The organism is Pseudomonas sp. GW821-FHT05D12 (assembly GCF_059419825.1).
The window spans coordinates 170,460-228,130 of the sequence record NZ_JBWKSN010000010.1 but is presented as its reverse complement, the minus strand read 5'-3'; the positions used below and the strand labels follow the sequence as shown (position 1 = coordinate 228,130).

The 57,671-nt window shown below is 62.1% G+C and carries 48 protein-coding genes (2 of these 48 cut by a window edge); 33 read left to right on the top strand and 15 right to left on the bottom strand.

The window, feature by feature from the left end; translation table 11 throughout:
• Both AC07SI_RS20060 and AC07SI_RS20055 read right to left on the bottom strand, forming a co-directional pair.
• Positions 1 to 903, bottom strand: the 5' portion of a protein-coding gene (locus AC07SI_RS20060) for an acyl-CoA dehydrogenase family protein (protein ID WP_106803645.1). The gene continues 261 nt to the left of window position 1, outside the view; the window shows 903 of its 1,164 coding nt (coding positions 1-903); its start codon is at positions 901 to 903; its stop codon lies off the left edge, out of view.
• A 29-nt stretch (positions 904 to 932) separates the two neighbouring features.
• Positions 933 to 1,751 (bottom strand): HTD2 family dehydratase, encoded by an 819-nt coding sequence (locus AC07SI_RS20055; RefSeq protein ID WP_495006367.1) that lies wholly within the window; start codon positions 1,749 to 1,751, stop codon positions 933 to 935.
• A 191-nt stretch (positions 1,752 to 1,942) separates the two neighbouring features.
• Between AC07SI_RS20055 and AC07SI_RS20050 the strand changes: the two genes are divergently transcribed.
• The 4 genes from AC07SI_RS20050 (at position 1,943) to AC07SI_RS20035 (ending at position 6,086) form a co-directional block, all read left to right on the top strand.
• Complete coding sequence (locus tag AC07SI_RS20050; protein WP_065907961.1) at positions 1,943 to 2,833, top strand: LysR family transcriptional regulator; 891 nt, start codon at positions 1,943 to 1,945, stop codon at positions 2,831 to 2,833.
• Between the two features lie 33 nt (positions 2,834 to 2,866).
• Positions 2,867 to 3,355: a GFA family protein gene (locus AC07SI_RS20045; RefSeq protein WP_106803643.1), complete on the top strand. Its 489-nt coding sequence runs from the start codon at positions 2,867 to 2,869 to the stop codon at positions 3,353 to 3,355.
• A gap of 94 nt (positions 3,356 to 3,449) precedes the next feature.
• Positions 3,450 to 5,273, top strand: a complete 1,824-nt coding sequence (locus AC07SI_RS20040; protein WP_495006366.1) for a serine hydrolase domain-containing protein — start codon at positions 3,450 to 3,452, stop codon at positions 5,271 to 5,273.
• Between the two features lie 21 nt (positions 5,274 to 5,294).
• Entirely contained in the window at positions 5,295 to 6,086 is a 792-nt protein-coding gene (locus tag AC07SI_RS20035) for a MipA/OmpV family protein (protein WP_495006365.1), read from the top strand.
• A 69-nt stretch (positions 6,087 to 6,155) separates the two neighbouring features.
• Here the strand turns inward: AC07SI_RS20035 and AC07SI_RS20030 are convergent, their stop codons facing one another.
• A complete protein-coding gene (locus AC07SI_RS20030) occupies positions 6,156 to 7,433 on the bottom strand; it encodes an ATP-binding protein (protein ID WP_495006364.1) in 1,278 nt (425 codons plus the stop codon).
• Complete coding sequence (locus AC07SI_RS20025; protein ID WP_065907949.1) at positions 7,434 to 8,141, bottom strand: response regulator; 708 nt, start codon at positions 8,139 to 8,141, stop codon at positions 7,434 to 7,436.
• Between the two features lie 157 nt (positions 8,142 to 8,298).
• Between AC07SI_RS20025 and AC07SI_RS20020 the strand changes: the two genes are divergently transcribed.
• Positions 8,299 to 9,498 carry an MFS transporter gene (locus AC07SI_RS20020; protein ID WP_495006363.1) on the top strand — a complete coding sequence of 400 codons (1,200 nt, stop codon included), beginning with the start codon at positions 8,299 to 8,301 and terminating at the stop codon, positions 9,496 to 9,498.
• On the opposite strand, the gene AC07SI_RS20015 is transcribed toward AC07SI_RS20020, so the two are convergent.
• Entirely contained in the window at positions 9,454 to 10,056 is a 603-nt protein-coding gene (locus AC07SI_RS20015) for a MiaE family protein (RefSeq protein WP_078048732.1), read from the bottom strand. The two genes, AC07SI_RS20020 and AC07SI_RS20015, sit on opposite strands and share 45 nt — an antisense overlap.
• 150 nt (positions 10,057 to 10,206) lie before the next feature.
• On the opposite strand from AC07SI_RS20015, the gene AC07SI_RS20010 reads away from it, so the two are divergent.
• A complete protein-coding gene (locus AC07SI_RS20010; RefSeq protein ID WP_495006362.1) occupies positions 10,207 to 11,070 on the top strand; it encodes a universal stress protein in 864 nt (287 codons plus the stop codon).
• Between the two features lie 42 nt (positions 11,071 to 11,112).
• Here AC07SI_RS20010 and AC07SI_RS20005 read toward each other — a convergent pair whose 3' ends face one another.
• Complete coding sequence (locus AC07SI_RS20005; protein WP_495006361.1) at positions 11,113 to 11,583, bottom strand: DUF1289 domain-containing protein; 471 nt, start codon at positions 11,581 to 11,583, stop codon at positions 11,113 to 11,115.
• Positions 11,584 to 11,978: 395 nt separating this feature from the next.
• Here AC07SI_RS20005 and acnB point away from each other — a divergent pair, with 395 nt between their 5' ends.
• The gene (gene acnB, locus AC07SI_RS20000; RefSeq protein ID WP_065907939.1) at positions 11,979 to 14,588 is read left to right on the top strand and encodes a bifunctional aconitate hydratase 2/2-methylisocitrate dehydratase; all 2,610 of its coding nucleotides are present in this window, start codon (positions 11,979 to 11,981) and stop codon (positions 14,586 to 14,588) included.
• Positions 14,589 to 14,873: 285 nt separating this feature from the next.
• On the opposite strand, the gene AC07SI_RS19995 is transcribed toward acnB, so the two are convergent.
• Both AC07SI_RS19995 and AC07SI_RS19990 read right to left on the bottom strand, forming a co-directional pair.
• Entirely contained in the window at positions 14,874 to 16,523 is a 1,650-nt protein-coding gene (locus AC07SI_RS19995; RefSeq protein ID WP_256595078.1) for a SulP family inorganic anion transporter, read from the bottom strand.
• A 120-nt stretch (positions 16,524 to 16,643) separates the two neighbouring features.
• On the bottom strand, positions 16,644 to 17,921 hold the full coding sequence (locus AC07SI_RS19990; protein WP_065907935.1) for a serine/threonine transporter: 1,278 nt from the start codon (positions 17,919 to 17,921) through the stop codon (positions 16,644 to 16,646).
• Positions 17,922 to 18,372: 451 nt separating this feature from the next.
• Between AC07SI_RS19990 and AC07SI_RS19985 the strand changes: the two genes are divergently transcribed.
• The 7 genes from AC07SI_RS19985 to AC07SI_RS19955 all read left to right on the top strand — a co-directional run bounded on the left by AC07SI_RS19985 (position 18,373) and on the right by AC07SI_RS19955 (position 23,865).
• On the top strand, positions 18,373 to 18,873 hold the full coding sequence (locus tag AC07SI_RS19985) for a DUF4822 domain-containing protein (protein WP_262135757.1): 501 nt from the start codon (positions 18,373 to 18,375) through the stop codon (positions 18,871 to 18,873).
• A 54-nt stretch (positions 18,874 to 18,927) separates the two neighbouring features.
• A complete protein-coding gene (locus AC07SI_RS19980) occupies positions 18,928 to 19,362 on the top strand; it encodes a hypothetical protein (protein ID WP_495006360.1) in 435 nt (144 codons plus the stop codon).
• Between the two features lie 152 nt (positions 19,363 to 19,514).
• Positions 19,515 to 20,108 (top strand): TetR/AcrR family transcriptional regulator, encoded by a 594-nt coding sequence (locus AC07SI_RS19975; RefSeq protein ID WP_065907930.1) that lies wholly within the window; start codon positions 19,515 to 19,517, stop codon positions 20,106 to 20,108.
• A gap of 182 nt (positions 20,109 to 20,290) precedes the next feature.
• Positions 20,291 to 20,815, top strand: a complete 525-nt coding sequence (locus tag AC07SI_RS19970) for a cysteine hydrolase family protein (RefSeq protein ID WP_495006359.1) — start codon at positions 20,291 to 20,293, stop codon at positions 20,813 to 20,815.
• A 109-nt stretch (positions 20,816 to 20,924) separates the two neighbouring features.
• Positions 20,925 to 21,878: a 2-hydroxyacid dehydrogenase gene (locus AC07SI_RS19965; protein WP_065907927.1), complete on the top strand. Its 954-nt coding sequence runs from the start codon at positions 20,925 to 20,927 to the stop codon at positions 21,876 to 21,878.
• Between the two features lie 129 nt (positions 21,879 to 22,007).
• Positions 22,008 to 23,075, top strand: coding sequence for a phosphotransferase family protein (locus AC07SI_RS19960; protein WP_106803634.1), 1,068 nt, complete (start codon positions 22,008 to 22,010; stop codon positions 23,073 to 23,075).
• Between the two features lie 22 nt (positions 23,076 to 23,097).
• Complete coding sequence (locus AC07SI_RS19955; protein ID WP_495006358.1) at positions 23,098 to 23,865, top strand: SDR family oxidoreductase; 768 nt, start codon at positions 23,098 to 23,100, stop codon at positions 23,863 to 23,865.
• Here AC07SI_RS19955 and AC07SI_RS19950 read toward each other — a convergent pair whose 3' ends face one another.
• A complete protein-coding gene (locus AC07SI_RS19950; protein WP_213552988.1) occupies positions 23,866 to 24,309 on the bottom strand; it encodes a carboxymuconolactone decarboxylase family protein in 444 nt (147 codons plus the stop codon). It abuts the gene before it with no gap.
• A 155-nt stretch (positions 24,310 to 24,464) separates the two neighbouring features.
• Between AC07SI_RS19950 and pdxR the strand changes: the two genes are divergently transcribed.
• The 3 genes from pdxR (at position 24,465) to AC07SI_RS19935 (ending at position 26,762) form a co-directional block, all read left to right on the top strand.
• The gene (pdxR, locus tag AC07SI_RS19945; RefSeq protein WP_495006357.1) at positions 24,465 to 25,898 is read left to right on the top strand and encodes a MocR-like pyridoxine biosynthesis transcription factor PdxR; all 1,434 of its coding nucleotides are present in this window, start codon (positions 24,465 to 24,467) and stop codon (positions 25,896 to 25,898) included.
• A gap of 84 nt (positions 25,899 to 25,982) precedes the next feature.
• A complete protein-coding gene (locus AC07SI_RS19940; RefSeq protein ID WP_065907918.1) occupies positions 25,983 to 26,264 on the top strand; it encodes a putative quinol monooxygenase in 282 nt (93 codons plus the stop codon).
• 96 nt (positions 26,265 to 26,360) lie between these two features.
• On the top strand, positions 26,361 to 26,762 hold the full coding sequence (locus AC07SI_RS19935; RefSeq protein WP_065907916.1) for a cupin domain-containing protein: 402 nt from the start codon (positions 26,361 to 26,363) through the stop codon (positions 26,760 to 26,762).
• Between the two features lie 54 nt (positions 26,763 to 26,816).
• Here AC07SI_RS19935 and AC07SI_RS19930 read toward each other — a convergent pair whose 3' ends face one another.
• Complete coding sequence (locus AC07SI_RS19930; RefSeq protein ID WP_065907914.1) at positions 26,817 to 27,446, bottom strand: DNA-3-methyladenine glycosylase I; 630 nt, start codon at positions 27,444 to 27,446, stop codon at positions 26,817 to 26,819.
• A 217-nt stretch (positions 27,447 to 27,663) separates the two neighbouring features.
• On the opposite strand from AC07SI_RS19930, the gene AC07SI_RS19925 reads away from it, so the two are divergent.
• The 6 genes from AC07SI_RS19925 to AC07SI_RS19900 all read left to right on the top strand — a co-directional run bounded on the left by AC07SI_RS19925 (position 27,664) and on the right by AC07SI_RS19900 (position 34,608).
• Entirely contained in the window at positions 27,664 to 28,989 is a 1,326-nt protein-coding gene (locus AC07SI_RS19925) for a C4-dicarboxylate transporter DctA (RefSeq protein ID WP_177343961.1), read from the top strand.
• 169 nt (positions 28,990 to 29,158) lie between these two features.
• Positions 29,159 to 29,860 carry a FadR/GntR family transcriptional regulator gene (locus AC07SI_RS19920; RefSeq protein WP_065907910.1) on the top strand — a complete coding sequence of 234 codons (702 nt, stop codon included), beginning with the start codon at positions 29,159 to 29,161 and terminating at the stop codon, positions 29,858 to 29,860.
• 17 nt (positions 29,861 to 29,877) lie between these two features.
• Positions 29,878 to 30,564 (top strand): GntR family transcriptional regulator, encoded by a 687-nt coding sequence (locus AC07SI_RS19915; protein ID WP_495006356.1) that lies wholly within the window; start codon positions 29,878 to 29,880, stop codon positions 30,562 to 30,564.
• A 72-nt stretch (positions 30,565 to 30,636) separates the two neighbouring features.
• Positions 30,637 to 31,173 carry a sigma-70 family RNA polymerase sigma factor gene (locus AC07SI_RS19910; protein WP_106803631.1) on the top strand — a complete coding sequence of 179 codons (537 nt, stop codon included), beginning with the start codon at positions 30,637 to 30,639 and terminating at the stop codon, positions 31,171 to 31,173.
• Positions 31,170 to 32,099 carry a FecR domain-containing protein gene (locus AC07SI_RS19905; RefSeq protein WP_495006355.1) on the top strand — a complete coding sequence of 310 codons (930 nt, stop codon included), beginning with the start codon at positions 31,170 to 31,172 and terminating at the stop codon, positions 32,097 to 32,099. The genes AC07SI_RS19910 and AC07SI_RS19905 overlap by 4 nt, the downstream gene beginning before the upstream one ends.
• Before the next feature lie 94 nt (positions 32,100 to 32,193).
• The gene (locus tag AC07SI_RS19900; RefSeq protein ID WP_495006354.1) at positions 32,194 to 34,608 is read left to right on the top strand and encodes a TonB-dependent siderophore receptor; all 2,415 of its coding nucleotides are present in this window, start codon (positions 32,194 to 32,196) and stop codon (positions 34,606 to 34,608) included.
• A 138-nt stretch (positions 34,609 to 34,746) separates the two neighbouring features.
• Here the strand turns inward: AC07SI_RS19900 and AC07SI_RS19895 are convergent, their stop codons facing one another.
• On the bottom strand, positions 34,747 to 35,325 hold the full coding sequence (locus AC07SI_RS19895; RefSeq protein WP_495006353.1) for an LOG family protein: 579 nt from the start codon (positions 35,323 to 35,325) through the stop codon (positions 34,747 to 34,749).
• Positions 35,326 to 35,470: 145 nt separating this feature from the next.
• Here AC07SI_RS19895 and AC07SI_RS19890 point away from each other — a divergent pair, with 145 nt between their 5' ends.
• Positions 35,471 to 36,082 (top strand): hypothetical protein, encoded by a 612-nt coding sequence (locus AC07SI_RS19890; RefSeq protein WP_495006352.1) that lies wholly within the window; start codon positions 35,471 to 35,473, stop codon positions 36,080 to 36,082.
• 48 nt (positions 36,083 to 36,130) lie between these two features.
• On the opposite strand, the gene AC07SI_RS19885 is transcribed toward AC07SI_RS19890, so the two are convergent.
• Positions 36,131 to 40,999 carry an NAD-glutamate dehydrogenase gene (locus AC07SI_RS19885; protein ID WP_065907896.1) on the bottom strand — a complete coding sequence of 1,623 codons (4,869 nt, stop codon included), beginning with the start codon at positions 40,997 to 40,999 and terminating at the stop codon, positions 36,131 to 36,133.
• 493 nt (positions 41,000 to 41,492) lie between these two features.
• On the opposite strand from AC07SI_RS19885, the gene AC07SI_RS19880 reads away from it, so the two are divergent.
• The 8 genes from AC07SI_RS19880 to AC07SI_RS19845 all read left to right on the top strand — a co-directional run bounded on the left by AC07SI_RS19880 (position 41,493) and on the right by AC07SI_RS19845 (position 52,909).
• Complete coding sequence (locus AC07SI_RS19880; protein ID WP_495006351.1) at positions 41,493 to 41,846, top strand: hypothetical protein; 354 nt, start codon at positions 41,493 to 41,495, stop codon at positions 41,844 to 41,846.
• A 710-nt stretch (positions 41,847 to 42,556) separates the two neighbouring features.
• Positions 42,557 to 43,516, top strand: a complete 960-nt coding sequence (locus AC07SI_RS19875; RefSeq protein WP_017739127.1) for an AAA family ATPase — start codon at positions 42,557 to 42,559, stop codon at positions 43,514 to 43,516.
• 5 nt (positions 43,517 to 43,521) lie between these two features.
• Entirely contained in the window at positions 43,522 to 44,454 is a 933-nt protein-coding gene (locus AC07SI_RS19870; RefSeq protein WP_049712996.1) for a DUF58 domain-containing protein, read from the top strand.
• Entirely contained in the window at positions 44,451 to 44,945 is a 495-nt protein-coding gene (locus AC07SI_RS19865; protein WP_065907893.1) for a DUF4381 domain-containing protein, read from the top strand. Before AC07SI_RS19870 ends, AC07SI_RS19865 begins: the two co-directional genes overlap by 4 nt.
• Positions 44,938 to 46,026, top strand: coding sequence for a vWA domain-containing protein (locus tag AC07SI_RS19860; RefSeq protein ID WP_282397970.1), 1,089 nt, complete (start codon positions 44,938 to 44,940; stop codon positions 46,024 to 46,026). The genes AC07SI_RS19865 and AC07SI_RS19860 overlap by 8 nt, the downstream gene beginning before the upstream one ends.
• Entirely contained in the window at positions 46,023 to 47,762 is a 1,740-nt protein-coding gene (locus AC07SI_RS19855) for a tetratricopeptide repeat protein (RefSeq protein ID WP_495006350.1), read from the top strand. Before AC07SI_RS19860 ends, AC07SI_RS19855 begins: the two co-directional genes overlap by 4 nt.
• Complete coding sequence (locus AC07SI_RS19850) at positions 47,759 to 49,399, top strand: BatD family protein (RefSeq protein ID WP_495006349.1); 1,641 nt, start codon at positions 47,759 to 47,761, stop codon at positions 49,397 to 49,399. The genes AC07SI_RS19855 and AC07SI_RS19850 overlap by 4 nt, the downstream gene beginning before the upstream one ends.
• Before the next feature lie 468 nt (positions 49,400 to 49,867).
• Positions 49,868 to 52,909, top strand: coding sequence for a hypothetical protein (locus AC07SI_RS19845; RefSeq protein WP_495006348.1), 3,042 nt, complete (start codon positions 49,868 to 49,870; stop codon positions 52,907 to 52,909).
• A gap of 95 nt (positions 52,910 to 53,004) precedes the next feature.
• Here the strand turns inward: AC07SI_RS19845 and AC07SI_RS19840 are convergent, their stop codons facing one another.
• From AC07SI_RS19840 to AC07SI_RS19830, 3 genes are all read right to left on the bottom strand, one after another.
• Entirely contained in the window at positions 53,005 to 53,586 is a 582-nt protein-coding gene (locus tag AC07SI_RS19840; RefSeq protein WP_495006347.1) for a hypothetical protein, read from the bottom strand.
• A 30-nt stretch (positions 53,587 to 53,616) separates the two neighbouring features.
• Positions 53,617 to 54,918, bottom strand: a complete 1,302-nt coding sequence (locus AC07SI_RS19835) for an RCC1 domain-containing protein (RefSeq protein ID WP_495006346.1) — start codon at positions 54,916 to 54,918, stop codon at positions 53,617 to 53,619.
• Between the two features lie 97 nt (positions 54,919 to 55,015).
• Positions 55,016 to 56,962, bottom strand: coding sequence for a hypothetical protein (locus tag AC07SI_RS19830; RefSeq protein WP_495006345.1), 1,947 nt, complete (start codon positions 56,960 to 56,962; stop codon positions 55,016 to 55,018).
• Positions 56,963 to 57,406: 444 nt separating this feature from the next.
• Here AC07SI_RS19830 and AC07SI_RS19825 point away from each other — a divergent pair, with 444 nt between their 5' ends.
• Positions 57,407 to 57,671, top strand: partial view of an exonuclease SbcCD subunit D C-terminal domain-containing protein gene (locus AC07SI_RS19825; RefSeq protein ID WP_065907877.1) — the beginning only. The gene runs 977 nt beyond the window's last position; the window shows 265 of its 1,242 coding nt (coding positions 1-265); it begins with the start codon at positions 57,407 to 57,409; its stop codon lies off the right edge, out of view.

The window sequence follows — 57,671 nt, the reverse complement described above, 5'->3', positions numbered from 1 at the left end:
CATCAGGTCGGCCGCTTCGATTTCGATATGCGCTTCGGCAATCGGGAATTGCACGCCCTGGTTCTGCCCGATGGGCCGGCCAAACACCACGCGGTCGCGGGCATACGCACTGGCCTTTTCGATGAACCAGCGGCCGTCGCCGATGCATTCGGCGGCAATCAGCGTGCGCTCGGCGTTGAGGCCGTCGAGGATGTATTTGAAGCCTTTGCCCTCCTCGCCAATCAGGCTATCGAGGGGCAGTTCCAGGTTGTCGAAGAACAGCTCGTTGGTCTCGTGGTTGACCATGTTGGCGATGGGCTGCACGGTCAGGCCGTTGCCGATGGCCTCGCGCAGATCGACCAGGAAGATCGACATGCCCTCGGACTTTTTCTTCACCTCGGCCAGGGGCGTGGTGCGCGCCAAGAGGATCATCAGGTCGGAATGCTGCACCCGCGAGATCCAGACCTTCTGGCCATTGATCACGTATTTGTCGCCGCGCTTGATCGCAGTGGTCTTGATCTTGGTGGTGTCGGTGCCGGTGGTGGGCTCGGTCACGCCCATCGACTGCAGGCGCAATTCGCCGCTGGCGAGCTTGGGCAGGTAGAAGCGTTTTTGCGCCTCGCTGCCGTGTCGCAGCAAGGTGAACATGTTGTACATCTGGCCGTGCACGGTGCCGGAATTGCCGCCGCAGCGGTTGACCTCCTCGAGGATCACCGAGGCTTCCGCGAGGCCCAGGCCGGAGCCCCCGTATTCTTCAGGGATCATTGCCGACAGCCAGCCGGCGTCGGTCAGCGCCTTGACGAACGCTTCGGGGAAGCCCTTCTCTTCATCGATCTTGCGCCAGTAAGCCGCGTCGAATTCGGCGCACAAGGCGCGCACACCGTCGCGGATGGCATTCAGTTCTTCGTTGTCATTGGGGTGCATGTCACGGCTCTCCGCCTGTTGTTCTTGGATTATTCGAAACGTACTTCGGCGGTCTGCGCGAGGCCGTCCGCATTGCCCGCCCATAGCGCGGCGACACCCTCTGCGGTCACGCGCCCGCCGACTTCAAACGGCTGCGGCGCAATCAACGGGCGTACGCCGCGATAGGCAAAATGGCGCAAGGTCGCGTCCGGATGCGCACGGCAAAAGGCTCGCAAGCTCAAGGTGGCGATCAGCGGACCATGCACCACCAGCCCGGCATAGCCTTCGGTGCTGGTGACGTAGGGGTAGTCGTAGTGAATGCGATGGCCGTTGAAGGTCACGGCGCTGTAGCGAAACAGCAGAGTCGGCGTCGGATCGACCGCCTCTTTCCACTCGCCCCGGGCCAGGGCATCGCCGCTGCCGGCCTTGGGTGGCGTCGGTTCGCGGTAGACGATGTCCTGTTCTTCGCGGATGGCCAGGCGGCCGTCCTGGGAGTAGTCGTGGCGCACGGTAACGAACAGCAGCGAACCGGTGCGGCCGGTCTTTTCTTCGACCTGGGTGATGGTCGACACGCGCGTCGCCGCCTCACCGGCACGCAAGGCGTGCAGGAACTCGATACGCCCGCCGGCCCACATGCGATTGCGATTGTCGGCCGGCGGCAGGAAACCGCCCCGGGCCGGATGGCCGTCGGTGCCCAGGGCAGTCTCCGGCAGCGGGTCTTGGAAAAAGCACCATTGCCACAGCGGTGGCAGGTCAGCACCCTGCTCTGGCACGGGTTCGCCGAAGGTGGCGGCGATTCGCCTGAGCAGGTTGGGGCTCAGGTGATCGTGGGCGGTTTCGCTTCGGCCGATCCAATCAGTGGCGCTCATCGGGTGCAGGTCCTCGGGCAGTGAGTGTCTGCCCCGGATCATGCAAGCGCGTGCCCGTTCTGAGAATTTGCATTTCAATAAACCAGCGTTCGGTTATGCTGAACGCCAGCCTCAATTACAAGCGTGTTCCTTGTAGGCGCTGGCCTGCCCGCGCCTTGTTGCCATCACCGTTGCCCGAATAGGTGTCTTGCATGCACTTTGATCTCGCCGACCTGCGCCTGTTTATCCATATCGCCGAATCCCCCAGCCTGACCCAGGGCGCCAAGCGTGCGTTTCTCTCGCCGGCTGCCGCGAGTGCGCGGATCAAAGCCCTGGAGGGCCAACTCGACACGCGCCTGCTGTACCGCGACAGCCGTGGCGTGGAGATCACCCCGGCGGGCGAACGGCTGCTGCACCATGCGCGGTTGATCATGCGCCAGGTCGATTACCTGAAGAGTGAGTTCACCCAATACGGCGTCGATTCTGCCGGGCATATCCGCATCTTCGCCAACACCACGGCGGTCACCGAGTTCCTCCCGGAGGTACTCGCGGGTTTCCTGTCGCAGCGCCCCGGCGTGACCGTGGACCTGCAGGAACGCCTGTCCCGCGATATCGTGCGCGGCGTGCTCGATGGCACCAGCGACATGGGCATCATCGCCGGCCCCGTGGAGGCCGCGGGTCTGCAGGTGCTGCACTTCAGCACCGATGAACTGGTGCTGATGGTACCGGTCGACCACCCGCTGGCGCAGCTGCCCTCGGTGACCCTGGAGCAAACCCTCGCCTACCAGCATATCGGCCTGCATGAAGGCAGCACGTTGTTGAGTTTCCTGCGTGAACACGTGGAACGCCTGGGCAAACATTTGTCGCTGCGCATCCAGGTGTCGAGCTTCGAGGCGATCTGCCGGATGGTCGAGGCCGGGGTCGGGATCGGCATCATTCCCGAGTCTGCCGCGGTGCGGCACAGTCGCACCATGCAGTTGGTGGCGGTGAAGCTGGATGAGCCCTGGGCGATTCGCGAGCGCAGCATCCTGGTACGCGAGCTGGAAGCACTGCCGGGGACCATTCGTGCATTGATTGCCACGCTGATGCCGCAGAGCGCCTAAGCTCAGCAGTCACCTTGCCAGAGGAGACGCCCCATGCAACTCGAAGGATCCTGCCATTGCGGCGCCGTGACGTTCAGCCTGAACAGCGCCCATCCCTACCCTTACCAGCGTTGCTATTGCTCGATCTGCCGCAAGACCCAAGGCGGTGGCGGCTACGCGATCAACCTGGCCGGGGACACCCAGAGCTTGAAGGTCCAGGGCCGCAAACAGATTTCGATCTATCACGCGCGGCTCAAGCCCGAGGGCGCCAGTCGCGCCCACGCCAGCACCGCCGAGCGGCACTTCTGCTCGCAGTGCGGCAGCGCCCTGTGGCTGTTCAGCCCGGAATGGCCGGAACTGATCCACCCGTTCGCCTCGGCCATCGACACGCCCTTGCCGGTACCGCCGCAACACACGCACCTGATGCTCGGTTCGAAGGCGCCCTGGGTCGAGGTCAGCGTGCGCAAGGGCGACCTGCAGTTCGAGGAATACCCAGAAGAATCCATCGCCCAATGGCATGAGCGCCTGGGGTTGACCCGTTAACAGTCTTTGACAGTTTCCCGACAAAGCTCGCAAAGATTGTCGGACCGCGCTTCCCTAGCATTCGAGCATCCAAACGGCCATCCGGGTGCTCTTCATGTTTCGCACATTGCGCGGTATTCCGCTGTTGGGTTGCCTGCTCGGCAGTCTCGGTTGCCAAGGGCAATCGCCGGCCCCGCCGCCGATTCCCAAGGGTGACTACGCCGCCGTCATTCGCTACCTGCAGGCGCGTATTCCGCGCGACATGGCGCGCGACAACGTGGCCGGCCTGTCGATTGCCTTGGTCAATGGCCAGGAACTGATCTGGGCGCGCGGCTTCGGCCTGGCCGACAAGGCGCGGGGCGTGCCGGTCACGCCAAACACGGCGTTTCGCGCCGGCGGCATTTCCAAACTGCTGACGGCTACGGCAGCTTTGCAACTGGTCGAGCAACAGCGGCTGGCCCTGGATGCCCCGATCCAGCAGACCCTGCGCGAGTTCCATGTGCGTTCGCGCTTTCATGCCGACCCGGCCGCCGCCGACCGCGATATCACCTTGCGGCGGTTGCTCAGCCACCAATCCGGCCTGCCCAGCGAACACCTGCGCGACCTGCGCAGCGACTTCGCCATGGGCCAGATGCCGATGCGCATCTCCGGCGTGTGGTTGAGCAGTCCACCGGGCTCTCAAGTGGCCTATTCCAACCTTGCTTATGCGCTGGTCGGGGCCGCCATCGAACGCGCCAGCGGCAACAGCTTCGAAGCCCAGTTGCAGCACAGCCTGCTCAAGCCGCTGGAGATGAACCAGTCGGGGTTTACCGGCACCCGCAGCGCGCAGGACTACCGCGCCCAAGGCTACGAGGACGGCATCGCCAGCCCCGATGCCCAGGTGCGCGACCTCGCCGCTGGTGGTTTGTGGACCAGTCCCAAGGACCTCGCGCGCTACCTGCAGATGCTGTTTGCCCACGGCCTCTACAAAGACCAGCGGCTGCTGCGCAGTGCCTCGATTGAGCAAATGTTCACCCAGCAAAACACCGGCAACGCGCTGGACTTCGACTGCCAGGTGGGCCTGGCCTGGTTCCTCGCGCCCTGCGGTGACGAACCGGTCGGCCCCGCCATACGCACCTACCAGCACAGCGGTGGAGGAGATGATTTTGCTGCACAGTTGACCCTGCTGCCGGACCAGCAACTGGGCGTGATCATCATGGCCAATGACAGCCATGCCGAGGAACTGGTTGCCACGCTGGCCACCGACACGCTGCGCCTGATGCTGCAGGCACAAACCGGCCAGGCAGTCTGCGCCGATGACTGCCAGGCGCCCAGCCATGGCCTGAAGTTGCGCCACGTGCCGGCGGCCATCGACCGCAAGCGCCTGGCCGGGTTCTATGCGACCGCCTGGGGCGTGTTTCGCATCAAGGATGGCCACAGCCGGTTGGCAGGCGAGCTGGCCGGCTTCGATTTCGAGTTGCTGCGCGACGACGAAGGTTGGTTGCGCGCGCAGAAAAAAGTCCTCGGCTTCTGGCTCAAGGACCTCGGCGAACTCAGCCGCATCCAGTTGGACGTTGTCACGGTGCAAGGCCGCCAGATGCTCACCGCGCGCAGCCACGGCCAACGCATCGCCATCGGCGAGCGCATCGACCCGCCGCCCTTGCCCCTGGCCTGGGCCGACACCATCGGCACGTATCAAGTGCTCAACACCCATGAGCCCGACGCACCGTTGAGCGGTGTCAGCGTGCGCCTGGAAGACGGCTTCCTGGTGATACGCGGCCAACGGCACGACGAACCGCTGACCGACTACATCCTGCTGCCGGTCGACAACGCCCACGCGGTGCTGGCCGGTAACGGCTATGGCCTGGGCGACACCGTGAGCCGCCAGGTCAACGGCCTCAGCGCCTCGGGCTACGCCTTCAAACGCACGCAATCCCCTCATAAACCCCTGGTTCTCTAACCCCCCTGGATGGACATTCTTATGCGCTCGACCACCCTGTGCCTGTCGCTCTCCTCACTGTGCCTGCTGGCCGGTGCCGACCGCGCCCTGGCCGAAGACTGGCAATACAGCCTCAAGGCCGGCGTCGCCAACGCGCCGCGCTACAGCGGCAGCGACCAGCGCATGAGCGCGCCGCTGCTGGGCGGCAAAGTCGTCAGCCCGTGGGGGATTTTCCTCGACACCGACAAAGGCCTGGGCTGGGGATATGAAGGCAACGCCTTGAGCTTCAGCACCTACGTGGGCGCCAGCAGTTCGCGTAAAGACAAGAACGAAAGCCTGCACGCCGGCTCCAAGCGACTCAAGGGCATGGGCGAGATCAAGGCCCGTCCGCAAGTGGGGGTAAGTGCCAGCTACAACCTGGGCGGCGTAATCGTCGGCGCGACCCTGAAGCACGCGCTCAAGGAAGACGACCACAAAGACAGCGGCAAGGCCTTCACTCATCTGGAACTGAGCCTGGGCACCAACCTCTATGACGGCCGCTACGGTTCGGTCGACGCCAGTCTCAGCAGCCATTTTGGTGACCGCAACTACCTGCAGACCTGGTACGGCGTGACCACCGGCCAAGCGGCGCAAAGCCGCTTCCAGGCCTACAAGGCCGGTGCGGGCAATATCAGCAACGGCGTGAACCTGGTGTGGAGCGTGCCGATCAGCGAACACACCGGATTCTCGACCCTGCTCGATGTGCAGTACCTGGCGGATGAAGCGGGCAAGAGCCCGATTGTCGAGCGCAGGCTACAAACGTCGGTGATGGGCGTGCTTGAGTACACGTTCTAATGAGGTAACCCCATCAACCTGTGGGAGCAAGCCCCCTCCCACCGGTGAGTTCTGCACGATGGACGCTTGTTACTCGGCATACGCCCAGGTCATCCGGAACGACGCCCCGCCCCATTCCGAATCGAGTACTTGGACCTGCCCGCCATGCCACTGCGAGACCCGCTGCACCAGCGCCAGGCCGAGGCCGAAGCCACCGGTGCGGCGGTCGCGGCTGGCGTCCAGGCGCATGAATGGCTGGAAGATCTTCGCGCGACCGTCCTCGGGCACACCGGGGCCGTCGTCGCACACGCGCACTTCATAGCCGCTGCCGAACTTGACCAGCGACACTTCGACCCGGCGCTCGGCGTAGCGGATGGCATTGCGCAGCAGGTTGATCACCGCACGTGCCATGAAGCGCGGTTCGATCTGGATAAAGTCCACCTCGCAGGTGCGCAGCGACAGCTGGATGCCAGCCGCCTCAGCCTCCAGCGCCACGCTGCCGATCACGCTGTCGAGCCAGCTGTGGGCCTCGATGCGCTCGCGGGTCACCTGGGTGGCGCCGCGCTCCAGGCTGGCATAGGTGAGCAGTTCGGAGACCATTTCTTCCAGCTCGCCGAGGTCGGCGTACATGTCGGCGATCAACGCGCGGCTCTCGCGTGGGTCGGCCTGTTGCTTGAGCTGGTCGAGCTCGAACGACAACCGCGCAATCGGCGTGCGCAGCTCGTGGGACACCGCGTTGGTGAGTTCACGCTGATTGGCGATCAGGCTTTCGATGCGTTCGGCCATCTGGTTGAAGTGCCCGGCCAGCTCACGCACGGTGGAGCGTCGCGGCAGCAGGATGCGCGAGCCGAGGTCGTTGTCGCCAAAGCGTTGCGCGGCCAGGCGGATATGCTCCAGGTCCCGCCAGTGCGGGCGCACCCAGAAGTACAGGACGATGGCCAGGCACAACCCGAGAAACCCATAGGCCCACAGGTACAGCCATTTGGGCTCTTCCGGCAGCTTGATTTCCAGCAACTGCGGGCCACCGTCGATGCTGGTGAGGAATTCCCGGAAGTCGCCACGCACCACCAGCAACCCTTCGGCCAGCAGTTGTTGTTCACGCGCGGTCAGCGCCTGGGTGTCTTTGGGCACCAGCTTGAGGCGCAGGCCGTAATGCACTTGCAGCTCGTCCAGCCGGGCCTGGCGCTCGTCCCCGTGCAGCGGCCGTAATTGCTCTACCAGCCCATAGGCCGGACCGCGCAGGGCTTCGCGGTTATAGGTTTCATTGGCTTCGGGCAGCAGTTCGTCGAAGGTGTAGTTGACCAGCCAGATCGCCGCCGCCAGGCCGATCGCCAAAATCACATACAGGCGCAGAAACAGCCGCAGCATCTAGACCTCCCACGCAAACGGATTGAACAGATAGCCCTTGCCCCAGATGGTCTTGATGCACACCGGCTCGCGGGGATTGTCATTGAGCTTGCTGCGCAACTTGCTGATGTACACGTCGACGCTGCGGTTAAGGCCATCGAAGGCGATGCCGCGCATGCGGTTGAGAATGTCGTCGCGCGAGAGGATCTTGCCGGCGCTGCTGGCCAGCAACCACAGCAGTTCGAACTCCATGGTGGTGAGGTCGACCTGCTCCTCCCCGAGGCTGACCACCCGGCAACTGCGGTCGATCGCCAGTCGCCCGAAGGCGATGGAGCCGCGCACCGTCGGCTCCGGCGCCTGCCGACGCTGCAGCGCGCGCAGGCGTGCGAGCAGCACCGGGGGCTTGATCGGCTTGATCACATAGTCGTCGGCCCCGGACTCCAGGCCGAGGATGTGGTCCAGGTCATCTTCCTTGGCGGTGAGGATCACAATCGGCGTGTCGGACACATTGCGAATCTCGCGGCACACATGCAGGCCGCTCTGCCCCGGCAGCATCAGGTCGAGCACGACAATTTTCGGCTTGAACTCGAGAAACGCCGCCAGGGCTTCGTCGCCCCGGTGCACCACGCGCACCTCGAAGCCATGCTGCGACAGAAAGTGCGCGATCAGCCCTGCCAGCTTCTCGTCGTCCTCAACGAGCAGGACCTTGCCCAGACCCAGGTTTTCCATAAGTTCTCAGTGTGCAAAGGCGGATTGAAGAGTGGGCATTATAGGTGGCAAGCTGGGCCTCTGACCCCACTGGTCAACGGCGGCCGACGAAGCTTCATGCTTTTAAGAGTTTTTAACAAATAGCCCGCACTCTTTAACGCCATTCACAGGGAGTTGTATGCGCAAGGATTACCTGGCGTTCTTCGTTTCACTGTTTCTGTCACGGCTGGCAGACCAGATCCTGCTGTTTATCGTGCCGTTGATCGTGTTTCAGACCACCCAGAGTGTGTCGTGGGCCGGGCTGGCGTTTTTCGTCGAGTCACTGCCACGCTTTCTCGCCTTCCCGGTGTGCGGCGCATTGTGTGACAAGTTTTCCCCGGTGCGCATCCTGCATATCAGCCAGGTCTACCGGGCGCTGGCGTGTGGGGTGGCGGTGGCACTGTACGCGGTGTTCGACGGCATTTATTGGATCGTGGGGCTTTCCGCGCTATGCGGGGTGCTGACCACCCAGGGCATCATGGCCCGCGAAGTGCTGATGCCGCATGTTTTCCAGCAATACAGTTATGCCAAGACCCTCTCCTACTCGCAGATCGCCGACCAGAGCGGCTTGGTGCTGGGGCCGCTGATTGCCGCACTGATGCTGCAAGTGTGGGCCTGGCATTGGGTGGTTCTGTGCATCGCCGGCCTGTTTGTGCTGGCGGATCTGGCCATGTGGGCCTGGCAGCGCAGCAATACCGTGACGCTTGCACACCATGCGCAGCACCGGGATATCTGGGTGCAACCGCTGCGTATTGCCTTCGGGCATATCCAGCAGTTGGCGGGGCTCAAGCGCTTGATTGCGCTGACGGTCGGGGTCAACTTGATCATCGGGGTCACGCTGGCCACGTCCGCCGCCATGGTCATCGGTCTCTACGCGGCAGACAAGGATGCCTACGCCCTGCTGCAAGCCGCCGGCGCCCTGGTGACCATCGCGATTCTGTTTTACCTGGCGCGCAGCGCACTGCCGCTGAAAGTGCTGGGTGGCCTGTCGTATGTGTTGATCGCCTTCGGCGCATTGATCACCGCCCTCAGCCCGACGCTGTGGGCTTACACCATGGGCTTTTTGCTGGTGATCGGCTTCGACAAGATGTACAGCATGTACATGCGCAGCGTCCGGCAAAAAGTCATCCCGGTGCAGGATTTCGGCAAGACCGTCGGTGTGATCACCCTGCTCAACAACCTGCCACAACCGATGGCCGGCCTGGCGGTTGCGCTGCTGGCCAGCCCGTTGGGCACGCAAACGGTGATCCTGCTGCTGACCGCGATCACCGCGTTGATCGGCGTGGCCGTGGCCTCAGGCTGGTACGCCACTGTGAAAGCGGAACTCGATGTCGGGTGACTCGATCAGTTCCTGCTCGGCCGCCCGCACCCGCTCGATCACCTGGGCGATGTCCTTGGCGTCGCCGTACTGGTAGGCCAGCTTGAGGTAACCCTGGAAGTGCCGCGCCTCGCTTTTCAGCAGGCCGAAGTAGAACTTGCCGAGTTCTTCGTCCAAATGCGGCACCAGGGCTTCGAAACGCTCGCAACTGCGCGCTTCGATAAATGCGCCGACCACCAGCGTATCCACCAACTTGACCGGTTCGTGGCTGCGCACCACCTTGCGCAACCCGGAGGCATAACGCCCGGCGTGCAACTGGCGCAGTTCAACCTTGCGCTTTTTCATCAGGCGCATGACTTGTTCGTGGTGCACCAGCTCTTCGCGGGCCAGGCGCGACATCATGTTGATCAGGTCGACATGGCCGTGGTACTTGGCAATCAGGCTGAGGGCGGTACTGGCGGCCTTGAATTCGCAGTTCTTGTGGTCGATCAGCAGGGTGTCCTGATCGGCCAGCGCAGCCTGGACCCAGGCGTCGGGGGTGCGGCAGCCGAGGAATTCGTGGATTTCGGGCAGGTTCATCGGGCTCACGGGTAAAGGATCACAAAAGGGCGCCGATTATACCGACCGCGCCGCAGACCACCAGCCACCGGCCTTGATGTGCATCAACATGACGTCCGGCGAGCAGCAACTATAGTTGTTCCAGCCCGCCCCTTTTTGGAGATCCCGATCATGCAAGCCATTCGCAGCATCCTGGTGGTCATCGAGCCCGAACATTCGGAAAGCCTGGCCCTCAAGCGCGCGAAGTTGATCGCCGGGGTCACCGGCGCGCACCTGCACCTGCTGGTGTGCGACCGCAAGCACGAGCACTCGGCGCTGTTGAGCCTGCTTAAATCCTCCCTGCAAGAGGACGGCTACAGCGTCACCACCGAGCAGGCCTGGAATGAGAGCCTGCACGAAACCATCATCGACGTGCAGCAGGCCGAAGGCTGTGGCCTGGTGATCAAGCAGCATTTCCCCGACAGCCCGTTGAAAAAGGCCCTGTTGACCCCGGCGGACTGGAAGTTGCTGCGCTACTGCCCAACGGCCGTGCTGCTGGTCAAGACCGCTACGCCGTGGGCTGGCGGGGTGATCCTGGCCGCGATCGATGTGGGCAACACCGATGGCGAGCACCGTTCGCTGCACAATTCGATCATCGATCATGGCTTTGATATCGCCAGCCTGGCCAAGGCGCAGCTGCATGTGATCAGCGCCCATCCGTCACCCATGCTGTCGGCGGCGGACCCGACCTTCCAGCTCAAGGAGACCATCGAGGCGCGCTATCGCGAGCAATGCAAGGCTTTCCAGGCTGAGTTCGATGTGGACGATGCGCACCTGCATATCGAGGAAGGCCCGGCGGATGTGCTGATCCCGTTCGCGGCGCATAAATGGCAGGCGGCGGTGACCATCATCGGCACCGTGGCGCGCACCGGGATTTCCGGGGCACTGATCGGCAATACGGCAGAGGTGGTGCTGGATAAGGTCGAAAGCGACGTGCTGGTGCTCAAGCCGCAGGAGCTGATGGATCACTTGGAGGAACTGGCCACCCAGGTCTGACACGCAGGCCGGTGCTGGCTGGCTTCAAAGGTGGGAGCTTCATCAGTACCCAAACGCGTCCTTGAGGAACCCCGGGGCGATATAGCGCTGGTAGTGGGCCTCGGACAAGATAAAGAACTCGCGGTCGATGGCGTCGCGCAAGTCCGGCAGGTTCCAGTCACGAAACTCCGGCAACAGCACCATGCCATAGGCTTCCAGGTTGGAAATCACCCGTGCGCCCCGGGCAATCAACTGATAGGCCCAGCAGTACTCGGACTGGTGCGGCACGAAGCGAATCTTGCGCTGCTCCAGCTGGCCGCGCAGGGTCTTGGGGTCGAAAATCTCCAGTTTCCCGGCCATCACCTGCACCAACAGCTGCTCCAGGCGCAGCCACACTGCCCGTTTTTCTTCTTCGTTATAGCCATTCCACTGGATCACTTCGTGGTGGAAACGCTTGCAGCCACGGCACACGAGATCGCCGTAAACCGTGGAGCACAGGCCGACGCAGGGGGTCTTGATGGTTTGGTTGGACATGGGCAACGACACGCAAATCAGCGAAACAGTGCGCCATGTTAGCCCTTTGTCTAACCTTCATCACCCTGCAAACTTGGCGAGGCAACTTACCTTTAGAAATTTTTTGCCGTAGAATCATCCGGCCTTGTAAGGCGCCAATAATCCGCTGGAAGCTGTTTTCAAAGCGTCACGAGCACAGTCGTTCCTTCAGAACGGTGTTGGCGGGGGTTCGACCCGGTAGGTCAGGACCCCCGCCAACCCTCATCAGCTCCGTTCTGCAGGCGTAAAACTTTGAAAGCAGCTTCTGTGAGGAATGCCGGCAGCGCTGGCTTTGCGGCCCAAAAAGCCCCCGAGCGCATGCGTGCCGATCATTTCTGGATGAGCGTCCCGTGGGACCACTGATGAGGGTAATAACTGTGCTTGAAGCCTACCGCAAACATATCGAAGAGCGTGCCGCCCTGGGTATCGTTCCCCAGCCGCTTAACGCCGAACAAACCGCAGGCCTGGTCGAGCTGCTGAAAAATCCTCCGGCTGGCGAAGAAGAATTCCTCGTTGACCTGATCACCAACCGCATTCCACCAGGTGTTGACGAAGCTGCCTACGTCAAGGCCGGTTTCCTGTCTGCCCTGGCCAAGGGCGAAGCCACTTCCCCCCTGATCAGCAAGCAACGCGCTGTTGAACTGCTTGGCACCATGCAAGGCGGCTACAACATCGTGACGTTGGTCGAGCTGCTGGACGACGCCACCCTGGCACCTGTCGCCGCCGCCCAACTCAAGCACACCCTGTTGATGTTCGATGCGTTCCACGACGTCGCTGAAAAAGCCCGTAACGGCAACGAACACGCCAAGGCCGTAATCCAGTCCTGGGCCGACGGCGAGTGGTTCAAGAACCGTCCGACCCTGGCCGACAAGATCAGCCTGCGCGTGTTCAAGGTCACCGGCGAAACCAACACCGACGACCTGTCCCCTGCCCCGGACGCCTGGTCGCGCCCTGACATCCCGCTGCACGCCCTGGCCATGCTGAAAATGGCTCGCGAAGGCATCGTGCCGGACGAGCAAGGCAAGACCGGCCCGATGAAGCAGATCGAAGAGATGCGCGGCCAAGGCTTCCCGATCGCCTACGTCGGTGACGTGGTCGGTACCGGTTCGTCGCGTAAATCGGCGACCAACTCTGTACTGTGGTTCTTCGGCGACGACGTCCCCTACGTGCCGAACAAGCGCGCTGGCGGCTTCTGCTTCGGCAGCAAGATCGCTCCAATCTTCTACAACACCATGGAAGATGCCGGCGCCCTGCCGATCGAATTCGACGTCACCAACATGAACATGGGCGACGTGATCGACCTGTACCCACATGCTGGCAAAGTCACCAAGCACAACAGCGATGAAGTACTGACCACCTTCGAAATGAAGACGCCAGTACTGTTGGACGAAGTCCGTGCCGGCGGTCGTATCCCGCTGATCATCGGCCGTGGCCTGACCGAGAAGGCTCGCGCCGAGCTGGGCCTGCCGCCTTCGACCCTGTTCAAGCTGCCGGAAGCACCGGCTGAAAGCACCAAGGGCTTCACCCTGGCGCAGAAAATGGTCGGCCGTGCCTGCGGCCTGGCAGAAGGCAAAGGCGTTCGTCCTGGCACCTACTGCGAACCGAAGATGACCACCGTGGGCTCCCAGGACACCACTGGTCCAATGACCCGTGACGAACTGAAAGACCTGGCGTGCCTGGGCTTCTCGACCGATCTGGTAATGCAGTCCTTCTGCCACACCGCGGCTTACCCCAAGCCGATCGACGTGACCACCCACCACACCCTGCCTGACTTCATCATGACCCGTGGCGGTGTATCGCTGCGTCCAGGCGACGGCATCATCCACAGCTGGCTGAACCGCATGCTGCTGCCGGACACCGTCGGTACCGGTGGTGACTCCCACACCCGTTTCCCGATGGGCATCTCGTTCCCGGCCGGTTCTGGCCTGGTCGCGTTCGCCGCAGCCACTGGCGTAATGCCACTGGACATGCCGGAATCGATCCTGGTGCGCTTCAAAGGCAAAATGCAACCTGGCATCACCCTGCGTGACCTGGTGCACGCCATTCCTTACTACGCGATCCAGGCTGGCCTGCTGACCGTAGAGAAGAAAGGCAAGAAAAACGCCTTCTCCGGCCGCATCCTGGAGATCGAAGGCCTGAACGACCTGACGCTGGAGCAGGCTTTCGAGCTGTCCGACGCCTCGGCTGAACGTTCGGCTGCCGGTTGCACCATCAAGCTGTCCAAGGACTCCGTCACCGAGTACCTGAACTCCAACATCACCCTGCTGCGCTGGATGATCGGCGAAGGCTACGGCGATGCACGCACCCTGGAGCGTCGTGCTCAAGCGATGGAAGCCTGGGTTGCCAACCCGGAGCTGATGGAAGCCGATGCCGACGCCGAATACGCCGAAATCATCGAGATCGACCTGGCCGAAATCAACGAGCCGATCCTCTGCGCACCGAACGACCCGGACGATGCCCGTCTGCTGTCGAGCGTTGCCGGCGAGAAGATCGACGAAGTGTTCATCGGTTCGTGCATGACCAACATCGGTCACTTCCGCGCTGCCGGCAAGTTGCTGGAACAGGTCAAGGGTCAGCTGCCAACCCGTCTGTGGCTGTCGCCGCCGACCAAGATGGACGCTCACCAACTGACCGAAGAAGGCTACTACGGCATCTACGGCAAGGCTGGCGCGCGCATGGAAATGCCGGGCTGCTCGCTGTGCATGGGTAACCAGGCACGTGTAGAACCGAACTCGACCGTGGTGTCGACGTCGACCCGTAACTTCCCGAACCGTCTGGGTGACGGCGCGAACGTCTACCTGGCGTCCGCCGAGCTGGCGGCAGTTGCCTCCACGCTGGGTCGCCTGCCGACGGTTGAAGAGTACATGGGCTACGCAGCGAAACTGGACACCATGGCCAGTGACGTTTACCGCTACCTGAACTTCGACCAGATCGCTGAGTTCCGCAAGATCGCAGCCAGCGCCAACATCCCGGTGATTCAAGCCTAAGGGTGTGTTGACGTAAAAGACGCCGCGTACCGCAAGGTACGCGGCGTTTTTTTGCAAGCTGCAAACTACAAGCTACAAGCTACAAGCTACAAGCTACAAGCTACAAGCTACAAGCTACAAGCTACAAGCTACAAGCCTCAAGCCTCAAGCCTCAAGCCTCAAGCCTCAAGCCTCAAGCCTCAAGCCTCAAGCCTCAAGCCTCAAGCTTAGAGCTTGTCGCTTGTCGCTTGTCGCTTGTCGCTTGCAGCTTGTAGCTTGCAGCTTGCAGCTTGTAGCTTGCAGCTTCTAGCTTGTGCTGGCCTCCAGCGCCAATTGCACCGCGCCGTCGACGCTCAGGCCGCTGAGCAGCACCTGCGGCGCCAACGCCTCGGGCAGTCCCTGCAGCACTTCGCGGGCGTCATGCCGCACACGGGCCAGCACCAGGCGCTTGCCCTCCCCGCGCACCTGGGCAAAAAAACCTGCCAGTGCTTCGATACTGGTGCCGTCAAGGTCGGGCGACTCTTCCAGGCTCAGCACCACTGCGTCGACTGGAGACTGACGCATCAAGCGCAACGCTGCGCCCAGGATGCGCTCGGCATTCGCGAAAAACAGCGCCTCACTGGGCCGCACGATCAATACCCCGGGCACTGCCACGGCATCGGGATGGTGCAGGCGATCGACAAAGTCGTGACTGTTGCCCAGGCGCCCGAGCACCTGCAGGTCGGCTGAGGACATCTGGCGCAACATCAGCATCACGCTGATTGCAACCGACACCAGCAAGCCATCCAGCACGCCGAGCACCAGCACGGCCGCCACCGCACAGACCACCAGCAACCGATCGCGCCGCCAGATGAAATAACGCCCCAGGGGTTGCAGGCTCAAGCCTCGACCCAAGGCATAGATGACGACGGCCGCCAGCACCGGCTCCGGGGTGAGCGCGACATACGGCAACACCGTCAGCACAATCACCAGGATCACCAGCGCGGCGAAGATTCCCGCCAAGCGCGAGTAGGCACCGGCCGCCTCGTTGGCCGAAGTCGCCGAGTAACCGGCACCCGCCGGCATGCCGTGGAACAGCCCGGACACCAGGTTGGCCGCACCGAGCGCGAGCAGATCACGGTTGGATGACACCCGGTCGCCATGCTTGAGGGCGAATGAGCTGATGGAACCGTAGGACTCGGCGTACAGGATCATCACCAGCGCAAACGCCAATTCCCCCAGGCGCAGCCAGTCGGCGAACGGCAACACCGGCAAATGCCCCAGCTCCAGGCGCAGGTCGATCATGCCGATCAGGGCCACGCCGTGGGCCTGCAGGTTCAGGTATTGCCCGGCCGCGATGCCAAGCACCACGACCACCAGCCCGCCAGGCACGCGCGGCATGCGTGCACACACCCAGAGCAGCAGCAACGCCACCCCGGCCACCATGGCCGCCGGCCAGTTCCACTGTGGCAGTTGCTCGAGCAATTGCGGCAGGAAGCGGACCAGGTTGTTATCGGTCAGGTGCACGCCCACCACACTCGCCAATTGCTTGAGGATGATGGTCAGCGCCAGGCCGAAGGCAAAGCCACGCAACACCGGCTTGGCGATAAACGAGGTGACGCCGCCGAGCTTGAACAGCCCGGCCAGCAGGAAAAACACCCCGGTGACCAGCACCAGCCCGAACGCCAGGGACAGCCGCAGCGCCGGGTCATCTGCGGCCAGGCTGGACGTTGCGGCCGCCAACACCGCCGCCGAAGACGAGGTGGCCGAGACAATCGCAAAACGGCTGGTGCCGAACAGGCCGTAGCACACCAGGCCGGCGAACAAGGCAATCACCCCGGCCTGGGGCGGCAGCGCGGCGATACTCGAATAGGCCACGGCTTCCGGCAGCAGCAGGCCGGCAATCGATAAGCCGGCGAGCAGGTCCTGGGTACGGGTGGGCGGCGCAGCCACGGGAGTAGCAGGTTCAGTGTTCAAGCGGCCCGACCATCCTGGCAAATGAGGTGCGTCAGCTTAGCCTGCATTGAGGTTTTTCGAGCGCAAAAAAAAGCCGATTCGCGGTCTGCGCGAATCGGCTTTTTGGCGTGAGTCCCGCGGTCAGGACAGCAGCGAGTAAATCAACGCGGTAATCGCCACCAGGCCGACCGCCGTGACAAACACGTTGGACGCCTGCCCACGGTACTTGGCCATCGCCGGTACCTTGCGGATCGCGTACATCGGCATCAGGAACAGGATCGACGCGATGATCGGGCCGCCCAGGGTCTCGATCATGCCGAGGATGCTCGGGTTGAGCGTGGCGACGATCCAGCACACCACCAGCATGAACGCGGCGGTGATGCGGTCCAGGGTCTTCGCAGCCGGGCGCCGGCCGCTCTTGAGCACCAGGCCCTTGAGGCCTTCGCTGGCACCGATGTAGTGACCGAGGAACGACTTGGCAATCGCCACGAACGCGATCAACGGCGCGGCGAACTCGATGGTCGGGTTGTTGAAGTGGTTGGCCAGGTACGACAGGATCGACAGGTTCTGCGCTTTCGCTTCGGCCAGTTGCGCCGGCGACAGGGTCAGCACGCAGCTGAACACGAAGAACAGCACCATCACCACCATCAACAGGTGCGCGCGGGACAGGATCTGCGAGCTGCGCTCATCGGCGTGGGCACCGTACTGGCGCTTCTGGTCCACCGCGAAGGCCGAGATGATCGGCGAGTGGTTGAACGAAAACACCATCACCGGGATTGCCAGCCACAGCGTATTGAGCAGCGCGGACGGCGCCGGCACCACACTGGCGGTGCTGAGGATGCCGCCCGTCCAGTGAGGGATCAGGTACACCGCCAGGAACAGCAAGGCGACGATAAACGGGTACACCATCAGGCTCATGGCCTTGACGATTACCTGCTCGCCGCACCGCACCACAGCCAGCAGGCCGAGGATCAGCACCAACGACAGGATCGCGCGTGGCGGCGGCATGATGTGCAGTTGATGCTCCATGAAGCTGCCGACGGTGTTGGTCAGCGCCACGCTGTAGATCAGCAGGATCGGAAAGATTGCGAAGAAGTACAGCAAGGTGATCAGCGCACCGGCGCGGATGCCGAAGTGCTCCTCGACCACGTCGGTGATGTCGGAGCCTTCGCGGCCGGACAGTACGAAACGGGTCAGGCCACGGTGGGCAAAAAACGTCATCGGGAAGGCCAGCACCGCCAGGATCACCAGGGGCCAGAAGCCGCCCAGGCCGGCATTGATCGGCAGGAACAAGGTACCGGCGCCAATGGCGGTGCCGAACAGGCCAAGCATCCAGGTGGTGTCCTGGCGGCTCCAGCTTGTGAGGGTTGCAGGTGTCGTTGCATAGCGTTCGTCGACGCTATTGGCCTGATCATTCATCCGGTCGGATCTCCGCATTTACATAGCCGGGACGAGTCAGAAAAACCTGACAGGCAGCGCCCCGACCATAGAAGGGGCGTGATTGTCCGGGATTCTCTTGAATAAGCAAAGACTTAGCTGAGGAACGGTTTGCCGGTGCAGCCGCTCCAGAGCCGCCCTGGGCGATGGTTGTCGGGAATGCTGAAACCGTTTCGAGCGATTGCAGCGTGCTATTCGTGAATGCAGCCAAGTCTTGGCGTATTAACTGGACTCGACGTATTTAGAGAACCTACCTACAACTCAATCGGACACTAACGGCTATCTAAATAAAATAATAAGCACGCCACCGCGACAATTGTTACATAAGCCTACACAGCCATTGAGTCACCGCCAAACTTGAAACTAATATCGCCCGCAGCCGACCCGAAGAAAAACAACAACACCGCTCCCTTAAAACACCAGGAGTTCGACCATGCGAAGACTTAATGCTGTATTTACCAGCCTGTTACTCAGCTGTTTTCTCATCCCGCACGCCAGTGCCACAGAACACGTGTTACCTGAAGCGGACATTCACGCGCTGGCGTCTTCGCCGCAATGGCTAACCACCAAGGTCTATATCGAAGGCGAGCCGGACAAGGACGTCAAGGCCAACTACCCCGGCGTCGTTGGCCTATCCATGTGGGACCCACTGCGCAATCGCTATGAGTTCTTCTACACCGACACCGGCCGCTCAAAGCATGCCGATGGCGGCGGCGGATACTTCATGGTCACGGGCGACCGCAAGACACATATCCTGATCCCGGACCTCGGCCCGAACCGAACCATCGTCAGGCGCCTGGAGAAACTTGATAACAGCGAATTCACTTACTCTCGCGAAGTTCCGCGCGACATGATTCCCACACAACCTCCCGTACGCATTTACGTAGTACACGCTCCGTATAAAGGCCCGCTCAAGACAGCCATGTCGAACTAATTAAACATTGATGTTTAGCACTCTTCCAAACAACAAAGAACAAGGTGCCCGACCATGAATAGACGCAACCCTCTTCGTTTGCTGTTAGTACCTGCACTGCTGGCCGCCGCGCTGTTGCCCGCTGCAGCGACCGTTGCTGCGCCGCCAGAAAAAAATACGGCCATCACTGCCGATAACGCGATCATGTTGACCGTGTTTCTTAAACACGATCAGTCGCGCCCTCTGGGCGAGTTGAAGACGCAACTGGCCAAACAAGCGTTTCACGCCGTATTCCCACCCGCCGGGGTGGAGGTGGTGAGTTGGAACATCACCATGGGCATCGGCCAGGTCGTCGTGCTGCGCCTGCCGGCCTCGCGCCTGGCAGAGGTCAACCTGGCAATCGAAAACAGCGCGTGGGGGGTGTACACCACGGAATTTTTCCCCACCTACAACTTCATGCCCATCGCACAAGCCGAGCAGGACAAGGCGCGACGCAGCGCCCCGCAGTGATCGCCTGAGCGCTGCTGCGCCCCGAATGCGGCCAGGGGCGCAACACGTGCGGCCTCTAGGGACTAATACATTCCCGCACAAATCTATTTTAGAATGGCGCCCGTTGCTGTAGTTTTCATACAGCACCCGCCATTCTTCCTGTGAGCCCCGCCATGCCTCGCGTCTCCCGCAAACAAGCCGAACTCAACCGTGAAATCATCGTCGAGGCCGCCACGCACCTGTTTCGTGAGCGGGGGTTGCACGGCATCACCCTGTCGGATGTGATGGCCGCGGCCGGCCTGACCCACGGCGGCTTCTACGGCCACTTCGCGTCCAAGGAAGCCTTGGCCACGGAGGCCTGCCAGCAGGCCTTCGAGCACGCGAACCTGGGCTGGCAGGAAAAGATCCGCACCAGCGAAGATCGGCAAGCGGCGCGCCAGGCAGTCCTGGCCCCCTATCTGTCGGCGGCCCACCGCGACAACCCGGGTGACGGCTGCCCGATCTCGGCGTTCACCCCGGATATGTGCCACGAGCCCGCCGACACAGCGCTGCAGCACACTTTCATAGACGGGGTCGAAAAGTCGCTGGAGATCTTTGCCCAGCTTCAGGATGAGGATCGCCAGGCGATGCTGGCGAAATACGCGATGATGATCGGCGCCGTCACTCTCGCCCGTGCGACACGCGGCAATCAGCTGTCGGACGAATTCCTTGAGGCCGTACGAAACACCTTGTTGCCCGTTGACAGCCCCGCGCCTGTCCCAGCATGATCGGGCCATGAACCTGATCGCGCAGTACCTCACCCGTACCACCACCACGACCGCTCAAGGCGGGTCGCGCGGTGGCTGTGGGTGCTTGAACTAAACATCCGCAGATTCAACCCAAGGCCCCGCCAGCAATGGACGGGGCCTTTTTATTGCTCCGCCACCTGGCAATCACAAGGAGCAACACCATGGCTGACGCCCTGTTGATCATCGATATGCAAACCGGCCTGTACGATGGCCCGGAGAAACCCTTCGAACGCGAGCGGGTGCTGGGCACCATCAATCAACTGATCCAGCGCGCACGCGCGGCCCATGCGCCGATCTTCGTGGCCCGCCACACCGGTCCGGCGGGTTCTCCAATCGCCGCAGGCAGCCCGTTCTGGCAGCTGTGGCCTGCGCTGGACGTCGATGCGGCCCGCGATCAGCTCTTCGACAAGACTCGCCCGAGTTGCTTCCTGGGCACCGACCTGGCGCAGCAACTGCACGCCGCGCAGGTCAAGCAACTGGTGATCGCCGGGATGAAGACCCAATTCTGCATCGACACCACGTGCCGGGTGGCCGTGGAGTTGGGCTTTGGCGTGGTACTGCCGGAAGACGCGCATACCTGCATGGACACCCCGGCACTGAAGGCCGAGGCGATTATCGAGCACCACAACGCCACGCTGGCGGGCGCCTTTGTACAGCGGGTGAAAGCCGCCGAGGTCAGTTTCTGAACCGGCAGGCGCTCGCCTTCGACCCTGCATTTTTTCTGACGCGGCGAAACGATATTACTTACAAATCGCGCATACTCATCCCTTCAAACCCTTCAGGAAGAGCGTTCCGATGACCACCACTGTTCTGGTCCTGGTTGAAACCATCAACGAATACCTGCAAATCATCGAGAGCAATGACTTTCATGTGATCCTCGCGCCGACACCGGCCGAACGTGCCCAGGCCATCAAGGCCCATGGTGGACAGATCAAGGCGGTGCTGACGCGCGGCCCACTGGGGTTGTATGCCGAGGAAATCGCCGCCCTGCCGCTGCTGGAGATCATCTGCGTGATCGGCGCCGGCTACGAGCACGTGGACCTGCAGGCCGCGAGCAACCGCGGCATCGTGGTAACCAACGGCGCCGGGGTCAACGCGCCGTCGGTGGCCGACCACGCCATGGCGCTGCTGCTGTCGCTGGTACGCGGCATCCCGCAGACCGATGCGGCGGTGCGGCGCAGCGAGTGGCCCAAGGTGATGCGCCCGTCCCTGGGTGGCAAGCAACTGGGGATTCTCGGGCTCGGCGCCGTAGGCCTGGAAATCGCCAAGCGCGCAGCCCTGGGTTTCGGCATGGAAGTGAGTTACCACAACCGCCAGCCGCGCGATGATGTCGACTACACCTACTGCGCCACCGCAGTGGAGCTGGCGCGCAACTCGGACTTCCTGATCCTGGCCACGCCCGGCGGCGCCAGCACTCGCCACCTGATCGACCGCAATGCCCTCGACGCCCTGGGCCCCAACGGTTACCTGGTGAATATCGGCCGCGGCAGCGTGGTGGTCACCGCCGACCTGGTCGCGGCCCTTGAGCAACGCCGTATCGGTGGCGCCGCGCTGGACGTGTTCGACGACGAGCCGAAGGTGCCCGACGCCCTCAAGCGCCTGAGCAATACCGTGCTCACCTCGCACGTGGCCGGCCTGTCGCCCGAAGCCGCCCACGACACCGTGCAGCGCGTGGCCGACAACCTGGTGGAATACTTTGCCGGCCGCCCGGTGCTCACGCCGGTGACCCTGCCAGCGCCCGAAAAATGACCGATCAGGCACGCTGATTATCGTCCAACACGCTAACCTATTAAGCCGCCCCGACCTTGTCGCTGGGCGGTGGTGCGCATTAGATTAGGAAATAGTCCGAGGCCTTTAGAATAAGCAGAAGGGATAAGCATGGCGCTGAACGACCAATCGACCCAGATTCGCCCAGGCGAAGAACTTGATGCCAGCCTGATCGATCCCTACCTCAAGGCCCATATCCCGGGCCTGAGCGGCACGCCCACGATCAGCCAGTTTCCGGGTGGTGCGTCGAACCTGACCTACCTGCTGGAATACCCCGGCCAGGAATTCGTGCTGCGCCGTCCACCGTTTGGCCACAAAGCCAAGTCCGCCCATGACATGGGCCGCGAATACCGCATTCTCAACCAGCTCAAAGACGGCTTCCCGTATTGCCCCAAGGCCTACGTGCATTGCACCGACGAGGCGGTGATCGGCGCCGAGTTCTACGTGATGGAGCGCGTCAACGGCATCATCCTGCGCTCCGACCTGCCAGCCGAACTGGGCCTGGACGCGACCAGGACCGAGGCACTGTGCAAGAGTTTTATCGACAAGTTCGTCGAACTCCATCAGGTCGACTACAACGCCTGTGGCCTGGCCGACCTGGGCAAACCCGAAGGCTACGTCGAGCGGCAGATCCGTGGCTGGAGCGACCGCTACGAAAAAGCCCTGACCCCCGACGCGCCGAGCTGGGAAAAAGTCCGCGCCTGGCTCAACGACAAGATGCCGGCCGACCACCCGACCTCGAGCATTGTGCACAACGACTACCGCTTCGATAACGTGATCCTCGACCCTCATAACCCGATGCAGATCATCGGCGTGCTGGACTGGGAACTGACCACCCTCGGCGACCCGCTGATGGACCTGGGCAACACCCTCGCCTACTGGATCGAGGCCGGCGACCCGGCGCCCGTGCAACTGATGCGCCGCCAGCCGAGCAATGCCCCCGGCATGCTTACCCGCCGCGAGTTCGTCGATTATTACGCTGAACGCGCCGGGATCCAGATCGACAATTTCGATTTCTACTACACCTACGGCCTGTTCCGCCTGGCCGGCATCGTGCAGCAGATCTACTACCGCTTCTTCCATGGCCAGACCCAGGACAAACGCTTTGCGCAGTTCATCCACATGAACAAGCTGCTGGAGCAGATGAGCCTGAATGTCATCGGCAAATCCGCGCTCTGATTGCACATAACAAGGAATCCCCATGTCCAAGACCAACCTGTTCGACCTCGACGGCAAGATCGCTTTTGTGTCCGGCGCCAGCCGTGGCATCGGTGAGGCCATCGCCAAGTTGCTGGCCCAGCAAGGCGCCCACGTGATCGTCTCCAGCCGCAAGCTGGAGGGCTGCCAACACGTGGCGGACGCGATCATCGCCGACGGCGGCAAGGCCACGGCCATTGCCTGCCACATCGGTGAAATGGAGCAGATCACCCAGGTCTTCGCCGGCATTCGCGAGCAGTTCGGGCGCCTGGATATCCTGGTGAACAATGCCGCCACCAACCCACAGTTCTGCAACGTGCTGGACACCGACCTCGGCGCGTTCCAGAAGACCGTCGACGTGAACATTCGCGGCTACTTCTTCATGTCGGTGGAAGCCGGCAAGCTGATGCGCGAAAACGGTGGCGGCAGCATCATCAACGTGGCGTCGATCAACGGCATTTCGCCGGGCGTGTTCCAGGGCATCTACTCGGTGACCAAGGCCGCCGTGATCAACATGACCAAGGTGTTCGCCAAGGAGTGCGCGGCGTTCGGCATTCGCTGCAACGCCCTGCTGCCGGGCTTGACCGACACCAAGTTCGCCTCGGCGCTGGTGAAAAACGATTCGATCCTGAAGATGGCCCTGGCGCAGATCCCGCTCAAGCGCGTGGCGGCCCCCAGCGAAATGGCCGGCGCGGTGCTGTACCTGGCCACCGATGCGTCCAGCTACACCACCGGCGTATCGCTGAATGTGGACGGCGGTTTCCTGTCCTGATCAAGCATTCGGCGGTTGCTGCCGAAAACTCACCGCCAGGCGGTTCCAGCCACTGATGCTGGACACCGCCATGGTCAGGTCCACCAGTTCCTGCTCGCTGAATTCCACGCGCACTGCCGCGAACAGCTCATCCGAAACGCTGGAGGTCGGCAGCGACGCCACCGACTCGCTCCAGGCCAACGCGGCCTTCTCCCGCGCCGTGAAAAACGGCGAATCGCGCCACACGCACAGGGCAAACAGACGTCGCTCAGTCTCACCGCGCTGACGCGCCGCCATCGAATGCATGTCGGTGCAAAACCCACAGTGGTTGAGCTGCGAGACGCGAATCTTGATCAGCTCCAGCAACGACTGTTCGATGGACAGGCCAAAGATCGCTGCCTCCAGCACGAGCATGCCCTTGAGCGCTTGCGGCGAAGCGGTGTAGTAATCCAGACGAGGTTCCATGGGGTGGCTCTCAGGCAGCGAATGCAATCACAACCTAGCCTAGAGCCCTCAAGGCATAAGCCCTATAGCCAATCCGGTGGTTTACGCAGAGACCATTTTGAGCGCGCCCCGCGAGCGAGTAGTCTTGGCGCAGATTGAATGCTCCTGGGTGAAACATGGAACTGCACATCGTGATCCACGGCCGCAAGGATCTGGCCGAACAGTTGTACCAGCAGTTGCGTGAAGCCATCGGTTCCGGACGCCTGGCCGCCGGTGCGCAATTGCCGCCCAGCCGCTTGCTCGCCGAACAATTGGGCGTGTCCCGCAAGACCGTCTCGGACACCTACGCGACCCTGACCTACGAAGGCCTGCTGGTCGGCAAAACCGGCCGTGGCACCTTCGTCAACGCCCGCGCACCGCAGACCGAACGCCTGCAAACCGGCGCCGACCTGGCCTGCGCTGCCAACCTGGCGACCTGGCAGGCGCTGCCCTCGCCCATGCGCCACCCCACGCGCGACAGCACCTTGCGCTACGAATTTATCGGCGGCGCGACCAGCCGCCATCAGTTCCCGCAGGATGAATGGCGACGTTGCACCCAGGACGCGCTGCGGCGCATCGCACAGAACAGTGGGTTCTACAGCCAGCCCGAAGGCTTGCCGGCACTGCGCAGTGCCATCGCCGGGCACATTGCGTTTTCACGCGGGGTCAACTGCCGTGACACCGACATCATCGTCACCAATGGCGCGCAGCAGGCCCTGGACCTGATCGCGCGGGTGGTGCTGGAACCGGGCAGCATTGTCGCCATGGAAGACCCCGGCTACAGCCCCGCGCGCCAGTTGTTCATGGCCATGGGCGCGAACGTCGCGAGTGTGCCGGTGGATGCGCAGGGGATTCAGGTCGAGCAGATCCCGCCCGGCACGCGGCTGATCTACGTCACGCCGTCGCACCAATTCCCACTGGGCATGCCCATGAGCCTGCCGCGCCGGGAAGCCTTGTTGGCACGGGCGCTGGAGCTGGGCGCGATCATCATCGAGGACGACTACGACAGCGAATTCCGCTACGAAGGCCGGCCCACCGATTCGCTGCAGAGCATGGACACCCGTGGCCTGGTGACTTACGTCGGGACCTTCTCGAAAACCCTGTTGCCGGAGCTGCGCCTGGGTTATGCGGTGCTGCCACCGGCGATCTACGGCGCGGTGCTCAAGGCCAAGCAATTGACCGACCAGCACAGTTCGACCCTGCCCCAGTGGGCGCTGGCCAAGTTCATCAGCGAAGGCTACCTGCTCAAGCACATTCGCCGCTGCCACACGGTGTACGCCGGGCGCCGCGAACGCATCCTGCAACGCCTGGCGGGCGACCTGTCGCCGTGGTTCGAAGCGGTGCCGACCGTGGCCGGGTTCCACATGGCGGCGCTGTGCAAAGTGCCGGTGAATATCGCGCTGCTGATGCAGTTGGCGCGCCAGGTGGAAGTGGGCCTGTACCCGCTCGAAGTGTTCTTCCACGACGCGCCGGTACGCCCGGGCCTGATCATCGGTTTTGGGGCGATCGAGACGCTGGACATCGACCCGGCACTGGACAAGGTGCGCGACATTCTCCAGCAGATTGGCTAGCGGCTTTTCCGCCGGATTGGACATTGGTGCTGGCGCAAACAGGCTCTAGCCTGTGCACTCCCCCAGACTCTGGAGACCCTCGCCATGACCGAATGCGCCTTCAACACTGTTCATGTCCGCGCGGCTGCCGGGCGCTCGACGCAACTGGGCCAGCGCCTGGGGCAGATCGCCGAAGCCGTGCGCAGCGCCCCCGGTTGCCTCGACTATGCCGTACAACGCAGCCAGCAAGACCCCGACCTGTGGACCGTCAAGGGCCGCTGGGCGTGTGCTGCGCAGCTCTTGGCGCACTTCGAGCTGCCGGCCCTGCAAGGCTTTATCGCGCTCACCGCTGAACAACTGGCCAGCCGCCTGCACTTCGACCATTGAGCGATTGGTCTCCTGGCCTTTGCCAGGATTGGTCATTGGTCGCCCGGGGCACGCGGCGTAGGGTGAAGAGGTCTCGAACTTCTCGGAAACTTCGCCATGAAACGACTGCTCGCCACCACCCTGATGCTCGCCTCCTTCAGCGCCTTCGCCCATGAACCCGTGTACAACCAGGAATCGATCAAGGTGCTGCAGGAGCACGCCCTGACCAATGTGCCCGGCAAGAAAACCATCATGCTCACCGTCGACTACGCCCCCGGCCAGGCCACCGTGCCGCATAGCCACACCGGCACCGCCGTGGCCTACGTGCTGGAAGGCGCGATCACGTCGCGAGTGAATGATGAGAAGGCCGTGACCTACAAGGTCGGCGAGTCGTTCTACGAGCCGGCCGGCTCGCGGCACTTTGAATCGAGCAATGCCAGCCAGACCCAGCCGGCCAAGCTGCTGGTGGTGATGGTGCTGGATGACAAGGCCGAGGTGCTGACGCCGCTGAAGCAATGATCCACCCCGCCACTGCAGGCGCTGGCGTGCCGGCGCCTCCAGGTTCAGCCGGGCTCAGGGGCGTTTGAACTGGCGGCGCAGGTCTTCGATCCGTGGCCGGCACGCGCAGCCTTCGAGGTGGTCGTTGACCATGCCCATCGCCTGCATCAGCGCGTACATCGTGGTCGGCCCGACGAAGGTCCAGCCGCGCTTCTTCAACGCCTTGGACAAACGCACCGATGCCGGTGAAGTCGGGTTGCCGGTCCAGTACGCCATGTCGACCACGGCGGGACGCTCCGTCTCGTCGGGCTCGAACGCCCACAACCAGCGCGCCAGCGAACCGGTCTCGTCCACCAGTTCACACGCCCTGCGCGCATTGTTGATAGTCGAGACGATCTTCGCGCGATTGCGCACGATGCCTGGGTCCTGCATCAGTCTCTCGATATCGGCCTCGCCATACTGCGCCACCCGGCGAAAATCAAAGCCTTCGAATGCCACGCGAAACTGCTCGCGCTTGCGCAGGATGGTGATCCAGGCCATGCCCGCCTGAAAGCCTTCCAGGCAGATTTTTTCATACAGCTGGATGTCATCCGCCACCGGCACGCCCCACTCATGGTCGTGGTAACGCGGGTACTGCGGCGCAGCCGTGCGCCAACTGCAGTGGGTCTGCCCGGTTGCATCCGTGGTCAGTCCGGGTTTATCCATCCATCACCTCCAAAGCCAAGCGGCGGATGATAAGCGAAAAAAATTCCCCTCCGCCAACCGCTCAAGCATCGGTGTTGGCGACCAACTGGTCAGACCGGGACTTGTCAACCGTCCAAGAATGACTTGTTATTTCAAAAAAACCCGGCGTAGACTGGCCGCGCACTGGACTTACCGGTATGACCACAACAATTAAGCCCTGGAACCACCAGGGCACCGAATAGAGATCCCTCCCATGCTCAGATGGTGCTCGCGTTCGATTTTCCTGCAAGTCGTGATTGGCCTGGCTCTAGGCATAATCTGCGGCCTGGCCCTTCCCGAATTCTCCTCGCAACTCAAACCCCTGGGTGACGGCTTTATCAAGCTGATCAAAATGCTGATTGGCCTGATCGTATTCTGCGTGGTGGTCAGCGGTATTTCCGGTGCCGGCGACTTGAAGAAAGTCGGGCGTATCGGCCTCAAGTCGGTGATCTACTTTGAAGTCCTTACCACCGTCGCGTTGGTGATCGGCCTGATCATGGCCTTCAGCACCGGGATCGGCACCGGCGCCAATATCCACCTGGAGCAGTTGTCCTCCGCCGGCCTCAATGAACTGGCGGACAAGGGCCAGCATATCCGTGGCACCAGCCAGTTCCTGATGGACCTGATCCCCAACTCGGTGATCGGCGCCTTCGCAGACAATAATGTGCTGCAGGTGCTGCTGTTCTCGGTGTTGTTCGGCAGCGCCCTGAACCTGGTTGGCGAAGCCGCTTCCGGCATCTCGCGGCTGATCAACGAGCTGAGCCATATCATCTTCCGCATCATGGGCATGATCGTGCGCCTGGCCCCCATCGGCGTATTCGGCGCGATTGCCTTCACCACCAGCACCTACGGCCTGGATTCCCTGCAACACCTGGGCAGCCTGGTCGGCCTGTTCTACCTGACGTGCTTTGCCTTCGTCGCCGTGATCCTGGGCCTGGTCATGCGCCTGTCGGGCCTGCGCATGCTGCCGCTGCTCAAGTACCTGCGCGAAGAGCTGCTGATCGTGATGGGCACCGCCTCCTCCGACGCCGTGCTGCCACAGATCATGCGCAAGCTCGAGCACCTGGGCATCGGCAGCTCCACCGTGGGCCTGGTGATTCCGACCGGGTACTCGTTCAACCTCGACGGTTTCTCGATCTACCTGACCCTGGCCATCGTGTTTATCGCCAACGCCACCGGCACGCCGCTGTCGATGACCGACTTGCTGACCATCCTGCTGGTGTCGCTGATCACCTCCAAGGGCGCCCACGGCATCCCCGGCTCCGCGCTGGTAATCCTCGCAGCGACGCTGACGGCGATCCCGGCGATTCCGGTGGTCGGCCTGGTGCTGGTGTTGGCGGTGGACTGGTTCATGGGCATCGGCCGCGCACTGACCAACCTGATCGGCAACTGCGTCGCCACCGTGGCCATTGCCCGTTGGGAAAAAGACATCGATATCCAGCGTGCGAACAAGGTGCTCGACGGCCAGCAGGGCTATGCCTTCCAGGCCAAGAAGCCGGTACTGCCCGCGCACCAGGAGTTCTGACCGATTTCATCAGCGGCACCGTTCAAATGTGGGAGCGGGCTTGCTCGCGAATGCGGTTATTCAGTCAATACATCTGTGACTGACCCAGCGCTTTCGCGAGCAAGCCCGCTCCCACAGTCAAGAGTCGCCATGCTCGCTAATGTATTCGCAACATAAAGGAGAGGTAGACGTGATCAGCACCTCAACCGTCGTCAATTCAGTCGTCGAAAAACTTCGCGCCGCCCTGGCGCGGGGCCAGTGGCGCCGGGGCGAAATGCTCCCCGGCCAGCGTGAACTGGCCGAACAGATGGGCATCAGCCGCCCGAGCCTGCGTGAAGCCGTGATCGTGCTGGAAACCCTCGGCCTGGTGCGCTCCATGCCCGGCAAAGGCGTGGTCGTGCTGGAAACCAGCGTCAGCGATCCACAGTCCAGTGACGCCGTGGCCGACGCCAGCCTCGAAGACATCCTGCAACTGCGCTACACCCTCGAACCCTTCATCGTCGGCCTGGTGGCGCAGTCGATCAGCAGCAAGGAAGTCGGGCAACTGCGCCTGACCCTGATGGACATGCGCGAAGCCCTCGATGCCGGTGACGCCGAAGCGGGCATGAACGCCTACATCGGCTTCCACGAGGAATTGTTCGCCCTCACCTCCAACCCGATCTTCCAGAACGTGGTGCAGCAAACCAGCAACGCGCTCAAGCAAAGCGCCCAGGTGCTGCGCAACTCGCCGGAACACCTGGCCGAACGCCTGCAGGAAAACGAGGCCGTGGTGCGCGCCATCCGCAACAAGAACAGTGCCCTGGCCAGCGCCGAAATGCGCCGGCATATCCTGCAGGAAGGCCTGCGCATGGGCATTCGCCTGAACATCCCGGACGACCACCTGGGCAGTTGATTTTTTGGAGACCGGCCATGAACGCCCACGCCTTGCAACGCGACCCCGTCCTGCCCACCCTGCGCCTGGTGGCCGGCAAGAAGCCCTCGGTGGATGACATCTACCCACGGCTGTTCGATGCCATCCTCGAGCAGCGCATCGCCCCGTCCAGCCGCTTTACCGAAGAAGGCCTGGGCGAGACCTTTGGCGTGAGCCGCAGCGTGATTCGCCGGGTGCTGGCCAAGCTGTCCCACCAGCAAGTGATCATCCTGCGCCCCAACCAGCGCGCCCAGGTTGCCGCACCGGAAGGCCAGCAGACCCGGCAAATCCTCGAAGCCCGGCGCATGACCGAAATCACCGTGGTGCAACTGGCCTGCGCCCAGGCAACGCCTGGGCAGATCCGCCAGCTGCGCGAGCTGATTGCACGCGAGCGCGACTGTATCGAGCGTGATCAACGTGGGCCGGCGATTCGTTTGTCCGGCGAGTTTCACCTGCAATTGGCGGCGATGGCCGGTAATGCGCCGTTGGCGCAGTTCCTCAACAGCCTGGTGCCGTTGACGTCGTTGATCATCGCCCAGTACGAAGCGCAGGCCTGCACGTACTGCGCGTGGCAGGAGCATGTAGCGATTGTCGATGCAATTGAGCAACGCGACACGGACACGGCAGTGCGCTTGATGACCGAGCATCTGGACCACCTGGAAACCAAGCTGCTGCAACTCAACTGAGCGCGGCGAGCGGTTGTCACCTGAGGGCGAATAATTGATAATCGCTCTCATTCCCGCCCAGACAGTTACAACATGCCGCCAGCCACGCCCCTCACCTCTTCCGACGCTTCGACCCTGCGTGAGCAGATCCTGAGGCAGTTGTTTGGCGACCACCATGGCTGGCTGCTCGACCGTCTGCGCGCCCGCCTGGGCTGCCGTCATGATGCCGCCGACATGGCCGCCGAGACGTTTGTCCAAGTCGTTGCGCTGCCCGCGCCGCAAACCATTCGCGAACCGCGCGCGCTGCTGACCACCATTGCCAAGCGGCTGATCTACGACACCTGGCGTCGCCGCGACCTGGAACGCGCCTACCTGCAAGTGCTGGCCGCCCAGCCCGAAGCGGTGGAGCCGTCACCGGAAGAGCACGCCCTGACCCTGGAAAGCCTGCTGGCCGTGGATGCCTTGCTGGATGGGTTGTCGCCGCGTGCGCGCACCGCGTTCCTGTGCAGCCAGATCGATGGCATGAAGTACGCCGACATTGCTGCGCTGCTGGGCGTGTCGACGATTCGCGTGCGCCAGTACGTAGCCAAGGGACTGCGCCTGTGCTGCCGCGAGTTGCTGGAATCATGAGTTCGCGCGCCGCCCTTGAACAAGCTATCGAGTGGAGTGCCTGCCTGCGCGATGAATCGCTGCTGCCCAGTGAACGCCATGCGTTCGAGCATTGGCTGCAGGCCGATCCGCTGAATGCCCAGGCCTGGAATACCGTGCAAAGCCATGTGCAACGCAGCCTGGCGCCGGCCCATGACGCACAGGCCCGCCGCGCCTTGCAAGCACCGCGCCCCAGTCGTCGTCAATTGCTGCGCGGCGCCTTGGCCGTCGCCGGACTCGGAGTGGTCACCCAGGCGCTGCGCCAGCCAGGCATGCCACTGGCGGAATTCGGCGCCGACCTGCGCACCGGCACCGGCGAGCGGCTGAACACATGGCTGGCAGATGGCAGCCACCTGGTACTCGATGCACAAAGCGCGGTGGATATCGATTGGCGTACGGACGAACGCCGGCTGTCGCTGCGCGCCGGCAAGATCATCCTCGACATCCGCCACGAGCCACGCCCCTTCAATATCAGCACCCCGTTTGGCCAGATACAGGGCAATGGCACACGGCTGATGGTAGCGGCGTACGCCTCATTCACCCACGTCTGGGCCCTGGGGCCGGACGTGCACATCACCACCCGCCGTGGCGCGCAACTGACGCTCAAAGCGGATCAGGGCGCACGTTTCAACGACAGCATTGAACGCCTGGCCGCCAACCACAGCGGCGAAAGCAGTTGGCAGGACGGCTGGCTCAACGAGCAGGACTGGGCACTGGGCGACGTCATCGCCGCGTTGAAACCGTACCGGCGCGGCGTGCTGCGCGTCAGCCCGAGCGCTGCGCCGATGCGCGTCTCCGGCGTGTTCTCCCTCGACCACAGCGACCGCGCCCTCGCCGCCCTGGCGCAAACCATGCCGCTGCGCATCCAGCGTTATGGCGAGTGGTGGGTAAGCGTCGACCGCGCCTGAATTATTTTTTCATCCGCCTATATCGCTTTTTCATGCTCGCTGGACATACCCCATGAACCGCCCACGAATGCGGACCGCCAATGGAGCCCTCGTTATGTCCCGCTGCACCCGTACCCTCTTTCCGCTAGCCCTGCTGGTGGCCCCCCTGGGCCTGGCCCACGCCGCCAATTTCGACTTGCCGCCCGCGGGGCTGGCGACCACCCTGGGCCGCATCGCCCAGCAAAGCGCGCGTGAAATCGTGTATGAACCGAGCCTGGTGTCCGGCCTGCAAGCGCCCGCGGTACGCGGTGACATGAGCACTGAGCAGGCCTTGAGCCGCGCCCTGTCAGGTTCCGGCCTGGGCCTGGACACCACCGAGGCCGGCGTATTGACGCTCAAGCCCCTGCCCTCCGGCACCCTCAACCTGGGCGAGACCAGCATCAACGCCAACACGTTCGACAGTGAAGAGAACGGCGACAACAGCTATGTGGTCAAGCGCAGCCGTGGCGCAACCAAGACCGATACGCCACTGGCCGAAGTTGCGCAGTCGATCTCGGTGGTGTCGCGCAAGCAGATGAATGACCAGGCCGTACAGGACGTCAGCCAGGCGGTGCGCTACACCCCCGGTATCTATGGCGAATACACCGGCAGCAACAACAGCCGCGAGCAGTTTCGCGTGCGCGGCTTTTCGCCCTACGTGTTCCAGGATGGCCTGATGCTGCCGTATGGCGAAAGTGGCCAGGGCAGCGTGTCCGAGCCCTACGGCCTGCAAAGCGTGGAAGTGCTGCGCGGCCCCAGCTCGATGCTGTATGGCCAGAGCCGTCCCGGTGGCTTGATCAACCTCACCAGCAAACTGCCGACCACCACGCCCTTGCATCAGTTGCAGGTTCAAGGCGGCAGCCATGACCTCAAGCAACTGGGCTTCGACTTCAGCGGCCCGCTGGACGACCAGGGCGTGTGGAGCTACCGGCTGACCGGCCTGGTCAAGGACAGCGGCACCCAGGTCGAACACGTCGACAACAACCGCAACTTCATCGCCCCCGCGCTGACCTGGCGCCCTAACGATGACACCTCGCTGACCCTGCTTGCCCAATACCAGCGCGACTGGGGCGGCACCACCGAGCAGTACTACCCGCAAAAAGGCTCGCAGCAGGGTTCGCCCTGGGGCCACATCGGCAGCGACACGCTGCTGGGCGATCCGGATTACGATCAGCTGCGCCGCGAAAGCTTCCAGCTCGGCTACCTGTTCGAGCACCATCTGAACGACACCTGGACCCTTCGCCAGAACCTGCGCTGGAGCAAGGTAAACATCCAGAACCGCTCGGCGTTCAACAACGGCTATGCCAGCGCCACCAGCCCGGTGCTCAATCGGCTGGCCTCCGACATCAAGCGCAACATCCAGATCTTCAACGTCGATAACCAGGCACAGGCGCGCTTCAACACCGGTGCGTTGGAGCATACCCTGCTGATGGGCCTGGATTTCCGGCGCAACGCGCTGGACAACGACGTAGTCAACGGCACGTTCAGCCCGATCAACCCGTACAACCCCACTTACGGCGGCAGCGTCAGCGGCCAGTACGTGGGTCGCGACATGTACCAGACCCAGAAGCAGACCGGCGTCTACCTGCAGGACCAGATCAAACTGGATAGCTGGATCCTGACCCTCGGCGGTCGCTACGACTGGGCCACGTCCACCAGCGACTTCCGCCCGGACCGCGCGACGCCACGCGACCGCGTGATCAAGCAGGACGATGAAAAAGGCACCTGGCGCGCGGGGCTCGGCTACCTGTTCGACAACGGCGTGATGCCCTACGTCAGCTACTCGCAATCGTTCGACCCGACGCTCAACACCAGCGTCAGCGCGACCACGCCGATCTTCAAGCCGACCGAAGGCGAGCAATATGAAGCCGGCGTGAAGTACCAACCGCCGGGCCAGGACAGCTTTATCACCGCGTCGGTCTACACCCTGACCCAGAAGAATCTCACCACGGCCGACCCGCTCGACATGCGCAATACCGTGCAGATCGGCGAAGCGCGCAGCCGTGGCTTCGAGTTGGAAGGCAAGGCGGTACTGAACCGCAACCTGTCGCTGATTGCCTCTTACACCTACACCGACAGTGAAATCACCCAGAGCGGCTACGTGACCTCGGCCTACACCGATAAAGGCTACGAACTGCCCTTCACCCCGCGCCACCAGGCGTCGGCGTGGCTGGACTACACCCTCGATGACGGCCCGTTCACCGGCCTCGGCTTGGGCGCCGGCGCACGCTACACCGGCGTGTTGTGGGGCAGCTCCGCCGTCTCCACCACCGCCGCACGCGACCGTATCCAGAGCGGCAACGTCACCGTGTTCGACGCCGCCGTGCATTACGACCTGGGCAAGCTGGCCAATGATTTGAAAGGCACCCGCATCGCGCTGAATGCCAGCAACCTGTTCGACAAGGACTACATCACCGCCTGCACCAACACCACCGCGTGCTACTACGGCCCACGGCGCAATGTGACCGCGACGCTGACCTACGACTGGTAAGGCAGCCGCTGACAACCGATGGCGAAGGCCCGCGCCATCGGGTTTGGCCCTCAAGTCGGCAGCAAGGGGTGCTGGATCAACAGCACGTGGCGTCGCGAAGAGGCGCTACGCCACACCCGACTCCAGGCGCTTGCGGCCTCAGGTTTGCTCGCGCTTGATCCACTTGGCCACGGCAGGCGCCGTATAGTCGTGCACTGCCGCCAGTAAACGATCCACGTTCGGCTCGACAATCAACATGTCGCGGTGCACCGGCTGCAAAAACGCCTCGCTGACCACGTTGTCGAGGAAGGCGGCCAAGCCATCGTAGAACCCGTTGATGTTCAACAGTGCGCAAGGCTTGGCGTGCTGGCCCAGTTGCGCCCACGTCCACACCTCAAACAACTCTTCAAACGTGCCGATGCCGCCAGGCAATGCGATAAAGCCGTCGGACAGATCCGCCATCAGCGCCTTGCGCTCATGCATGGAACCGACGATCCGCAGGTCTGCCAGGCCGGTGTGGGCCAGCTCCTTATCGGCCAGGAACGCCGGCATGACACCAATCACTTCACCGCCACTGGCCAGCGCCGCGTCGGCCACCGCGCCCATCAAACCTACCGAAGCGCCACCGTAGACCAGGCCGATACCGGCTTTGGCGAGCGCCTGACCCAATTGAGTGGCCATTTCGGCATACACCGGCAACCGGCCTGGGCTTGAGCCGGAAAAAATACACAGTCGCATAGACCCTCGCTTGCTGAGTGTTGTGGAGTACCCGGTGGATTAAACCACGCCAGGTTCTTTGCGTATTGACTGACAGCCCTGTCGGCGAGCAATCGGCAGAATGGGTGGCCGAATTGTCAACATTCCTTTGCCGATGAGTGCCCCTATGCGCCCCCTTATCCGTACCCTGATCGCCAGCGCTTTTATTCCAGCACTCAATGCGCATGCCCATCTCGGTGACGACGCCACGCAAGTGATCACCCCGGCACACCCCGTCTGGTTGCTTGAGCAACCTTACGCCGACGCTCCGATGCTGACGGCCCGCACCTTTGGTGCCAGTGCCTATGACGGGTATAGCGTCAAGGCCAACCTGGCGATCAGCTGTCACCCGCAGAACTCATCGGCGGGTATTGAACTGGAGATCTCCCCGCAGTCGCTGGGCTTCGACGTTGCGCCTTTTGAAGGCAAGGGTGCCGCCAAAGACGGACCATTGCGCATCACGACGGGAACCCGCGCCAGCGTCGATCACTCGATCAATGGCGTGTGGACCCACGGCGGTTTTTTTCAGGTCAGCACGATTTTTGTACTCCGCGGCTCCGTGCCCCGCGACGAGCTCGCCTACTGGGCCAGTGATGCCTCACGGGGTCAAAGCCTGACACTGTCATTGGCGCCAGCCCAGGAGGGGGGCAAGCCGCTGACCGCAACGTTTTTACTGCCAGCCAATAACACCGGGCTGAAAAAAGTTATCCAGCCGTGCCTGGGGACTGCCACGCCATAAAAAAAGCCCCGCATCTTACGATGCGGGGCTTTGTGTCCAGCGGTTGGATCAAGCCGGTTGCAGCACCGACTGACCGCTCAACGCCAGGTCCAGCAGTTCACGGTTGGCGACCGCGTACATGGCGTAGTCCGTGCCGACCGCAGCACGGATTTCCACCATCATCGCGCGCCAGCGATCCGCCATGTCCTGGTGCTGCTCAAGCCACAGGGCCACGCGGGCTTCCATGTCTTGTGGCGCATCGGCCATTTGCAGTACCGCGATGGTGATCGCGCGTTGCTGCCAATCCACGTCGTCGCGGAACGCTTCGCGCGCCTGGGCCTGCCAGTTGTTGGCCACTGGCAGATCGCTGATCTGCTGCAGGTACCACGGCAAGTCGAGGGCGCTGCCCACGGCGAAGTAGGCTTTCGCCACTTCGGCGGCATCGTGACCGGTGACGTCAGCGGCTTCGATGATCGGCAGCAGCGTGTACAGGTGCGTCGTACCGGCCACCATGCGTGCCAACAACTCCGGCACGCCGGCTTCGGTGTAGGCCTGGTAGCGGGTCTGCCAGCCTTCGCGGGTCGGGCCTTCCAGCAGTTCGTCGAGCTTGAGGCCCAACGCGGCCAGGTGTGGACCGAAGTGCGCGGTATCACGCCCGGCATCCTGCTCGTTGCGACGGCTGCGCAGGAACCAGCGTGTAGCACGGCGGCCCAGGCGCATCAGCTCGTCCATCAGCTCCAGTTGCACGTCGGCGGAGACCTGGTGGTCCAGGGCTTCGATCTGACGGAACCAGTGCGGGAGATGGAAGATGTCACGCACGATCACATAGGCGCCAGCCACGTTCGCCGGGCTCATGCCGGTCGACTCCTTGAGGCGCTGCACGAAGGTGATGCCCATGTGGTTGACCAGGTCGTTGGCGATCTGGGTGCTGACGATCTCGCGCTTCAGGCGATGACGACGCATGGCCTCGGAGAACTTGGCGACCAGGCTCGGTGGGAACGCGGTCTCCATGTCACGGGTCAGGTACTCGTCGTCCGGCACCAGCGACTTGAGCAGCGCTTCCTTGAGGTCGATCTTGCTGTAGGAGATCAATACCGACAGCTCTGGACGCGTCAGGCCCTTGCCGTTGGACGCGCGCTCGGTGAGCTGCTCCTCGGTCGGCAGGTACTCGATGGCGCGGTCCAGCTTGCCACGGCCTTCCAGGTCGCTCATCAGGCGCTTGTACTCGGCTGCGCGCTCGTAGGCCTTGCGGGCGGCCAGGGACAGGGCCTGGGTCTGCTTGTAGTTGTTGCCCAACACCAGGTGGCCGACTTCGTCGGTCATGCTCGCCAGCAGCTGGTTGCGCTGCTTGTCGGTCATGTCACCGGCCTGCACCACTTCGTTGAGCAGGATCTTGATGTTCACTTCGTGGTCGGAGCAGTCCACGCCACCGGCGTTGTCGATGAAGTCGGTGTTGGAACCGCCGCCATTGAGGCCGAATTCCACACGACCCAATTGGGTCATGCCGAGGTTACCGCCCTCGCCCACCACCTTGCAGCGCAGCTCGTTGCCGTTGACACGCAGTGCGTCGTTGGCCTTGTCGCCGACATCGGCGTGGCTTTCGGTGCTGGCCTTGACGTAAGTACCGATACCGCCGTTCCACAACAGGTCCACCGGCGCCTTGAGCAAGGCGTTCAGCAGTTCGGTCGGGGTCAGTTTGTCGGCCGAAATGTCGAAGCGCTCTTTCATCTGTGGCGAGATGGCAATGCTCTTCGCGCTGCGCGAGAAGATCCCGCCGCCTTCGGACATGATGCTGGTGTCGTAGTCGGTCCACGCCGAACGCGGCAGCTCGAACATGCGCTGGCGCTCGACGAAGCTGGTCGCCGGGTTCGGGTTTGGATCGATGAAGATGTGCAGATGGTTGAAGGCCGCGACCAGTTGCAGCTTGTCGGACATCAACAGGCCGTTACCGAACACGTCACCGGCCATGTCGCCGACGCCGACCACGGTGATGCTGTCTTCCTGCACATTGATGCCGCGCTCACGGAAGTGACGCTGCACGCCGACCCAAGCGCCCTTGGCGGTGATGCCCATTTTCTTGTGGTCGTAACCGGCGGAACCACCGGAGGCGAATGCATCACCCAGCCAGAAGCCGTAGTCGATGGCGATGCCGTTGGCAATGTCGGAGAAGGTCGCGGTGCCTTTGTCCGCCGCCACTACCAGGTACGGGTCATCGTCGTCATGGCGCACGACGTTGGCCGGTGGCACCAGGGCGCCGTCTTTCAGGTTGTCGGTGATGTCCAGCAGGCCGGAAATGAAGATGCGGTAGCAGGCGATGCCCTCGGCCGCGATCTCGTCGCGGCTGCCGCCCAGTGGCAGGCGACGCGGCAGGAAACCGCCCTTCGCACCCACCGGCACGATCACCGAGTTCTTCACTTGCTGGGCTTTTACCAGGCCGAGCACTTCGGTACGGAAGTCTTCCTCACGGTCGGACCAGCGCAGGCCGCCGCGCGCAACGTTGCCAAAGCGCAGGTGCACGCCTTCGACACGCGGCGAGTAGACGAAGATCTCGAACTTCGGCACCGGCTTGGGCAGCTCAGGAATCGCACGCGGGTCGAACTTGAAGCTGAAGTACGACTTGTTCTGGCCGTTGGCGTCGGTCTGGTAGAAGTTGGTTCGCAGAGTGGCCTTGATCAGGTCCAGGTAGCGACGCAGGATGCGGTCTTCGTTGAGCACCTGGACGTCGTCCAGCGCGGTGAGGATCGCTTGTTCCAGGCGTTGCTGCTTGTCTTCCAGGTCGTCGGCGGTAAGCTTGCGCGCCAGGTAGAAACGGGTCTTGAACAACCGGGTCAACTCGCGGGCGATGTCGGTGTGGTTGTTCAGGGTGCTGGCGATGTAGCCGAGGTCGAAGCCCAGGCGGATCTGCTTGAGGTAACGCGCGTAGGCACGCAGCAGCGCCACGTCGCGCCACGGCAGGCCGGCGGTGAGTACCAGGCGGTTGAACGCATCGTTCTCGGCGTCGCCATGCACGATGTGCACGAACGCGTCCTGCAGCGTGTCGTTGAGTTGCTGGATATCCAGGTTCACGCCTTCGGCGGCGATGAACGCAAAGTCATGGATCCAGAACTCACGGCCATTGGCGTGACGCAGGCGGTAAGGGAATTCACCCAGCACGCGCAGGCCGAGGTTTTCCAGGATCGGCAGCACGTCGGAGAGTGCCAGCGGGGTATCGGCGTGGTAGAGCTTGCAATGCAGCTCGCGCTGGCCGGAGACCTGGCCCAGCGGCTGGTAGAAGCTCATCACCAGCGGGTTGGCTTCGGTGAGGCTGTTGAGGTGCTGCATGTCGACCACGGCCGAATGCGCAGCAAAACGCTCGCGGTAACCGGCTGGGAAGCCTTTCGGGAAGTCGGCCAGCACGTTGGTGCCCTGGGCTTCGCCGAAGCTTTCGACGACCAGGCTGGAGTAGTCGTCCTGCCAGCTGCGGCAGGCCTGTACCACTTCTTTTTCCAGTTGCAGCGGGTCGATGTCCAGGCGGTTCTTCGGGTCGACCCGCAGAATCAGCTGCACGCGCGCCAGCACGGACTCGGAGAAGAAGGTCCAGAACTCGCAATCCGAAGCCTTCAGGCGATCCATCAGCACTTGCTGGATCTTCTGGCGCACTTCGGTGGAATAGATGTCGCGCGGCACGTAGGCCAGGCAGTAGCAGAAACGACCGTACGGGTCTTTGCGCAGGAATACGCGGATCTTGTTGCGTTCCTGGATCTGCACGATCGACATCACGGTGCTGAACAGCTCGTCGACCGGGGTCTGGAACAGGTCGTCACGCGGCAGTACCTCGACCACCTGGGCGAGTTCCTTGCCCAAATGCGCCTTGGGCTGGAAGCCCGAGCGGCGTTCGATTTCCGCGACCTTGCGACGGATATACGGGATCACCCGCACGCTCTCGCCGTACACCGAGGAGGTGTACAGGCCCATGAAGCGGTGTTCCTTGATGACCTTGCCGTCGGCATCGATCTCGCGGATCGACACGTAGTCCGGGTAGGCCGGGCGGTGCACGCGGCTTGGGTGCGCGGCCTTGGCGAACGACAGCACGGTCGGTTCACGCAGGTAGGCAACGGCATAGTCTTCGATGCGCAGGTCATCGGCGGTGAGGCCGGCGCGCAGCAGCTTGGTCAGACCGAGGAAGGAATTGGCGTCATATTCGATATGACCGCCGTCCGCCTCGTCACGTACCACGAATTCTTCATAGCCGAGGAAGGTGAAGTGGTTGCCCACCAGCCATTCCAGGAAGTTCTTGATCTCGGCTTTTTCTTCGCCATCGATCACGAACTGGCTGGCGTCGATACCGGCCAGCAGGTCCTGGACCTTGGCTTTCATCGGTTCGAAATCGGCCACGGCCACACGCACTTCGCCGAGTACCTGCTCAAGCTCTTTGCTCAGCACGTTCAGTTCGGCAGCGTTGGCGCAGCGGTCGATTTCCAGGTACATCAGCGATTCTTGCTGGATGCCTTCGCCCTGGGTGCCCTTGGGCAGGATTTCCAGCAGCTCGCCCTTGCTGCCACGGCGTACGCTGAGCACGGTGGTCTGCAGGGTGTGGATGCTGTAGCCGCGGCGGTTCAGCTCGGTACGCACCGAGTCGACCAGGAACGGCAGGTCATGGTGCAGCACTTCGACCGCGGTGTGGGTCGACTGCCAGCCATGACGTTCGTAATCGGGGTTGTAGACCCGCACTTGCGGTTGGGTGTGATCAAAGCGCTCAAGCAGGCGCCAGGCAGACAGGGTGCAACCGGCCAGGTCGGAAAGGCGACGCTGGGTCAGTTCGTCCAGGGAAATGATGCCGAAGAATTGTTCAGCGAACAGCGCCACTTGTGGCAGTGCCTGTTCACTGATGTGCTGCGCCAGTGCCGCTTGCAGTTGATGCTGGAAGTCGGCCTTGCTGGCTGCGGTGAAGAACGCCATCTGTGGTACTCCGCTTGGGCTTGTTATTGATGGAAGCGTCGCGTGTTATCCCCTTGCGGGGAGACCGTCAGCTCTGTTCGTCGATACAAGTGGATAAGTACCTTAAACGAATCAGGGTGACAGGTGGGTGAAGCTGGACAAGACAATGAGGTCACATACAACTTCCATAAGATGCGCACCTTGCCAGGTGACGGTACGACGGGCAGGTCAGGCGCCTGGCACATGCACATCCGTTGCGCAGCTTAACGACTGTAGGAAGACAGCTGCTTGCGACGCTGCGACATATTCGGTCATCGGTAAGCAGGCCAGTGGTTGCGACTTGGGCAACCCGGATTTTTTCGCAGAAAAACAGGTGTTTTCCCCGCCTGCGAGTACCAGAAATGACTGATTCAGCCCGTCAGGTCATGCACAGGGTCTGACACGGGATGCAGCACAAAATTCGCCGCAATGGCACAATTGCCCGCGCAATGCCCTACCCCAGACAGGATTCCCCATGCTGCAAATCAACACCGACGCCCTGATGGCCACTCCGTGCGACGAAGAAGAAGACAACATGGCCATGCTCTGCTGCCACGGCAAAAACGGCGAGATGTTCATGCTCACCCGGTACCCCGACGAAGACGAAGTGGAGCTGACCTGGGACTACGAGCCGTCGACCCTGGATGGCCTGAAAGTCACCCTGAGTGACACGGCATTGCTGGTCGAACTCGCTGCCGGCGACGCCGATGCACTGGGTGGCAAGGATCAACTGCAGATCAGCCATGGCACTGCTGCCTCGGACCTGGCCGAAGTTGAAGCGACCTTGCAGAACATCCTCAAAGGCACGGGTACGTTTATCCGGACGTAGTGGCCGGGCAAGCGGGCTTGTTGTGGTGAGCGGGCTTGCCCCGCGTTGGGCTGCGCAGCAGCCCCATCAAGATCGCCGCATTCCCCCAGGGGGACCGCGCTCTCTGGTTTTAGGGCCGCTTCGCGCCCCAACGCGGGACAAGCCCGCTCACCACAAAGAGCCCTATTGCCACAAGAAGCCCTATTGCCACAAGAAGCCATTGCCACAAAGAGCCTATTGCCACAGGAAGCATGCCCGCCAACGGAAGCTCGCTTGGGCCGCAAGTGCCGAGGCACTGAGTAATAACCTGGCGAAGTGCTGAAGGTGCAGCGGCCCAATACCCTTGTGGTGAGCGCGCTTGTTGTGGCAATGGGGCTCTTTGTGGTGAGCGGGCTTGCCCCGCGTTGGGCTGCGCAGCAGCCCCATCAAGATCGCCGCATTCATCCAGGGGGACCGCGTTCTCTGGTTTCAGGGCCGCTTCGCGCCCCAACGCGGGGCAAGCCCGCTCACCACAAAAAAGCCCTATTGCCACAAGAGACCCTATTGCCAGATAAGCCCGCTTGCCACAGCACAAAGGAGCAATTTGCGCGCCCACACAAAATTCCTACAAGTTTTCCCAAAAATACTCGTCACGCCGTTAGTCGCCGCCCCCTGCCATGCATTAAAGTAGGCGCCCCAGGCTGTCGTTTGTTGCAAGACGTACAGGCTCATCTCTCCAGGAACCGTCATCGATGGAACATCGTGAAGCGCTGCTCGCGCTGCGAACCTTTCTTTCTACGCAGATTCTCGGCCAGGAAAAACTCATCGATCGCCTGCTGATCGCCCTGCTCGCCGACGGCCATATGCTGGTCGAGGGCGCACCGGGCCTGGCCAAGACCAAGGCGATCAAAGAGCTGGCCGAAGGCATCGAAGCGCAGTTCCATCGTATCCAGTTCACCCCCGACCTGTTGCCCGCCGACATCACCGGCACCGAGATCTATCGCCCGGAAACCGGCAGCTTCGTGTTCCAGCAAGGCCCGATCTTCCACAACCTGGTGCTGGCCGACGAAATCAACCGTGCGCCGGCCAAGGTGCAGTCGGCGTTGCTGGAGGCCATGGCCGAGCGCCAGGTCAGCGTCGGGCGCAGCACCTACGAGCTGTCGCCGCTGTTTCTGGTGATGGCCACGCAAAACCCCATCGAGCAGGAAGGCACCTACCCGTTGCCCGAAGCCCAGCTCGACCGCTTCCTGATGCACGTCAAGATCGGCTTCCCCGACGCCGCCGTCGAGCGGCGCATCCTGCAGCAGGCGCGCGGCGAGGCGCTCAATGGCGAGACCAAGCCCGAGCGCCGCGTCAGCCAGCAGGCGATCTTCGCCGCGCGCAAGGAAATCCTCGGCCTGTACATGGCCGATGCGGTGGAGGAATACCTGGTGCAACTGGTCATGGCCACGCGCACCCCGGCCAAGTTCGATCCGGAGATGGCCGAGTGGATCGCCTACGGCGCCAGCCCGCGTGGTTCCATCGCCCTCGACCGCTGCGCACGCGCCCATGCCTGGCTGGCCGGGCGCGACTTTGTCAGCCCGGAGGATATCCAGGCGGTGCTGTTCGACGTGCTGCGCCACCGCATCATTCTGTCGTTCGAGGCCGAAGCGGCCGGCATTGACCAGGACCGCGTGGTGCAACGCATTCTCGACGTCGTTGCCGTCGCTTGAACCCCATGAACGCTAGCGATGGAATCCGCGTCACACTCAGCGAATTGATTGAGATGCGCCACCGCGTGCGCGAAGTGCAGCTGTTTTCCACCCCCAGCCAGCGCAGCCCGCTGATCGGCTTGCATCACTCCAAATTGCGCGGTCGCGGTGTCGACTTCGACCAGGTGCGCGTGTACCAGGCCGGCGACGATGTGCGCACCATCGACTGGCGCGTCACCGCACGCACCCAGGAGCCGCACACCAAACTGTTTCACGAAGAACGCGAGCGGCCGATTTTCATCATGGTCGAGCAAAGTTGCCGGCTGTTTTTCGGCTCGGGGCAGATGTTCAAGTCGGTGCTCGCCGCCCAGGCCGCCAGCTTGATCGGCTGGGCCGCGCTGGGGCATAACGACCGCGTGGGCGGGCTGGTGTTCGGCGACAGCGAGCACTACGAAATCAAGCCGCGACGCAGCAAGCAGAGCCTGCTGCAACTGCTCAACCGCCTGGTGCGCGTCAACCAGAGCCTCAACACCGAAAGCCGCCCGGAAGCCGACGCCCTGGGCATGGCCCTGCGCCGGGGCCGCGAAGTGCTGCGCCCGGGCAGCCTGGTTATCGTGATTTGCGACGAGCGCGCGCTGACCGAAGGCGCCGAACAACAGCTGAGCCTGTTGTCACGCCATTGCGACCTGCTGCTGTTGCCGATTTCCGACCCGCTCGACCACGCCCTGCCCGCCGCCGGGCTGCTGCGCTTTGCCGAACGCGGCGCGCAGCTGGAATTGGACACGCTGAACTTCGACCTGCGCCAGGCCTACAAGGCCCAGGCCGAAGCGCGCATCGCCCGCTGGGAACTGCTCGCGCAAAAACTGCGCATCCTGCTGATGCCCCTGAGCACCCAGAGCGAAATGGTCGAGCAACTGCGCGAGTACCTCAATCCTCAACGCCCGGTTAAAAAGCAATGAGCAGCCTCGACCAGCTGCAACCGCTGATCGCGCCGCCGAGCATCGGCTTCTGGCCGCCTGCGCCGGGTTGGTGGTTGTTGCTGGTGATCATCCCGTTGCTCGCTTGGGGCCTGTGGTCGCTGCGGCGTTTCCTGCCTGCGCGGCGTCCCGTGGCGCGCGCCGAACAACCGCTGGACCCGTTGCGCATCGCCGCCCTGGCGGAGCTGGCGCTGATGCCCAAGCCCTACGACGGCGCCCCTGCCGGTGCCTGGCTGCAACAACTCAACGGCCTGCTCAAGCGCCTGTGCCGCAACGACTACCCCTACAGCCAAAGTCACACCCTCAACGGCCGCAAATGGCTGGCATTCCTCGACAACCGCTGCCCCGCCGCCGGCCTGACGCGCTGGATGGTGCTGGTCGAAGGCGCCTACAAACCCGAATGCAAACTCGACGACAAGGCCATCGCCGGCCTCACCCAGGCCGTCGACACCTGGATTCGCAAACATGTTTGAGTTCGCCTGGCCGTGGATCTTCATCCTGTTGCCCTTGCCGTGGCTGATGCGCCTGGTGTTGCCGGTGGCCGACAGCGGCGAGCCGGCCCTCAAGGTCAGCTACCTCAGCGACCTCGAAGGCCTGGCCCGGCGCCGTGCCCGTGTCAATCTGCCGGGCTGGCGCCAACAGGCACCGTTCGTGGTCCTGTGGCTGCTGCTGTTGACCGCCGCCGCGCGCCCGGAATGGCTCGGCGAGCCATTGCCAATCGCCGCCAGCGGCCGCGACCTGCTGGTGGCGGTGGACGTGTCCGGCTCGATGGATTTTCCCGACATGCACTGGCAGGACGATGACGTCAGCCGCCTGAGCCTGGTCAAGCATCTGCTCGGCGACTTTTTGGAAGAGCGCGAAGGTGATCGCGTCGGCCTGATCCTGTTCGGCAGCCAGGCCTACCTGCAGGCGCCGCTGACCTTTGACCGCCACACCGTGCGCACCTGGCTGGACGAGGCGCGCATCGGCATCGCCGGCAAGAACACCGCGATCGGCGACGCCATCGGCTTGGCCTTGAAACGCCTGCGCCAGCGCCCGGCGCAAAGCCGCGTGCTGATCCTGGTCACCGACGGCGCCAACAACGCCGGGCAGATCGACCCGCTCACTGCCGCGCGCCTGGCCGCTGAAGAAGGCGTGAAGATTTACCCGATCGGCATCGGCGCCGACCCTGAGCAAACCGGCTCGCTGGGCATCCTCGGCGTCAACCCGAGCCTGGATCTCGATGAGCCCGCGCTCAAGGCGATTGCCGAGGCCACCGGCGGGCAGTACTTCCGCGCCCGCGACGGCGAAGAGCTGCAAGCGATCAAGGACACCCTCGACAAACTCGAACCGGTCGAACAGCAACCGACCCAGGCCCGCCCGGCACTCGCGCTGTACAGCGCGCCGCTGGCCCTGGCACTGGTATTGAGCATGCTGCTGGTGATCCAGGAACGCTGGCCGAATAACGCGCTGCAACGGTTGTTGCACAAATTGTCGACCCGCGGGCGTTTCCTGCAGCAGCATCCCGAATGGCGCCAGCGCCTCAAACGCCTGCGTCTGCGGAGGCGTCGATGATCGACCTGTGGCCGCACTGGTTCCGTCCCTGGTGGCTGTTGCTGCTGCCCCTGCTCGGCTGGCTGCTGTGGCAACTGTGGCACCGGCAAAAACGCGCCGGGCGCTGGCAGATGATCCTGCCGCCGGCCTTTCATGCGGTGCTGCTCAGCGGCGGCAATGGCCGCGAAAGCAAATCGCCGTGGGTGGTGCTCGGCATCGCCTGGCTGCTGGCCGTGCTGGCATTGCTTGGCCCCAGCTGGCAGCGGGTCGAACAGTCGAGCCAGAAACCTTCTGATCCCTTGGTGGTGCTGCTGGAACTGACCCCGGAGATGCTCGCCACCGACAGTCCGCCAAACCGCCTGGAACAGGCACGGCGCAAGCTGTATGACCTGTTGCAGGCGCGCACGGATGCGCAAACCGCCATCGTCGTGTACGCCGGCAGTGCCCACACGCTGGTGCCGCTGTCCGACGACCTGGCCACCAGCCGCAACCTGCTCGATGCGCTGCGCCCCTCGCTGATGCCCGAAGTCGGCCACCGCGCTGACCTCGCGGTGGAAAAAGCCCTGGGCCTGCTCAAGCAAGGTGGCCTGGGCCAGGGCCGGCTGTTGCTGATCGGTTCTTCCTTGTCCAAACAGGAACGCCAAGGCATCCGCCTGTTGCTGCAAAGCGGCCAGGCGCCGAGCTTGTCGATCCTCGGCATCGGCAGCCGCGAAGGCACGCCGGTGACTCAGGAAAGCGGCGAATTCCTCAAGGACGAACAGGGCGCGATCCTGGTGCCGCGCCTCGACAGCCCGACGCTCAAGGCCTTCGCCAGCGAAATGGGCGGCCGTTACCGCGCCGCGCGCCTGGACGACAAAGACCTGCGCCAGCTCGGCGTGCTGGACCCGCCGCAGACCCTGCGCAACGACGGCCAACTGCTGCACCTCGACACCTGGGCCGACCAGGGTTATTGGCTGCTGCTCCCGCTGTTGCTGCTCGCGGCCTGCGCCGGGCGGCGTGGCTGGCTGTTCTGCCTGCCGCTGCTGCTGTTGGTTGCACCGCAACCCAGCTATGCCTTCGGCCTGCAGGACCTGTGGCTGCGCCCCGACCAGCAAGGCCAATACCTGTTGAAGAAAAAACGCCCCGCCGAAGCCGCGGAGCACTTCGAAGACCCGCAATGGCAAGGCGTCGCACTGTACGAAGCCGGCAACTATGCCGAGGCCATCAAGCGTTTCGCCCAGAGCAATGACGCCTACGCCCACTACAATCGCGGCAACGCCCTGGCCAAGTCGGGCGAGCTGGAGGCGGCGATCGATGCCTACGAACAGGCCCTGGAAGCCCAGCCCGACCTGCAGCCGGCCCTGAAAAACAAGGCCCTGGTGGAAACCCTGATGCAGGAACAGGCAAACCCCGAGCCGCAAAAACCTGCAAAAAACCAGGATGACGAAACCACGCAACCCGGCCAAACTGCGCAACCAGGCGACAGCGGGCAAAGTGCCACGGGTGGCGAGCAGTCGTCCCAGGGACAGGGCGAAGCCGGCACCGGTGATACCAAGGCCGGCGCCACGCCACAACCCGGCGGTAACGAAGTACCGGGCAGCGAACTCGGGGACGAGCAGACCACCACCCCGCCACTGCGCCCTGCCGACGCCAGCCTCGACGGTGAACATCGCCAGGCGCTGGAGCAGTGGCTGCGGGAGATTCCGGACAACCCCGGCGAACTGCTGCGGCGTAAATTCTGGTACGAACAGCAACAACATCAGGACAAGACTCGATGAGCCGCCGCACGACCCTACTGCTTTTGCTCGCGCTGTCGGCAGGCCCCGCCCAGGCGGCGAGCCTGGTCGCCAGTGTCGACCGCAGCCGCCTCAATTCCGGCGAAACGGTAGAGCTGACGGTGGAATCCAGCGACGTCACCCAGTTCGGCAAACCCGACCTGTCGCCGCTGGACGAGCAGTTCGAAGTCAGCGGCACGCGCCAACTCAACCAGCTCACCACCCTGGGCGGCGACAACCACGCCACCACGCGCTGGATCATCACCCTGCTGCCCAAGCAAAACGGCACCGTGGTGATCCCGCCCCTGCAAGTGGGCGAGTACAAGACCCAGCCGATCAGCCTGCAAGTCGTCGAAACCACCAGCCAGGACAGCAGCGCGGAACTGGCGCCGGTGTTCGTCGAGGCCAATCTCGACCAGACCAGCGTGTACGTGCAGGCCCAGGCACTGTTGACCGTGCGCGTGTACCACTCGGTGTCGCTGTATGACGACAGCAGCCTCACGCCGTTGCAGATCCCGGATGCGCGGGTCGAGCAGTTGGGGGAGTCGCGCACCTACGAGAAAGTCATCAACAGCATTCGCCATGGCGTGATCGAAACCCGCTACGCGATCTACCCGCAGCACAGCGGCGCCCTCGAGGTTCCCGCCCAGACCTTCAGCGCGACCCTGGTGGAATCGCGCCCGCCACAGGAAAACACCTTGCAGGGCACCAAGCCCGGCAAGCTGATCCACGTGAGTTCGACGCCCCTGTCGCTGACGGTCAAACCCAAGCCGGAGCTCTACCCCGCCGACGCCGCCTGGCTGCCGGCACGCAGCCTGACCCTGAGCGAAAGCTGGAACCCCGAGCCCGAACACGTGCAGGTCGGCGACTCGCTGACCCGCAGCCTCACGGTCAAGGCCGAAGGTTTGTCCAGTGCGCAACTGCCGGCCCTGCCCAGCACCGACATCAACGGCCTGCGGCGTTACCCGGACCAGCCGGTGCTTGGCAACCAGACCAACGACCGCGGCCTGATCGGTAGCCGTGAAGACCGTGAAGCCTTGGTGCCCAATCGCGTCGGCGCCCTGGAGTTGCCCGCCGTCGAAGTGGTGTGGTGGAACACCCACGAGGACCATCTGGAACGCACCAGCCTGCCGGCGCGCACCCTGCAAGTGGCGAACAACCCGAGCCTGGTGGTGGACACCCCCGCCACGCCGACGATCATCACCGCTCCGGACGACAGCCGCCTGTGGCTGTGGCAACTGAGTACGCTGATTCTGGCCTGCACCACCTTGCTGGGCTTCGGCCTGTGGTGGCGTGCACGCTGGCAGCCGGCGGTGCTGCGCGCGGCGCAAACCGGCCCGAGCCCGCGCTCCCTGCTCGACGACCTCAAGCGCGCCACCCAGGCCAACGACCCGCAAGCCACGCGCCAGGCGCTGGACGCCTGGGCGCGCCAACAGCCGGAAACCCTGGCGGACATGGCCGCGCGCTTTGTGCCGTTGTCGGATGCGCTGGATGGCCTGAATGGTGCGCTGTACAGCGAGAGCGGCCAGTACTGGCTGGGCGAAGACCTGTGGCGCGCGATCAAGGCCATCCCGATGGCCGAGCGTGAACTCGATCCGGCGACCGATACCACCAGCCTGCCGCCGCTGTACCCCAAGTAAGCCGGACTCAGCCACACCACAAAACCCTGTGGGAGCGGGCTTGCTCGCGAATGCAGAGTGTCAGTCACTGGTGATTTGACTGACCCACCGCCTTCGCGGGCAAGCCCGCTCCCACATGGGTTAGCGCAAGCGAGGCAGAACTTCGTCGCCCGTGAAGGACTCGCAGCTCATGGTCGTCATTGGCCTAGACGCGGTAGGCGTCCAGATCCGTAAAGCATCGCGGGGCAACAGTGGCCACGGTTCAAAAATGTGGGAGCGGGCTTGCTCGCGAAAGCGGTCTATCAGTCCCCCCTGCACTGACTGACCCACCGCATTCGCGAGCAAGCCCGCTCCCACAGGAGACGACAGACCATCCGTCGCCACTGTCAATTCTGACAGGTAGACGCCCACCCCCGGCGGGTGTCTGATTTTCCTTGCCTCATGCGCGCCCGTTTCCGCGCGCATCCCCTCCAGCAAGGAGTCTTTTCCATGTCCAATCTACCCGTTGATCCCGCCGCCGATTCCCGCGGTGATGAAGCCCCACCGCTGCTGCTGTCACAGGACATGGTGGCCTACAACACCCACAATCCAACGGCCAACAGCCCCCGGCGGGTCGAAGACCTCGACCCGCCTTATTCCGCTTATCCCCATATCCCCCTGCACGCCACCTTTTACCCGGAAAACGGCGTGTACGGCCTGGGCATCCGCCATGTCACCCCGTATGCCTACTTCCTGTTCGAAAAGTGGTTCGATTGGAACTTTTTCGACTTTTACGCCCTTTACCTGGAGGACCTGCTTAACCCAGTAGCGGCCGATAATGTCTTCGAGGACGAGAACAGGTATGGCCTGTTCGTGCCAAGAGAGCACGTTCCGGAAGGCGAGATACAGATCTACGGCCGGGTATTGCGCCCCAGCTCCGGCCAGGAGAGCACCTCGCCGCTGCAAACCATCCTGATCAAGACCACCCGCCCCGGCGGCACTGATACTGACCCGGGCTGCCCGTGGCATACCGGCCTGATGATGACCGTCGAGGGCTTGCCGGAAGGCTCGACGATCAATCCGCCTATTGCCGAACGCGGGGTGTGGTGCCTGATCGAACCGTATAAACATATCCGCCAGAACGACCGCATCGAACTGTCCTGGGACGGCATCTTCGTCATACACATCGTCAGCCCCGCAGAGGCGGCTGGCAGCGGACCGATCCGGGTGTTCGTCAGTAAAGACATCATCCTCCAGGGCGGCCTAATGGGGCCCTTGACCTTGCGCTTTCGAGTGCAGGACGTGGTGGAGAACATGTCCGGGGAAAAATACGCATATTCCAAGCGTTACATCCTGATGAGCGAACTGGACCCCAGCCTGCTGGAAGCACCGCATTTCCTGGTCGATGACGAGGAGTCCAACCAGATCGACTTCGACACCCAAAGCGACTCGATCTTTGAAGTACTGGTCTTCACCGTCCGAGAAAACCCCGCGCCAAACCCACGGCACCAGATCTTCGTCAGCCTGTTCGCCACCCTGGCCGATGGCTCAACGCAGGACTTCGCGCTGCCGGCGGCGATAGACAACAACCGAGGCTCTACCACGGTGCCCGTTGACCGTGAAATTATCCAACAATTGGTCGGCGGCTCGTTCCGGGTGTCGTTCCTCTGGCAAACCGCCAGTGGCGAATCCCTGGGCCAGTCCGGCACCAACACCGTCACCGTGATCGGCACGCCGGTATTGATGCCGGGGGTGACGATCAACCCGATCGAACTGGGCTTGATTGACCCAGCCCATGACATCACCGTCACCATACCTTTCTACGAACCGCACGACCCCGACTGGCTGGAGACCCTGCACATCGAGCACCGCATACCCGGCGGCGGTGGCACCCCCTATATCGACTCTCAACTGGCGGGCGCCCAGGGTGGCAGCCGCCGTGTGAAGAAGGAGGACCTGCAACGTTTCAACGGCCTGGGCCTGATTTATTTCTACTACGTGGTGACCAATGGTGTCACCTCGCGCAAATCGACAGAGGTAGGTGCCCAAGTGGGCGAGCGTGTCGCTGACATGCCACTGCCACAACTGGAAGGTACCGAAGGCAACAATATCAACCCGGACCACATCATCGGGCCTGACGTAGTGCTGACCTTGCCCTACCTCGGGGCCCGAGACGGCAACGTGTACCACTGGAGCTGCGTCGGTTCGGCCCTGGGCGGCTCGGCCAATGGCACCATCTTGATCAACCCCGGAACGGCCGGCCGGTCCCTGCCATTCCCGGTCAGCCGCACCATACTCGACTTCAACCTCAACGGCAGCCTGCGCATCAGCTACAGCCTGGAACGCGTCGGACCACCCCGGCAGGTGTTGCGCTCGGAGGTGCTGAACCTCACCGTTGGCCCGGGTGTGGAACTGGAGCCTCCGGAAGTCGCTGAAGCCCAGCGCTTCCCAGATCGTCTCGACCCCTTGGCAGCCTTGTCGGGCGCGAACGTGTTGTTGAAATTCCGGCCGATGCATGCGACCGATCGGATTTTTGTCGACTGGTTCAGCCCGGATGGCATTGGTAGCTACGCCACAGACGTACAGGGCGACTCCGTCACCAACGAGGTCAGCGCCCTGATCCCAAGTGAGTTTATCGCCAAAGGTATTCGCGAAGGCGGCAACCGCATCACCGTGCAGTACCATTTTTTCCGCGGTGCCATTCCCTACGAGTCGGAAATATTGAATCTGGAACTGCTGCCGCTGACCGGATTGCCCACCCCGTTTATCCAGGGCGTCGGCGACGCCGTTGACCTGGTACTTTCGCAGTTGGTAGCCGGGGCTCGCACCCTGACATCGGTGTGGCCGTTCATTCATCCCGACAGCCGTATCTGGATGGAATACCACGGAACATTGAACAACGGCGACGCCTATCACGAGATGACCTATATCTCCCACCGCCTGGGCGAGGCTGACGCTATCGGCGGACTGCAACCGCCAACTCCCATCGAGGCTCTCCAGCGGCTCATGGACCGATCCTCGCTGACCATCCAGGTATGGGTCGGATTCTCTCAAAGCCTGAGTAAAGCCTTGGCCGTAGCCTTCCCGACGCGAATCTACAACGTCCGTGTCGATTATTTCCGCGACCTGACCGACTTCTACAACTTCAACTGGAACGGCTGGATGAACAGCGTCAATGGCAAGGGAGACCTGATGATTGAGGGCGCCGAAAATGTCGTCTGGCGCGCAACCAAAAGTAACTTTGAGGCCATTGAACCCGGCATACAGAAAACCTTTGAAAACTTGAAGGCAGCCACTCGATACGAAGTCAGTTTCTATTGCAAAACCACCGGTAGTGTCTCCCAGACGACAGCCAAGATCAGCTTAGGTGACACGACGGTTACGAGGATCGTGACCCCGGACCGCAATTGGGAGAAGTTCAGCCATATCTTTACAACGGCTGCGACCCCGCCCACACAAACACTACAGGCAAAAATAGCGTTCTCTATTAATGCAACCAGCACCTTTTTCATGGACCAGATCCAAATACGGGAGGTAGCCCTCGTGCAGTGAGCCATCTCGCATAGGTGAAAATGCCCAACCTGCCCACATAAACAACCCGCGACATGCGCGGGTTGTTTATGTGGGCGACTGGATAAAGAGCAGCGCTAGCGTGCAGCCCTCGGGTCAAAATACTGGTTCCTGACATTCCCGCCCCATAATACGTAAGTACCATCGACGCGACGTGCTGCAAAGGAAGGATCAGTATGCGGAGGCCTAGGAGGAGGTGGCGGTGGCAGGACCACGTAGGGGAAACGCTTGATAGAGTACAGCTCCGTTACCCCGCTGCGCAGGTATTCAGACAGCTCTGGAGGAATCTCACCGGCATCTTCCATCGCCAGTGTGGCTCCCCAGACGGATACCGCCCCGTCGGTGCCTCCCTGCGTAGTGATAACGCCGTACGCACCATTGGTGCAGTAGACATCACGAATCAGGCTGGCCATCAGTGTTTGGCGCAACGCCGGGTCCATTGTCCCGCCATGGGTGTTCAAACCTGTCAGCACAATGGCGTTGGTCCTGCCGTCATCATGACGGCTCAGTAAAAAGAAGCTGACATCGTTGCCATACAGGCTGAGATTACCGTCGACAATGATCGCCGAGGACGAAACGTTCCTGCGCAGTCTCGGCGCTTCGGCGCTTTCGCCCCGCCGGCGAGGATAACCCGGTTCGGCTTTTGCCCCCTTGATCACCTTCCTGTAGCTGTCTTTTTCTTGAGCCGTCTAGGGCGCGCCGCCATATTGAGGCGCTCCCCAAGCCTCCGCCTGGCCGCTACTGTTGGCCATCAGAAACGCCCAGCGTGCGGACCTGCACAAAATGATGTTGCCGCGTGCGGCGAGTGCAGCGGCGCTGGCGTTCATATCGCCGCCTTCAGCAGCCCGGCCCCAACTGACCGCTCTACGCCTATCTCGCGTGATGGCACAGAACGATGCCGTCGCAGCAATAACCGATTGCACACCACCGTCGTCGAGGATTCTGAGCAATCTGTCAGAGGGAATGGTTCCACCACCGTCGACGGCGCCCCACACCGCAATGTCACCATCTCTTCCGATGGCGCAGAATGAAACCGCCGACGCGACTATTCGAGTCACAAACATCGCATTCAACTGCGCGCGCACATCGGGCGGAATGTTGCCGCCATTATTGGGTTGCCCCCAGGCATACACCCTGCCGTTTCGAGTTCGAACCGCGAATGCATCGTCTGCGGCGTAGATGGCTTCGGGCGGGTCGAACCACAACTCTCGCTGGATCTGGTCAGGCACCGTCGAGGCCGGATTATTAACCGGGCCAATCGCAGCAATGCTGTTTGCGCCTGGCGCAGGATTGTCATGGATCACGGCAAACGCACTGCGGGTGCTGTAAACCGACTTTACGCCTTGAAGAATCGGCGCCGTGGGGGGAACGGTATTGCCCCAGCATAATAATTGATTGGTACTGCCGACATTCACCAAGGCGGCAAAACTGAACTCTGCCGAAAACAACTTTATCGCTTTATTATTCTTTAGAAAGTTGATGATCGCGGGCGGCACAGGCAGCCCCCAGCCGGTCTGTCCTTCCAAATGAACATCGCCGCTGGTGGGCTCAAGCAACGCGAATACCCCACCGCTGGAAACAAACAGCCTGTCTGCGGGTTCCGGGACGTGAAATGAAAAGTTACCGCGCTGTTTTAGATAACACCACTCGTTTTCTTCGTCCGATATGCCCTGGAAGCCTGAACGAATGTCGTAGAGAGGCGAAAAATACTCACTGCCTTCTGCCCCCGTCGAGTCCACCGGCACCACAGAAAACTGCAAAAACTTACCCTCGTCGGAAGGCCTGATTTTGAAGTCCAACTGTCCTTCATCCTCCAGGCGCTGACCATTGAGGTGCCAATAAAAGCGTGACAGCCCTTCATGGCTGGCACCATTTGCGTCATACCGGTAAAAGCCATGTACCGTGGCGCCCACAAATACATCGCCCAAAACCTCCACTTCACTGGCAGTGGGGACCGCATCAACAACAGCTTTTTTTTTCACGTTACTCATGATTGACTCTCCAACTCTGGGAATAAAAAGTGTTGGTAGCCCTCTGCAACAGCCTCCAAAAACGCAAGCCGCTGAGCGCCGTCCAAAACGTACGCCCTCATGAATCGACCGGGTTATACAACTCATCCGTCACACTTGTTCCGCCCCCCCAGACCACGTACTGTCCATCTGTTCGCCTGGCGGCGAAGGCTGACGCTGATCGTGCGCCGGTAGGGTAATAAGGCGGCAAGAACTTCAGCGCGTACAACCCACTCACATTTGCCCTCACGTACTCTTGCAGTTCACCCGGAATGTCACCTGCATCCTGATAAGCAGTGCCACCGCCAAATGCCGACACCACGCCACCGACAAAACCTTGGGTGCTAATCACGCCATAGGCGCCATTCGTGCAGTGCACATCTGTTATTTGACTGGCCATCAGCACTTGCCGGGTGTTTTGTGGAATAGCGCCACCTCCCGTGGGCTGGCCCCACGAAAACAGATCCTTGGTACGCCCGTCGGATTCCTTGGCAACCATGAAGAAGCTGGAGTCATTGGAGTAAAGGCTGATGATGCCATTGGGGGTGACAATTTCGCCTAAGTTGGCACCTGGGGTTGCACTTGGATCACAGTTGGCTTTGTGGCGCGTCGGCGAGCGATGTTGTTGATACCAATCGTTGACGTGCATATCGTCGAAGAGCGCTTCAATGCGGTACTTTTCTCCGCTTTTTTCAAAGACTTTCCCCGCATCGTTTTCTTGCCCATCGTCTTGACCGGCAAGCCCACCGTAACCCGCCTGGCCCCAAGAGGCGGACAGCCCGGAGTTATTGAACATGCAGAACGCCCAGGCAGACCCCCGGCATAACAGGATATTGCCGCCGGCAGCGAGTCTTTTGGCATCTTCATTCATGGTGCCTCCATAGGCTGCAGCGCCCCAACTGATCGCTCTTCTGCGGTATTTGGTAATGGCGCAGAATGCATTGCGGTTAGCCACCACCTGGTCAACACCGTCCTGGTCAAGGATGTACGTCAGGACATCGGAGGAGATTTGCCCACCATTGGCTGCGTCACCCCACGTCACGACGTGTTTGATTTCAGGGTCATTGACGGTTTGCGGACCAATAGCGCAAAACGCACCGGCAGTGCTGACAATCCGCTCAACCTTCATCGTCATTAAATAGTTCTGAGCCGCCTGCGAGATACTGCCTCCTGCTGCTGCGCTCCCCCATGCATACACCGCCCCCCTCTGAGTGATGACTGAAAATGCAGACTCCGTTGCATAGATTGCCTTGGGCGGATCGAAGAGCAGGCTACGTTGAATATCCTCTGGTACCACTCCGCCATTCGCGGCGTTGCCAAAGGCACCAATGGTGTTTTTCCCAGGTGCCGGGTTGTCATAAATAAAGGCCACTGCGGTGCGATTGCTATACACGTACTTAATGTTATTCAAATCAAGTTGCGGGGGAATATTGGCCATATTAGTCCCCCACAACAACAGCCGCTTGGTACTGCCCAAGACCGGCACCAGTGCACCAAAATCCCGCTCGGTCGAGAACATACGCGTGGCTGGATTATTTCTCAGGTAATCGCGTATTGCCTGTGGCGGTTCACCGGCATGATCAGCACGCCCTCTAACATGCACACTTTGCGTTTTGCCGTCGGTCAGCGAAAAGGCCAACGCACTGGCGACGAAGACTTTATCGTTAGGGTCGGGCACGTAATAAGAACAATGACCGCGTTGTGACATAAAACTATTACGGTGCTCTTCGTCGGAGATATTTTGATAGCCGTTTACGATGGCAATCTCCATCGAAAAAGTTTCTATACCTATTTCACCATCGGCGTTCATCGGCGTTACCGAAAACCTGATTTTTGCCCCGCTGAGGGAGGCCTGAATTTGAAAGTCGAGACTCCTGGCGTCGAGAAAGCTAACACCATCTATATACCAACGATAGATAGAGTCCTGCTCGGAAACATCATCAACGTAAAAATAACTACCGCGGACCACTGCACCCGCAACGGCCTCACCGATAATCGTCACATTAGTTGCTACAGGAATTGACATGAGATAAGCCTCAGTTATTAGAAATCACACTAACCCTCAGACTCAGTTACCGCGCGAATAATCATCTTCTCACCACGTTCACGCACCAGCCTTTCGCCATTGTCTTTGGGATAATGAAGTTGAATATTGTCCTGCTCTAAACACGCACAGACAGTAAGCGCTGCCGAAAATAGGCTGTCTACTGTCATATTTAACAGGTGAGGCGACCGTTCATCTGATGATTCAAGATTGAAACAAGCACGTATGTACGCAATAACAACTGCCGTCCTGCGCCGACAAACGATACGAGTAGCGTCTGTGGCCATGCACTATCTCTCCCCCCTGAGTCAGAGGTTTCCAAGGCGAACCCGCCTGACGTTCACCGTTGAGCATTCGGAGGGTGAAAGAATCGCGCCATTTACAGGTAAACTCCCCCTCCTCTTCATCTTCCCCACGGAGTTCGCCTTGCGTCTGTTCCACACCTCCGACTGGCACCTTGGCCAAAACCTGCACGGCCAGGAACGCGACTTCGAACACGCCTGCTTCCTTGAATGGCTGCTGCGCCAGATCGGCACCCAGCACCCGGATGTGCTGCTGATCGCCGGCGATATCTTCGACACGGTCAACCCGCCGCTCAAGGCCCAGGAGCGCCTGTATGACTTCATCATCAGCGCCCACGAACAAAACCCGAAACTGACCATTGTGATGATCGCCGGCAACCACGACTCCG

Coding starts and splice junctions, on each gene's coding strand:
- AC07SI_RS20055 (WP_495006367.1), bottom strand. CDS start 1,751: ATGAGCGCCACTGATTGGATCGGCCGAAGCGAAACCGCCCACGATCAC.
- AC07SI_RS20050 (WP_065907961.1), top strand. CDS start 1,943: ATGCACTTTGATCTCGCCGACCTGCGCCTGTTTATCCATATCGCCGAA.
- AC07SI_RS20045 (WP_106803643.1), top strand. CDS start 2,867: ATGCAACTCGAAGGATCCTGCCATTGCGGCGCCGTGACGTTCAGCCTG.
- AC07SI_RS20040 (WP_495006366.1), top strand. CDS start 3,450: ATGTTTCGCACATTGCGCGGTATTCCGCTGTTGGGTTGCCTGCTCGGC.
- AC07SI_RS20035 (WP_495006365.1), top strand. CDS start 5,295: ATGCGCTCGACCACCCTGTGCCTGTCGCTCTCCTCACTGTGCCTGCTG.
- AC07SI_RS20030 (WP_495006364.1), bottom strand. CDS start 7,433: ATGCTGCGGCTGTTTCTGCGCCTGTATGTGATTTTGGCGATCGGCCTG.
- AC07SI_RS20025 (WP_065907949.1), bottom strand. CDS start 8,141: ATGGAAAACCTGGGTCTGGGCAAGGTCCTGCTCGTTGAGGACGACGAG.
- AC07SI_RS20020 (WP_495006363.1), top strand. CDS start 8,299: ATGCGCAAGGATTACCTGGCGTTCTTCGTTTCACTGTTTCTGTCACGG.
- AC07SI_RS20015 (WP_078048732.1), bottom strand. CDS start 10,056: ATGAACCTGCCCGAAATCCACGAATTCCTCGGCTGCCGCACCCCCGAC.
- AC07SI_RS20010 (WP_495006362.1), top strand. CDS start 10,207: ATGCAAGCCATTCGCAGCATCCTGGTGGTCATCGAGCCCGAACATTCG.
- AC07SI_RS20005 (WP_495006361.1), bottom strand. CDS start 11,583: ATGTCCAACCAAACCATCAAGACCCCCTGCGTCGGCCTGTGCTCCACG.
- AC07SI_RS19990 (WP_065907935.1), bottom strand. CDS start 17,921: ATGAATGATCAGGCCAATAGCGTCGACGAACGCTATGCAACGACACCT.
- AC07SI_RS19985 (WP_262135757.1), top strand. CDS start 18,373: ATGCGAAGACTTAATGCTGTATTTACCAGCCTGTTACTCAGCTGTTTT.
- AC07SI_RS19980 (WP_495006360.1), top strand. CDS start 18,928: ATGAATAGACGCAACCCTCTTCGTTTGCTGTTAGTACCTGCACTGCTG.
- AC07SI_RS19975 (WP_065907930.1), top strand. CDS start 19,515: ATGCCTCGCGTCTCCCGCAAACAAGCCGAACTCAACCGTGAAATCATC.
- AC07SI_RS19970 (WP_495006359.1), top strand. CDS start 20,291: ATGGCTGACGCCCTGTTGATCATCGATATGCAAACCGGCCTGTACGAT.
- AC07SI_RS19965 (WP_065907927.1), top strand. CDS start 20,925: ATGACCACCACTGTTCTGGTCCTGGTTGAAACCATCAACGAATACCTG.
- AC07SI_RS19960 (WP_106803634.1), top strand. CDS start 22,008: ATGGCGCTGAACGACCAATCGACCCAGATTCGCCCAGGCGAAGAACTT.
- AC07SI_RS19955 (WP_495006358.1), top strand. CDS start 23,098: ATGTCCAAGACCAACCTGTTCGACCTCGACGGCAAGATCGCTTTTGTG.
- AC07SI_RS19950 (WP_213552988.1), bottom strand. CDS start 24,309: ATGGAACCTCGTCTGGATTACTACACCGCTTCGCCGCAAGCGCTCAAG.
- pdxR (WP_495006357.1), top strand. CDS start 24,465: ATGGAACTGCACATCGTGATCCACGGCCGCAAGGATCTGGCCGAACAG.
- AC07SI_RS19940 (WP_065907918.1), top strand. CDS start 25,983: ATGACCGAATGCGCCTTCAACACTGTTCATGTCCGCGCGGCTGCCGGG.
- AC07SI_RS19935 (WP_065907916.1), top strand. CDS start 26,361: ATGAAACGACTGCTCGCCACCACCCTGATGCTCGCCTCCTTCAGCGCC.
- AC07SI_RS19930 (WP_065907914.1), bottom strand. CDS start 27,446: ATGGATAAACCCGGACTGACCACGGATGCAACCGGGCAGACCCACTGC.
- AC07SI_RS19915 (WP_495006356.1), top strand. CDS start 29,878: ATGAACGCCCACGCCTTGCAACGCGACCCCGTCCTGCCCACCCTGCGC.
- AC07SI_RS19910 (WP_106803631.1), top strand. CDS start 30,637: ATGCCGCCAGCCACGCCCCTCACCTCTTCCGACGCTTCGACCCTGCGT.
- AC07SI_RS19905 (WP_495006355.1), top strand. CDS start 31,170: ATGAGTTCGCGCGCCGCCCTTGAACAAGCTATCGAGTGGAGTGCCTGC.
- AC07SI_RS19900 (WP_495006354.1), top strand. CDS start 32,194: ATGTCCCGCTGCACCCGTACCCTCTTTCCGCTAGCCCTGCTGGTGGCC.
- AC07SI_RS19895 (WP_495006353.1), bottom strand. CDS start 35,325: ATGCGACTGTGTATTTTTTCCGGCTCAAGCCCAGGCCGGTTGCCGGTG.
- AC07SI_RS19890 (WP_495006352.1), top strand. CDS start 35,471: ATGCGCCCCCTTATCCGTACCCTGATCGCCAGCGCTTTTATTCCAGCA.
- AC07SI_RS19885 (WP_065907896.1), bottom strand. CDS start 40,999: ATGGCGTTCTTCACCGCAGCCAGCAAGGCCGACTTCCAGCATCAACTG.
- AC07SI_RS19880 (WP_495006351.1), top strand. CDS start 41,493: ATGCTGCAAATCAACACCGACGCCCTGATGGCCACTCCGTGCGACGAA.
- AC07SI_RS19875 (WP_017739127.1), top strand. CDS start 42,557: ATGGAACATCGTGAAGCGCTGCTCGCGCTGCGAACCTTTCTTTCTACG.
- AC07SI_RS19870 (WP_049712996.1), top strand. CDS start 43,522: ATGAACGCTAGCGATGGAATCCGCGTCACACTCAGCGAATTGATTGAG.
- AC07SI_RS19865 (WP_065907893.1), top strand. CDS start 44,451: ATGAGCAGCCTCGACCAGCTGCAACCGCTGATCGCGCCGCCGAGCATC.
- AC07SI_RS19860 (WP_282397970.1), top strand. CDS start 44,938: ATGTTTGAGTTCGCCTGGCCGTGGATCTTCATCCTGTTGCCCTTGCCG.
- AC07SI_RS19855 (WP_495006350.1), top strand. CDS start 46,023: ATGATCGACCTGTGGCCGCACTGGTTCCGTCCCTGGTGGCTGTTGCTG.
- AC07SI_RS19850 (WP_495006349.1), top strand. CDS start 47,759: ATGAGCCGCCGCACGACCCTACTGCTTTTGCTCGCGCTGTCGGCAGGC.
- AC07SI_RS19845 (WP_495006348.1), top strand. CDS start 49,868: ATGTCCAATCTACCCGTTGATCCCGCCGCCGATTCCCGCGGTGATGAA.
- AC07SI_RS19835 (WP_495006346.1), bottom strand. CDS start 54,918: ATGAGTAACGTGAAAAAAAAAGCTGTTGTTGATGCGGTCCCCACTGCC.
- AC07SI_RS19830 (WP_495006345.1), bottom strand. CDS start 56,962: ATGTCAATTCCTGTAGCAACTAATGTGACGATTATCGGTGAGGCCGTT.